The sequence below is a fragment of the Paraburkholderia sp. MPAMCS5 genome (genome assembly GCF_036016995.1).
Lineage (GTDB): Bacteria > Pseudomonadota > Gammaproteobacteria > Burkholderiales > Burkholderiaceae > Paraburkholderia.
In genome coordinates, this window is the sequence record NZ_JAYXBK010000016.1 from 1 (window position 1) to 57671 (window position 57671).

Genomic DNA, 57671 nt, shown 5'->3' on the forward strand with positions numbered 1-57671 from the left:
AAGAAGCATCGAACAGCGGTTTGGCCTGGAGTCTCGCCATGAGACTCCAGCGCCGCCAGCACACGCCTGGCGGCGTGACACGCGCAAGGGGCGCAATGCCCCGCGCGTTCTTACAGATAGCTGCACACGTAGTCGAGCGTGTCGATCACGTCGATGTCGAAGCGGCTCTTGCCGGGCACCGAAAACGATTCGCCCGCGCCGTACGTCTTCCACTCGTCGCTGCCTTCCAGGCGAATCCGGCATTGCCCGGCTTGCACTTCCATCAGTTCCGGCGCGTCCGTGCCGAAGTTAAGCGCACCGGGCAAGATCACGCCCAGCGTCTTGCGCGTGCCGTCGGCGAAAAGAACGGTGTGCGAAACACACTTGCCGTCGAAATAGACATTGGCTCGTTTGATAACGGAAACCTGATCGAATTGCGTTGCGGCCGTCATGGCTGTTCCTATGAGTCGTCGTGAAGGGATACGTGGGCGCCGAGCTTGTGCTGCATGGCTTTCGGTCAGCGCGCAAGCCCGCCATCATACAGGCCGCCGGCGTGGCGCAATGTCAGCGCGGCATGACACGAACGTGTCACTCGATGTCACTCGACCTTGCGCCAGCGGCCGGAATCCGGGCACACCGTGACGCGCTCGCCGTTCAGCAGAACTTCTTCAGTATCTTGCGGCTGGCGCATTGAAGGCGCGACGTCGAAGATCACGTCGAGTGCGCGAGCGACGTGGGCGTCTTCAATGGGAAGCTCCCATGTCAGGAATATCTGCACGCAATCCTGATCCGGCGCGAAGTCCACCGCATCGAAACCGCTGCTGCCGCGCCGGATCACGCCATGAGGCTGGCCGGTATCGAATAGCACGGCCGTTCCTCGCGTCAACGGAATACGGTGACCTGTCGCGGCGAAATGCAGATCGAGCCCCTTGTCTTCGCTCAGGAACAGGTTGCAAAACGCCGAGCCGCCGTATTGCGCGGCGTCGTGGTGATACCTCGCGCCACGGCAGGCCATGAGCTCGATGTCGCCGGATGCGAGCACCTCGTGCAGGCCGAGCGAGCGCGTCCAATCCGACATGGCCTGCACGCAGCGTGCGTAGTCCGGCCAGCGCATCAGCGTTCGCGCGAGCGGCATCTGCTCGACGTCGCCCGGCTCCAGATCCATGCGCGACGAGGTTTCCCTTTCCCAATCGGCAAGGAGACGCAGAGGCGGCACGGGCACGTCGACGACGCCTGAGCGCACGATGTCGCTGACGCGTCGAGTGCGAATGGCGTCGCCGTTCGAGAAGTAGGAAGTCAGCATGTCTGGCACGCGGTGCCGCGAAAAGGACGAATGAACTGGCGCATTGTAGCGATTCCAGCGCATCGGCCCGCGCCGCGGCTACAGCACCCAGCGCCAGATGCCTGCGGCCCAGCCCGCGAGCGGAATATGAGCCCAGGTCGCGACGAGCCAGACGACGAGGCCGCCCAGCAGCGCGTGCAGTCCGAACCCGCCGAGCCGCGCGCGACCGGCGACGATCGCCGCGAATGGCCAATAGCTCGTCTTCGCCTCCCATGCGGGCCAGAGGTCGGGCTGGAGGCGCTCTTTCTTGCGATCCTGCAATGCCGCGCCGACGAGCGCGAGCACGATGATCGCCACCGCGACGATGATGTTCTTGCCGACCGGAAACACGGCGGCATGGCATAGACCCCACAGTGCGAAGGCCCACATCATCGGATGGCGCGTCACGGCGAACACGCCGCGCGCGGCGTCCGGAAACGCGCCGGGGCGGCCGCCCGTGGGAAGCGCCGGATTGCGGATCAACGAGCCCAGCAGAAGGATGGACGCGATCAGCATGACCACCGTCGCAAGGGCCCAGAGGGCGTCTCCTACCGGCCATAGCGATGCTGTCAGCGGGGCGCGCCCGTAGGCCACGATCAGCCAGCCGAGCGTCACGAACGCAACCAGCGAATACACGCCCTGAAAACCCCTTTCGCCGATGGCACGGACCAAAGGCCCGCGCAACGGATGAGACAACACGAAGTGAGTGCCCACGAAGGCGACTGCCGCTGCCGCGACTGCGTTGGTGCTTTCCATTGGATTGGCTCCTTCAGTCATGCCGTCGGCGTGGCAGGTTCGCTCGTTCGCTCGTTTGCGAAGGTGCGCGTAGAGACAGGGACGACGCAGCGGCAAGATGAAGATTACTACGTCGTGAGATGCAGGAGCCAGGTTGATGATCGAAGCGCGCCGCGACTGCGTCCAGTTCGACAATCGCTGTAACAACGAACAAGCCGGACCAAGCCGCCCATATTTCTCGGTCCGCGCGATGGCCGGTCTCATCGTGTTTCTTGCGTCACGGCTTCGGCGCAAGATTAGCGGTTCGCTTCGGCCTCGGTCCCGTGCCATTCGCGCATCATCGCGGCGACTTCCTCGCCGAGCCACTCGCGAAACAGAATGTACTCGGGGCGAAGTTTCGCGTTTTTATGCGTGATCAGATAGTGATGGCGGTCGTGGAATTCGAGCGCGTTCTGCACCGGCCGAATGAGTATCCCCTGTTCCACCTGGCGATGAACGAGGTGATGCCAGCCGAGCAACGTGCCCTCGCCGGCTTCGGCTTGCGAGACGAGAAGCCGATAATCGTTGCTCTCCAGATGTTCGTTTTCGACGAGCCTCTGCGTGCCGTCTCCTTGCTGAAACCAGTTTCGCCACACGGACCAGTCCACATGCTCGCAAATCTGCGAACGTCCCAACAAGGAGAGATTCAATGTGGCGTGCGATAGAAGATCAAGCGGCTTCACGGCCTTGCCGCAAAAATGGCGCTCGTGAAAAGACCGGCTGCACACGGGATACACCACGTCGTGAAAGAGCGGCTCGACATCGTATTCCGCCTCGCGCGGCGGATTTTTGGTGATGATGATGTCGTGCTCCATCAGATCGTCGAGATCCATGAACTGCTCGGTCACCATGATGTGCAATCTGATGTCGGGGAATCGCTTGCGAAAAGCAGGCAATCTGAACGACAACCACAGCGCCGAGAAAGTGTGCGTGACACAAATGGTCAGCGCGTGCTTGTCGGTCCGGCGCACCGCCTGGGCCGCCTCGGCGATATTCATGATCGACAGATACGACGCGTTGTACAGAATGCGCCCCGCGTCGGTGAGCGCGATGTGCCTGCCGGTCCGTTCGAACAGCGCGACTTCCAGCGAGTCTTCAAGCTCCTTGATTTGTCGGCTGATTGCGGCCTGCGTCACGCACAGCACTTCTGCCGCCTGGGTGAAGCTTTCATATCGCGCGGCCGTGACAAAGCATTTCAGCGCGCGCAATGACGGCATCTGAGCGAGTAGCCGGTCGGCAAACACCTGTTTCTTTTGCATGGCTTTCACCTGTGAAGCGGACCCGTCCGGTAGGCCTGAAGACGGCCCCGTTGACGCTGCGCATTGCCCCGTGACAATGCGTCGACCGCGCGCGAGCGGACGCTCTTGCGCGAACTAGTTTGCGAGTGTTCTGGAAAGCTGGCAAGAGTCGACAACCCGAGGACGCGAGACGCCCGGCTGCTATCCGCCCCTATATCTGTTCGACATCGCGGCTTGCCATGCGCGTGCTTCGAGTGCTTCGAGTGCAACGCAGGGCGTAGCCACGGCTCCGAACGATCACAATGAAGCCGCTTATGACGCGGTACTGAAATGCGACGACCCGGCTTCAACAGCCGGGCCGCGCGTTCTGCTGGAGCGTCGGTGGATCCAAAAACAGGCCTAGTCGAGTTTCAACCAGGTGGTCTTCAGTTCGCAATACTGGTCGTGCGCGTACACGGATTTGTCACGGCCGCCGAAGCCCGATTGCCCGAAGCCGCCAAACGGCGTCGAGAGGTCGCCTTCGCCGAAGCAGTTCACCGTCACCGTGCCCGCGCGGATGCGCCCGGCAATCTTGTGAGCGTGATTGACGTTGTCGGTCCAGAGCGAGGCGGCGAGACCATAGCAGGTGTCGTTGGCGATCCGCACGGCGTCGTCGATATCCGCGTATTCGATCACGCAAACCACCGGCCCAAAGACTTCTTCGCGAGCAATGCTCATCTCCGGCGTGACGTTATCGAAAATGGTCGGCTCGACGAACCAGCCCCCCGTTTCCGCGCGCGAGGCCTTGCCGCCGCACACGAGGCGCGCGCCTTCCGCCTTCGCTTTCTCGATGTGAGCCAGCACCTTCTCGTAATGCTTCTCTTCGATCAGCGAGCCGAGCTTGACGTCCGGGTCCAGCGGGTCGCCCGTTTTCCAGCCTTCGAGCACCGCCTGCATTTTTTCGAGCAACGTCGCCTTCAACGCAGACGCCACGAGAATGCGCGAGCCCGCGCTGCAGTTTTCGCCCATGTTCCAGAAGGCGGCAGCGACGGCCTGTTCCGCGACCGCATCCAGATTCGCGACGTCCGGCAGCACGACTTGCGGATTCTTGCCGCCGCATTCGAGCACGACCCGCTTGAGGTTCGTGTCGGCGGAGTAGTGCAGGAACCGCTTGCCGGTTTCGGTGGAACCGGTGAAGGCGACCAGATCCACGTCGGCGTGACGGCCCAGTGCCTGGCCCGCGCTGTCGCCAAAGCCCGTCACCACGCTGAAGACGCCGGCGGGCACGCCGGCTTGCGCCGCGAGATCGGCGATGCGCAGCGTGGACAGCGAAGTCTGCTCGGCCGGCTTCACAATCACGCTGTTGCCGACGGAAAGCGCCGGGCCGATCTTCCAGGCCAGCATCAGCGCCGGGAAATTCCACGGCAGCACCGCGCCCACCACGCCGATCGGCTCACGCGTGATCATGCTCACCACGCCCGCGCCCGAAGGCGACAGCGCGTCGTAGCGCTTGTCGGTCACTTCCGCATGCCAGCGGATGCACGCCGCCGACTCGGGAATGTCCAGTCCCATGCATTCGCTGATCGGTTTGCCCGCCTCGAGCGCCTCCAGCAGCGCCAGCTCCTCGGCGTTTTCGTCGATCAGTTGCGCGAGCCGCAACAGCACGGCTTTGCGCTGCGCCGGCGCGGCCTTCGACCACACGCCGGACTCGAACGCATCCCGCGCCGCGACGACCGCCCGGTCGACGTCTTTGGTATCGCACTTCGCGATGTCGGCCAGCACTTTCCCCGTCGACGGGTTCAACGTGCCGAACGTTTCATTCGATGCCGCCGGACATCGTTGTCCGGCAATGAACGCGCGCCCGTCGAGCGACAGGGTTTCTGCTTTCTGCTTCCATTCCTGATAGGTCGTCATGTCCTGTCCTCAAAGGTTCAAAGCTCGGCGCCAGCCGAAAATTCCTTCATCCAGATAGCCGCGGTCACGGCGACATCGGCGATGGGGCGCACCGGCAGCGAGCGCGGATGCGGCTGATTCAGAAGCTGGCGAATCAGCTCGTTGTCCTGGCCGAGTGCGTATTCGGCGATGAGCTTGCCGGATGCGGACCCACGGCTGAGACCCAGACCATTGCATCCGACGGCTTCGAAAACGCCGTCGTCGCGACGCCCGAAAAGTGCTCCGTTGTTCACCGACAAACACAGCGGGCCGCCCCACGTGTACTCCAGCGTCACGTCCTTCAGCATCGGAAAGCGCCGGTCGAACGAGCGGCGATGCAGACTCTTCGCCTTCGCGAGATCGGCCTGCGAGACTTCGAGGCTCGGCCGAAACGCGAAGTGATTACGAACGCAGATGCGGTCTGTGATCAGACGCCGGATGGTCGAGCCCATCGGGTCGGCGGGAATCAGCGACCACGAGCGCGTGCCGCCGAGGCGGCGCGCTTCGTCCGGCGTCATCACGCGCGTCATCGAAGCAAACGTGTACACCGGCAAGAGACCATTCGGATGGCCGCCGAAGGTCGCCGCATACGCATTGGTGCAGAGAATGACGCGCTTCGCGACGAGCTTGCCGCCCGCGAAGGAGAGAACCTTGTTGACGCCCTGGTCCTCGATGCCCTTCACCGCACTCATTTCGAACACCTTAACGTTTTCCGGCAGGCTCGCGGCGAGCCCCCGCATGAGCGCCGCCGGCTGGACCGTGCTGCATCCGGGCGTGAACAGCGCGCCCTCGTAGAAATCCGTGCCGGTGACTTTCGCGATCGCGGCCTCGTCGAGCCATTCGAAACTTTCGTCGATGCGGGCGAGACCGTCGGCGAAATGCGCCAGTGCCGTGTGTCCCTTCCTGTTCACCGAGGCGTGAAATTTGCCCTCGTCCCGCCAGTCGCAGTCGATGCCATGCTGCTTCACCGCCGAGCGCACATAGTCGATGCCGTGACGCTGCAAACGCACATCGGCCTTGTCCGCTTCCACACTTCGCGAGTAGCTTTCGCTGCTGATGTCGTGCGGCAAATCGACGAAGAATCCGGAATTTCGACCGGCCGTGGTGCGCCCAATCCGGTCTGCTTCCACCAGCGCAATGGCCGCGTCGGGCGCGAGTTCTGCAAGGCGCCGGGCGGTGCACAGCCCGGTAATGCCGCCGCCGACGACGACCCAGTCAAAGCGCTGTTCAGACGCCACGCTATTCGCGGACGCTGCCGGCGGCAGGCTCTCCCACCATCCGTTGACACCGTCCGGAGCGGGGAAACGCACGAATTCCAGATTCGAGGCCATGAAAGCTTACTGAGCGTTGCGCAACATGGGTTGAACGAGCTTCGCGAATGCGCCGCGCTCTTCTTCGGTGAGCGTGCCAAGCGGCGCACGCGCGACGCCTACAGGTGCACCCGCCAGCTCGCATCCGTAGCGAACGTATTGAATGAATTTGCCGCTGCGTTCGAGCAGTTCGAGCACCGGCAGCAGTTGCGCCATCAGCTTGCGGCCAGTTGCAAAGTCGCCTTGCTTCACGCACGCGTCGAGCAGCGCCGTGTGCGCTTCGGGCAGGAAGTTGGACGCCGCGCCGACCCAGCTTCTCGCGCCCCACACGAAGAATTCGAGCGCCTGATCGTCCATCCCGCAGCTCAGCACGAGCCTGTCGCCGAAGTGCGTGGCGAGGTGATGCAGATGCGAGATGTCGCCGGTGCTTTCCTTCATCGCGGCGAAGTTCGGACGCTCAAGCAGTTTAGCGAGGACGTCGTCGCTGATTTCAGTTCCCGTGCGTGCCGGGAAGTTGTACAGCATGATCGGCATGTCGAGGCTGTCGTCCACCTTCAGCATGTGGTTCAGCAACTCTTCCTGCGTGGGCTGCGCATAGTACGGCGTGGCGAGCAGCAACGCGGACAAGCCCGCGCGCTTCGCTTCCTGACCGAGGCGGATCACTTCTTTCGTGGTCGTCGCATTGATGCCGGCCGTCAGATACGTCTTGCCGCCTGCCGCCTCGGCCACCGTGTTGAAGGTCGCGACGCGCTCGTCGAAGCTCAACGCATAGTATTCGCCCGTGGTGCCGCCGATCCCGAGGCCCGCGACGCGTCCCGCGAGATTCGCGGCGTGCTTGCCGAGCAGGTCATGATTGATCTCGCCGTCCGCGTTGAACGGCGTGACCAACGGTGTGTGTACTCCCTCGAAGCTCATGATGGTTCTCTCTTCAATAAACGGTCGATGTGGTTAAACAAGCGCATCCGAGTGCGAGTAGATCGGGAACTGGCTGCATAGATCGCGCACGCGGCCACGCACCGCGCGCTCCACGCGCTCATCGCCGTCGGGTTGCTGTTCGAGTGCGGACAGGACTTCGAGAATCATGTGACCAACCTGCTCGAACTGCTCCGTGCCGAAGCCGCGCGTCGTTCCCGCAGGCGTGCCGAGACGGATGCCCGAGGTCACGGTCGGGTTCTGCGTGTCGAACGGAATGCCGTTCTTGTTGCACGTGATGCCCGCGCGCTCCAGCGCCTTTTCAGCCTGCGTGCCGGTGAGCCGCTTCGAGCGCAAATCGACCAGCAGCAAGTGGTTGTCCGTGCCGCCTGTCACGAGGTTCACGCCGCCCGACTTCAGCACGTTGCCGAGCGCCTGCGCGTTACGCAGCACCTGGTCGATATACGCGGTGAACTCGGGGCGCAGCGCTTCGCCAAACGCAACCGCCTTGCCCGCGATGACATGCATGAGCGGACCGCCCTGCAGCCCCGGAAAGACAGCGGAATTGATCTTCTTCGCGATGTCGCCGTTGTTCGTGAGGATGAACCCGCCTCGCGGCCCACGCAGCGTCTTGTGCGTGGTGGACGTCACGACATCGGCGAATCGCACGGGGTTCTCGTGCCGGCCCGCCGCGACAATGCCCGCGATGTGCGCCATGTCCACCATCAACAGCGCGCCGACGCTATCCGCGATTTCGCGGAACGCGGCGAAATCCAGCGCGCGCGGATAAGCCGAATAGCCCGCGATCATCAGCTTCGGACGATGCTCTTCGGCGAGCCGGCGCACCTGCTCGTAGTCGATGCGATAGGTGTCGGGACTCACGCCGTATTGCACGGCGTTGAACCACTTGCCCGACAGCGCGGGGCGCGCGCCGTGCGTCAGGTGGCCGCCGGCGTCGAGCGACATGCCCATCACCGTTTCACCCGGCTTCACGAGCGCGAGCATCACGGCGCCGTTGGCCTGCGCACCGGAATGCGGCTGCACGTTGGCGTATTCGGCTTCGAATAGCGCCTTCACGCGGTCGATGGCGAGCGCCTCGATTCGATCGACGTGCTCGCAGCCGCCGTAATAGCGCTTCGACGGATAACCCTCGGCATACTTGTTGGTCAACACGGTGCCTTGTGCTTCCATCACCGCTGCCGAGACTATGTTTTCCGACGCAATCAGTTCAATCTGCGTTTGCTGCCGGCGCAGTTCCAACGCAATTTCCGATGCGATGACGGGGTCGCGGCCCTGAAGGGTTTCAGAAAAAAAGCGTGCGTTCTCGTTCACGTGGTCACTCCGGATGAAATCGTGTGAAGCATGTCTTTCGACTTACTGCTGCAGCCAGGCCTTCACCTTTTCCGGGTGTGCCTCGACGAATTTCTTCGCTGCGGTCGCGTAGTCGTTAGTGCTGTTGCCTTCGAACTCGATCGACTCGACGTCGGCGAGCGTCAGCTTGAAGTTCTTGAAGAAGACGTCCGCGCGCGGAAACTTGCTGGCGAACTGTTTGGATGCGAAAGCGTGGACCTGTTCTTCACCGCCTAACGTGCCCTTCGGGTCCTTGAGGTAGCGCATCTGCCACTTCTGGAACAGCCAGTGAGGGCTCCAGACCGTCGCCACGATCCATTGCTTCGACTGATAGGCGCGCGAGACGCCCGCGAGCATGCCCGCCTCGCTCGACGATTGCAGGTTGTAACCCTTGAGGTCGTAGGCCTTGATCGTCTTTTCGGACGCTTGCATCAGACCGCCGCCGGGTTCGATACCCTGAACGGTGCCGTTCAGCTTGCTCTTGACGTCCGGCTTCTCCAGATCGGAAATCGTCGAAACCTGCGACTCGGGCACATAGGCCGGCACGGCCCAGCCGTTCTTGCCGCCGGTATAGATGACGCCGACGTCGTCCATGTCGTTCTTGTAGCGCGCGTAATACGCCGCATGCGTCACCGGCAGCCAGCCGCCCACCATGATGTCCAGGTCGCCGCGCGCCACGCCCTGATACTGGATGCCGATATCGGCCTGAACGAATTGAACCGGCTGCTTGAGGTCGGTCTCGAGAACATACTTGGCGACGTTGGCGACGGCCAGCACGTCCGCCCAGTTCGTCACCGCCATCTTGATCGGCTCGGCGGCGCAAGCCGACCCGGCGCCGACGGCAACAGCAGCCGAGACCGCGATTCTCACAGCAAGCGATTTAAACAGATTGCTTTTCATGTCGGACTCCTACCTGATTATAAGTTTCGTGAAAATTCGACGACCGCCGCGATGTAGCGTGTCGGGTCTCCAAACTCCGTACCGCTTCCGGCGATGACGCCGCAACTGCGCGGCGCCTCGCCAACCTTCAGTCAGGTGCGCGCCGCCGCACCTGCACCCGCTTTCGATGTGCGCGCGCCTGCTTTGACTTTCTTCGACTTCACACCAAAGCTCTCCGTCAGACGGTCGAGCACAATGGCCAGCAGCACCACGCCGAGGCCGCCTTCGAAGCCGATGCCGATGTCGAGCCGCTGAATGCCGCTCAGCACATATTCACCGAGGCCGCCTGCGCCGATCATCGATGCGACCACCACCATCGAAAGCGCCATCATGATGGTCTGATTCACGCCGGCCATGATCGAAGGCAGTGCGTTCGGCAACTGGATCTTCCACAGAAGCTGCGAATCCGTGCTGCCGAAAGAGCGCCCTGCTTCCAGCAACTCTTCGCGAACCTGCTTGATGCCTAACGTGGTGAGGCGCACGACGGGCGGCATCGCGAACACAATGGTGGCGATCACCGCGGGAACGCGGCCCAATCCGAACAGAATCACCGCGGGAATCAGGTACACGAAGGCGGGCATCGTCTGCATGAAATCGAGCAGCGAGCGCAGCACCACCTCGACGCGCTTGTTGCGCGCGCCCCAGATGCCGAGCGGCACGCCGATCACCAGACTGAAGACCGTTGCGGCCACAACGAGCGCCAGCGTCGAGACGGTTTGCGCCCACAGTCCCATGTAATGAATGGTGAGCAGAGCAATGCCGACGAAGGCCGAGAACACCACGCCGCGCCGCCACAACGCGAGCGCCATGAGGATCACGAGCATGGCGACGAATGGCACGGCGGCAAGCCCGTCTTCGAGTAGCTTGACCACCGCGCCGAGCGCGGCGGAGAAAGCATCGAAGCCGCCCCGGAAATGCTGAAAGAGAAAATTGACCGCGTTTTCCGCAAACTTTCCGATGATCGACGAGTTCATGCTGCTCTCCGTTCCATAACCTGCTTGAGTATCGTTCGGCAGGACACGATGCCTGCGAGCTTCCCGGCCGAGTCGGTGACCGGCACATCGTGTTCCTGGCTCAACGCGATGGAGGCCAGCTGATGCAGATCGGCTTCGAGAGAAACAGCATTCACGTCGCGCACGAGTGCCTCGCGCACCGGTCGCGCGCCCGCCTTGTGCAACGATGCCGGCGTGACGCAGCCTTCGTATCGGCCTGCGCCGTCGCAGACATAGCCGCATTCCATGCCACTGTCGATGAGCTGATTCAAATAGCGCTCGGCAGGCGTGCCGATGTCGCACGAAATCAGCCCTCGATCGACGCGCGTCATGAGACTCGACGCCTTGAGAAAGCGCGACACGTCGACGTTGCGGAAGAAGTCCCGCACATAAGCATCGACGGGCGACTGGATGAGTTCGGCCGGCGTGCCGACCTGAATCAGGCAACCGTCCTTCATGATGCCGATGCGCCCGCCGATCTTGACCGCTTCTTCGATGTCGTGCGAAATGAAGACGATGGTCCGCTGCTCTTCCTTCTGAAGCCGCAGAAGCTCGTTCTGCATTTCAAAGCGAATCAGCGGATCGAGTGCGGAAAACGCCTCGTCCATCAGGAGCACTGACGGGTTGACGGCAAGCGCGCGAGCAAGACCGACCCGCTGCTGCATGCCGCCCGACAGCTCGCTCGGCAGCAGCTTCTCATAAGAACCGAGGCCGACGCGCGTGAGCGCGGCGCGCGCCACTTCGTAGCGCTCGGCTTTCTTCTGTCCGGCGACTTCGAGTCCGTACGCGATGTTGTCGATCACCGAGCGGTTGGGCAAAAGCGCGAACGACTGGAACACCATCGCCATCTTCTTGCGACGCACTTCGCGCAATTCGACTGTCGACATAGGAGCGATGTCGCGGTCTTCGAGAATCACCTGGCCTGACGTGGGTTCGATCAAGCGGTTCAGCAAGCGAACCAGCGTCGATTTGCCGGAGCCCGAGAGACCCATGACAACGAAGATTTCGCCGGCCTTGACGCTCAGACTCACGTCGTTGACCGCGACCATGTTGCCGGTCTGCTCGAAAATCTCATTACGGCCAAGGCCTTGCTTCACAAGCTCGGCAGCGCGTTGAGGCTTCGGTCCGAATATTTTCGACAGGTTTCTGACTGTCAGAATATCGGTCCCGGCAACCGCAACGGATTTCTTTACCGAGGAAACGTCTTCCGCATTCACCGCGGTCGGAGGGAGCACGCCTTCAGGCGCGAATGTCAGGTTTGGGGCCATTCTGTCATCCCAACTGGCAAGTTCAGGAACCGAACCGCGGGACTATCAGCCCGCACGGACTCTACACTTCACAGCATTGAATCGAACGATTCACCACGTCGCACAGATAACGCACAATATTCATGCGCTTCACATGCGTTACTCGGTGGTTAATGCATGAATTAAAGAGTACCAATCCAAATTGACCCATCCAGCTACATTTTGTGGGCACTTTTCCATACCTTTGGTAATGCAAAGGGCTTGTGTAGAAAGCGCTGAAAAGAAGCGGGCCATCTCATGTTTGCGCAAAGCCTGACTGGGCGCGGCTTTGCGCTTCTCGCGCGGGTGCTTGTGCTGTTCTTTTGAGTCTTCAGTTCACACGCGAAGATGAGCGCGGCCTGGGGAATGTCCCAGGCCGGAGGGTGAATGCGGCGAAATGTGCAGTGAAAAGCGCGCTAGAAGCGCTCGATCATCCCCACTTGCACGCCGCGAATCGGCGCGCCGGGATAAGCGGGCGAAAGTCCCGTGACGTTCACGCCGCGCAGGGTAAATGTCGCGTCGCCGTGATTGCGCAACAGCGCGCCGCTTGCATAGAGCATGAGCCTGGCGGACAGGTCGTACTCGCATGCCACGCTGAACTGGTCAGCGTCGTTGTCGCGGCCCGAACGGTCGCGTGCGTACGCGTAACCGGCCGAAGCCCGCAGGCGCGGCGAAAACGCATATCGCATGGACAACGAAAGACCATCGTCGTGATAGCGCGGCGAGCCCCCGTCTCCGTTGAAGAACGACACGAACGCGGTCGCCTTGCCGAAGCGATACGACACGCCGCCGAGATTCGAGCGCAAGGTCGTGCCGCCATGCGTCTGCTGGCGCGCGTAGGAAATGCGGAACGGGCCATGGCGATACGCGAACGTTTCGTAGTCGCCGGATAGTCCGTTGCCGTCGCCGCTATCGCGCAACGCGACCATGACGGTTGTCGTGAAGCCGTGAATATCGGGCGAAAGGTACGTGATGCCGTTGTCCGTATAAGGCGTGATCTTCGACAGGTTGTTCAGGCCCGACGCGATCGTCCCCGCGCCGAAGGCGTCGAGTTGTCCCTTGAACGGAATGTAGATCGGCGAATATTGGCGCCCCACGCGCACTTCGCCCCACGGCGCGCCGACTCCGATCCACGCCTGACGGCTGAAGATGCTGCCCGGCGTGGAGAACGTGCCGTCGGCGGAACTGAAGCCGTTTTCCAGATCGAACAGAAGACGCGTGTCCGAAGTCAGTTGCTCCGAGCCGCGCAAGCCGACTCGCGAGCCGCGATACGCGCCGGAATCGAGGCGCGGCGTCCACGACGAACCGGGATTGGTGAGTTCGATACTCGTGTCGATCGTGCCATACAACGTGACGGTGCTTTGTGCATGAGCAGCCGACGCCGCCATGCCGCACGCGCCCGTCATGAATGACAACAAGGCAAGCCGCGCGACGGCGGCCCAGGGCGCGCGATGCGCCACGCGACAATGAAAAATCTTGATAGAAGGCATGAAGTCTTCGGCCCAAGTCGATACGCGAGGATAAAAGAAAGCGGCGGCTTGCACGCGTCGTGCAGCCGCCGCTCGTCATATTAACTGCCGCCCGCGATTAGCGTTTCAGCGCGTACGCGATCACATAGTCGCCGCGATCGGGCGACTGCCGCGCGCCGCCTGCCGAGATCAGCACGTATTGCTTACCCGTGGTCGGCGACATGTAGCTCATCGGTCCGCCCTGACTGCCCACCGGCAGACGCGCCTTCCAGACTTCCTTGCCCGTCGCGCTGTCGAAGGCGCGCAGATAGTAGTCTTGCGTGCCCGCGATGAACACGAGGCCGCCTTGCGTCGCGAGTGTGCCGCCGAGCGTCGGCATGCCGACCGGCATCTTCATGCGCATCTTGAAGCCGAACGGACCCGTGTCCTGCACGGTGCCCACGGGCACTTGCCACAACAGCTTCTGCGTTGTCAGATCGACGGCGGATAGCGTGCCGAACGGCGGCTTCTGACACGGAATGCCGAGCGGCGACATGAAGCGGTTCTTGTTGACCGCGTACGGCGTGCCCTTCAGCGGCACCGCGCCCATGCCCGTGTTGACCGATTCGCCGCCGTTGCTGGCGGCAGCGCTGTCCGTCTTCTGCGGAATCATTTGCACCCAGAGACCGAGGCGCATGTCATTCACGAAGATGACGTGATGGTTCGGGTCCGTCGACAGGCTGCCCCAGTTCATACCGCCGAGCGAACCTGGAAAGCTCAGCGAAACATCGGTGTCGGGCACGGTGAAGAGACCGTCGTAGCGCATCGACTTGAAGCTGATGCGGCAGACCAGCTGATCGAACGGCGTAGCGCCCCACATGTCCGATTCCTTCAGCGCTTTCGAGCCGATCTCGGGCATGCCGACGGAAAATGGCTGTGTGTTGGAATACTGCTCGTTGGGAATGTGGCCCGTCTTCACCGGCCGCTCCTCGACCTTCGTGAGCGGCTTGCCGGTCAGACGGTCGAGCACGAAGATCTGGCCGGACTTCGTGCCGAACACCACGGCGGGCGTCGTCGTGCCGTCCTTCTCGGGGAAATCGATCAGGCTCGGCTGCATGGGCACGTCGAAGTCCCACAGGTCGTTGTGGACCGTCTGGTACACCCACTTCTCCTTGCCGGTCGTGGCATCGAGCGCGAGGATCGACGTGGCATAGCGATGATCCAGCGGCGTGCGGTTCGCGCCCCACAAGTCCACCGACGAGCTGCCCATCGGGATGAACACGGTGTTCATCGCGGGATCGTAGGACATCGGCGCCCAGGAATTCGGCGTGCTGCGCGCGAAGGTCTGCCCCGCCTGGAGGCGGGCGTTGGGGTCGTCGTGACCCGGATCGAAGGCCCAGCGCAATTGCCCCGTGATGACGTCGAAGCCGCGCAGCACGCCGCCCGGCATGTCGGTCTGCACGTTGTCCGCCACCCGGCCGCCCACCACGACGGTCGTGCCCGCGAGCGTCGGCGCGGAGGTGAGCTGGTACTTCGGATCGTCCGCCACGCCAAGGCCTGCCTTCAGATCGACGAAGCCACGATCGCCGAAGCCTTCGCACATCTCGCCGGTGTCGGCGTCGATGGCGACCAGCCGGGCATCGATGGTGTTCATCAAGATCCGGCGCCGGCAGTTCGCACCTGGCGCGACCGAAACGGCCGTGACCGGCGTCGCGCCCGCCAGGGTGGGCTGCGTGAGCGTCTGCGTCGAGTCGAAATACGCGAGACCGCGGCAGCGGTTCCATACCTGCGCCTGCGCGTTGATCTCGCGCTTCCAGATCTGCTTGCCGCTGTCGGCATCGACTGCGATCACGTTGTTATGCGGCGTGCAGAAGTACAGACGCGCGCCGATCTGCAGCGGCGTTTGCTGATCTTCCGCGCCGTTGCCCGTCGGGCTGATGGGCGTGTCGCCGGTATGGAAGGTCCACGCGACCTGAAGGTTCTTGACGTTGTCGCGCGTGATCTGGTCGAGCGCGACAAAGCGGCTGCCGCCCGGCGTGTTGCCGTAGTTGCTCCAGTTCTTCTGCGCGCCGCCCTGCGCGACGGGCACGAGCGAAGTCGGCGTTCCCTCGAAAGGGACGGTCGGGTGCGGCTGGAACATCTGCGCGAACGTGACGATCATGCCGATGGCCAGCACGGCGGCGAGCCCATAAGCGCGTTTATTCGCGGGCTGGCCGGTCGCGGCCCGGCGCAGCGCGGGCCAGCACAAGAGCGCGAGCACCATGAAACCGGCCGGCAGCATGAGGCGCGAAACCAGCGGCCAGAAATCCAGGCCGACTTCGGCCAGCGCCCAGATCAGCGTGCCCACAAACGCGACGCCATACACGAGCACCGCGGACGATTTGATCCGCATGAACTGCACCGCGGACACCACGATGACCACGCCCGCAATCAGGAAATACAGGCTGCCGTGCAGGGACGCGAGCTTGGCGCCGCCCACCACGAAACACAAACCCGTAGCCAGCAACGTGAGCCCCAGCAACACACACCCGGCTTTCAGCAGCGCTGAAGGACGAGCTTCACTCTTGGACATCGATGAACCTCTCAAGAACCTGATAAAAAGCCTCCAGCCTTTGCATCGACCACGACGGCGACGGCAATGACGGCGGCTGCACGACGTAATATTCTAACTGGATAGTTCAAATTATGCGCCGAAGCCGGCACGGCGCTGGGCGCATCGCTACCGGCTCAACACGTCGGCGAATCCGCCCAGCGCGACGCCGAGATCCCGAATGGCGCGCGCCACTTTCGGCGACAGCAGCGCCTCCAGTTCGTGCGTATGCCGATAGTCGCGCATGCCGTGACTCAATGCGCGTTCGCCGGCAACCGCGGGATGACAGTAGATCTCGCCCACGCCGTCAGGCAGCGAAGCGAGCGCCGCAAGCCAGGCCGCTTCGTCCATGCGGCCCGTATCGGCGATGCCGATCACATAGTCGTTATGGACGATTCCCGCGCGGTCGAGGCGCGCCCGCACGTGCGCGATCCACGGTTTCAGCCACAGTGGCGCATTTGCTTCGAAAGGCAGGCGCATCGCCTTCATGCCGAATTCGCTGCCAATTTCAAGGATCAAGCCAAGCACCGTCGGATGCAAATGGAAATGTTTGTGCGTGTTGACGTGATCGAGCGCGAGGCCGGTCCTCGCGAACGCCTCGAACTGCGCGCGAATTTCGCGGGCAAGCTGCTTGCGCACGTGCCGCAAAAAGAAGAAGCGCACGCCGTCGCGCACCATGTTGTTGCCGAGGCGGCCGTGCTCGTCGAGCAAGGCGGGAATGCCGGCGCGCGGCATGACCGCGTCGCCGTCGGCGAGAACGAGATGCAGGCCCACGCGCAACTGCGCAAGCGCATGGGCTCGCTCGATGGCGTCGGCTGCGGCGGGCGCGCCGACCATGAGGCTCGCGGCGCTCAGCACGCCGTCGCGATGCGCCCGCTCCACGGCCAGGTTCACGCGCGAATGCAGGCCGAAGTCGTCGGCGGTCACGATCAGCGCGCGCGGCGTGGGGGCACGGCGTTCTGCGGTGTGAGGCTCAGCGGTGCGTGGTTCAGCGGTGCGTGGTTCAGCGGTGCGGGGCTCGGCGGTGCGAGGCTCGGCGGCGCGCGGTTCAGCGGTGCGAGGCTCGGCGGCGCGCGGTTCAGCGGTGCGAGGCTCAGCGGCCATCGGATGCCTCGGCGACATCCATCACGCGCAGCGAGCGGCCGCGCGCCGCCGCTTGCGCACCTTCGACGCGCATGCGGGTGCCGCGCCACATCACGTGCGAACCGAACCCGCCGCCGAGCCATTGGAGCAGCAACAACGTATCGCGCAACGGCACGAGCGGCAGATCGCGCCAGAACGTGCGCCAGAATGCGCCGCCGAAGCCGCCGCGCGAGGCAGCCTCCTGACGCGCCCCTCGCGCATGCAGCAGCAGACGCGCGGCCAGTCCCGTCGCGGTGGCCGCCGCGCTCACGAGTGCCGGAACGCCGTGCGCAGCGCTGCCGCCGCTTGTCGCCAGCACGCTCGTGAGCCATGCGCCCGCGACGATCCACGGCGTCGGAAACGTGATGAACAGAAACGCGAAGCCCAGCGGATTGACCGAACGTATGGTGCGCAGCCAGCGCGTTTCGCGTTGCCAGAGCGCGATGAACGTCGGCTCGATGACGTCGGTGGCGACCATCACGCGCGAAAGCACCGTTCGCAATCCCAGCGCGCGCACGTGCTCGGCGAGCCAGTAGTCGTCCGCGAGACAGTTTTTCAGCGCCTCGAATCCGCCGATGCTCTCCAGCGTCGCGCGCCGCAACGCGAGCGTCGCGCCGAACCCGAAGCGGCGCGAGCCGCCCATATGCGCGACGCGCACCGAAGGCGCGAACCATTCGTTGATGAAGAGCGCGCCCACGCGCGGCCAGAACCCGCCCACGCCCTTCGCCACGTAGAGACAGGTCACGACGCCGACCCGCGAGTCCGCGAGCGGCGCGGCCACGCTGTCGAGATAATCGGCTTCCACCGCGATGTCGCTGTCGGCGATGACGATCACGTCGTGACGCGCGCGCTCCGCCATATTGATCAGATTGCTGACCTTGAGATTGCTGCCGTGCACGCGCGTGTCGATGGCAAGCTCGATATCGAGCGACGGATACGCGGCCTGCAAACGGCGCACCACGGCAATCGCGGGATCGTCGGGCGACGACACGCCGAGCACGAGTTGAAAATGTCCGTGACGCTGCTCGCAGAAGGTTCGCAAATTTTCATAGAGACGCGGCTCGGCGCCGCACAGCGGCTTGAGCACGCTCACGCCGACATGGGCGAACGGACGCAGACAGGGCTCGCCTTCGAGCGCGATGTCCGCGCCATGCACGAGGCTCGCGGCATCGACGGCGTGAGCGGTTTGCGCAAGCTGGGCAAAGCGGGCGGCCGCGCCGCGACGCAACGTGAAGAACGGCATCGCCAGCGCGGCGGCGATCGCATACAGCGACGCGCCGACGCTGCCGGCGAGCAGAACCCATTGGCATAGTGTCAATGTATGCGCGGCCATTGCGGCGTCCGTCAGTGGACGCCCGCCATGAACGGTTTTCCCGTCAGGCGCAGATGAAGAATGACGAGCCAGCGCCGCAGGCAATCCGACGCGACCGCGACAGGCCATGAGTACAGCGAGGCTGCGCTCGCATGGCACTTCTCGACGGCGAGGTGAAAAGCCGCGTGCGCGGCCTGGCGGGTGACGATCACGCCGCTTGCCATGAAAGCGAGCGCGATCAGACGGAAAGTGGAGGACACGAACGGATGCTGCGCGCCGGGCACGACGGCCACCGTCACGCAGGCAAGCACGTCGGCGGCGAGAGCTGTCAGCGAGGCCACCATCAGGTGTGCTCGCAGCATATCGACGGTGGCTGGCTTCATGGCTTCGTCTCGTGGCTTGACGGATGCGTCGCGCAGGCCCGCGCGAGCGATTGACGGCTATTGTTCCCTCAATCGGGAGCGCAAACGGAGCGCCCGGTGCGGCTCCGTGCAATCCATCGAAGTACTTACGACGGCGTTTCGAGGAGGCTGACAGCGAAACGCGCTGCTCGCTTACATCGTTCAACCGACAGTAAGCTATTGAGCCGCGATAGTATCGAGTCAAGCTGAAGGAAACCTTAAGCAGAAACCGGTATTAAGCACCTAATGAACGACATAGTTAAACTCCAGGGTTGCGGCTGCGCGCGTTTAGGCCATGCGTGCCGCGTCGCCATAACAACATCTAACGGAAAATTTGCCTCATGCGCGTACTCCTCGTAGAAGACGACGATCTGATCGGCTGCGGCATCGAAGCAGGCCTGCGTCAGGCGGGCTTCACCGTCGACTGGGCGCGCGACGGCCACAAGGCCAGTCTTGCGCTCGACACCACCGGCTATGAGCTGATCGTGCTCGATCTGGGCTTGCCGCGCGTGTCCGGCATGGATCTGCTCAAACGTCTGCGCGACGCGGGCAAGGACGTGCCGGTGCTCATTCTGACCGCGCGCGGCACCGTCGTGGACCGCGTCGGCGGTCTCGAAGCCGGCGCGGACGATTACCTCGGCAAACCGTTCGATCTGACCGAGCTGATCGCGCGCTGCCGGGCCTTGCTGCGGCGCTCGCAGGGCCGCAGCATCGAAGTGATCCGCTATCGCGATCTGACCGTCAATCCGGTCGCGCAAGCCGTGGAAGTGGCCGGCAAGCGCGTGTCGCTCACCTCGCGCGAATGGGCGATCCTCATGCAATTGCTGACCAATCAGGGCATTCCTCAATCGCGCTCGCGCCTCGAAGAAAGCCTGTACGGATGGCAGGAAGAAATCGAAAGCAATGCAATCGAAGTGCATGTGTCCAACTTGCGCAAGAAGCTCGGCGCGAAGCTGATCCGCACCGTGCGCAATATCGGCTACGTGGTGGAGAAAGAGTAAATGGGCGCCTCCATTCGCCGGCGCCTGGTGCTGCTTGTGCTCGCCAGCATCACGCTTGTCTGGGCGATCGCGCTCGCGTCCAGCTATCGGCAGGCCACGGAAGAAGTCACCGAATGGGAAGAGGCGCGCCTTGCCGAAGTCGCGCAGATGCTGGCGCTGCTCGATCAGGCGAATCTCGCCACGCTGGCCAATGCGCGCATCGACGTGCGCGAAGAAGAACGGGGCGGCGAAACGAGCGCCAACGACACCGACGACGACGACTCGCTGCCGCGCGACGCGCTCTTCCAGGTGCGTTCGCGCGACGGCGAAGTGATCGCGGGCAGCCCGCCCTTGCGCGCACTCCATGCGTGGGATTTGCCGGTGCCGGCCGTGAGCGGCGCGCAGGACATCGTGCTGGGCGGCCAGACGTATCACTCGTTCACGTTGCGCGATACCGCGCTGGGCCACACGGTGCGCGTATTCGAGCAGGCCAATACGCGCAGCGATCTGGTGAGCGGCGTCGCGAGCCGCATCGCGCGCCCCACGCTGGTCGCGCTGCCGGTGCTGGCGCTGCTCGTGTGGTTGAGCATCGGCTGGAGTCTTGCGCCGCTGCGCACGCTTTCGGGCGCCATCCGTTCGCGCGACATCAACCGTCTGGAGCCCGTCGATATCGGCCGCGTGCCGACCGAAGTGCGGCCGCTCGTCGATGCAATCAATCTGCTGCTGTCGCGGCTGCTGCATTCGCTCGAACGCGAACGCGCGTTTACCGCCGACGCGGCGCATGAACTGAAGACGCCGCTCGCCGCGATCAAGGTTCAGGCGCAAGTCGCGCTGGCCGAACCCGACGCCGCGCGGCAGCGGCTCGCCATGGAGCGTGTCGTGCAAGGCGTGGACCGCAGCGCGCGGCTCGCCGAGCAGTTACTGCTGCTCGCGCGCCTCGACATGCACGAGAAAATGTCGAAGTCGCCGCTCGCGCCCGGCGCGGCCGCGAAGAGCGCGTGGCTCGCGAATGCGGGCAACGCGCAGCAAAAAAATATTCACGTGACGCTCAACTGCGACATGCACGCCGAAATCGACGCCGAGCCGGTGCTGATCGGCATTCTGTTCGACAACCTGCTGGATAACGCGATCAAGTATGGAAGCGAGGGCGGCAACATCGAAATCGCTGTGCAGCGCGTGCAGGACTCGCTGGGCGACGGGCTCAATGAGTCACTCAGCGAGCCACTCAGCAGGCCACTGAGCGGCCGCGTTCTGGTCAGCGTGCGCGACGACGGGCCGGGCGTTGCACCCGACGACCTCGCGCGCCTGACGAATCGCTTCTTTCGCGCGACCGGCAATCAGGCGACCGGCAGCGGCTTGGGGTTGTCGATTGTCGAGCGCATCGCCGAGCATTTTGGTGGCACCGTGCATTTCGGCACCGGCCTCGCCCAGCGCGGACTCGCGGTGAATGTATCGTTTCCCGCGGGGGCTTCATCGTCCGGCGAACGGTCAAAACCGGCTGCGTAAAACTGCCGTCGCCGATCGCGCTAACGCCGGTTCGTCTCGCCCGCCACACTGCCTTTCACGAGTTGCGCGGGTCCGGAGCGGTCCCGCGCGTGCCTCGCCGCATCTCGCCCAGACTCGCGGCCCGACGACTCCGCGAACTGCCAGGCAATCAGCCCAGGCACAAACATGAGCAGATCGCGAATCCGCCGCGCGCCCGCCAGCGCGAGGCAGGTCGACGGATCGAGGCCCAATGCGCCGCCGATCAGAATGAAGCCGCCCTCCTGCACGCCGAGGCCGCCCGGCACGAAGAACGCCGCGCTGCTGATGGCCTGGATCAACGACTCGATCACCACCGCTTCGACGAGCGTCACGTGCGCGCCGAGAAAATACAGCGCGAGCCAGATTTCGAGCGAAGTGAGGAAGCACTGCAGCGGTTGCCAGAAGAACAGATAGCGCAGCACCACGCCGCGCCGGCGCCAGATCAGCTTGATCGCCTGATCGATTTGCGCGGACTGCCCGACAAGCGTGGCGAGCTTGCCGCTCGTCATGCGGTTGAGCACGCGCGTCATGCGCTCGAACGGACTCGCGTGCTGCACGAGGGCGAACAACACGAGAAGCGGCGTGAGCACGACCACGCCCCACGCGAGCTGGCCGGCGAGCCGCAGCGTGCCGGAATGCGCGTGCGCGAACAGAAAGCCGATGCCGACCATCGTGAAGAGCAACTGGCTGATCACCGTTAACTGCATGTCGACGATGATGCTTCCCACCGCCGTGGACGGCCGCACACCCCAGCGCTTGAGCATGCGAAACGACACCACCTCTCCGCCGATGCGCGCCACCGGCAACATGCTGTTAATGGATTCGCGCACCCACACGAGATGCAGCATGTTCACGATGCCGGGCCGGTTCGCGCCGCGAATCAGCGAGCGCCAGTCGCAGGCATTGGCGAGCATCGGCAGGATATGCGCGAGCGCCGCGAGCACGAGACCCGCGCCGGCGGCCCGCAATGCGCCGATCACGGCGCCTGGGTTATCGCGCCAGACCAGCCAGAGCGACGCGAACAAACCCACCAGTGCGGCCACGCGGCCGAGATGCTTCATCATGCGCGCGCCTCTTGCCCGCGCTTCGCGCATGCGGCTTGCCGACTATCGTTCGATTGGAAAAAACTGCGGATCATTGCTGCATCAACCTGCCGTGCATCCTTATTCGTCTGACGCGGCCGACAACAGGCCGTCGCCATCCACCTTGAAGCTGAAACCGCGCCAGATCACGCGCGAGGATCGGAAACTTGCGATGAATATCGCAAACGACACGATATCCCAGAACGGCAGCAGCCATAGGCCGCCGCGCCGTTGTTGCAACGCGCGGTCCGCGAGGAGCTTCAACGCGAAGCGCGCGCAGATCGCGAGCGCCGCGACGAGCCAGGTCCACCACGCGCCGCCGGATAACGTCACGGCGAGCAATGCAAATGCCAGCGGATGCATCAATGCCGAACCGAGATGGCCGAGCGGATCGATACGGCGAATCGTGCGGCTCCAGCGGAGCTCATGCGCGAACAGTCGTTTCGCGCTCGTCTCGACGCAGGCATGCGTGATCGCAAACGGCGGAATGGCCACCGTCTCGCCGATGGCGCGTACCGCTTCGCCTATCGCGTGATCTTCTGCGAGATGGTGCACGAACGGCATGAAGCCGCCGATCTTGTCCAGCGTGCTGCGGCGCATCGCGATGCTCTGCCCGAAACAAGGCCGCGCGAGGCGAAGCGCGAGGCCGGTGACGACGCCGGGCAGAAACTGGTAGTTGGTCGCCTTGGCCGAGAGGCGCGGCCAGAAGCCCGGATCGGGCTGCCCGCGATACACGCAAGTCACGAGCCCGACGCCCGGCTGCGCCAGTTCGCCGACCACGTGCCGCAGATAATCGGGGCCGACGCTCACGTCGCTGTCCGCGAAAACGAGCACGTCGTGCCGCGCTCGCGGCAGCATATTGATGATGTTGCTGATTTTGCGGTTCGGGCCGTACAGCCGCGCGTCGGCGACCACGGTGATGTCTGCTTCGGGAAAGAGGCGCCGCAATTCGTCGACGGCCCGCAAGGCAGGGTCCGCCGAATCGTGCACGCCGAAGAGAAACTGCACGGGGCCCGCGTAGTTCTGCTTGCAAAAGCTCGATAGATTAGCGAGCAGCGCCCACTCGTTGCCGTGCAGCGGCTTGACGATCGTGACGGGCGGGAAGCTCTCCGGCTCGGCCACCGCACGCGCGAAGAACCGGCCGATCAGCGCGCTTGCCAGCATCGTATAGACAATGCCGAGCACGGCGCACACCGCGCACGCATAGGCGCACGTGGCGGCGACCCAGTGCGCGCCGTTCACGCCTCGTGAGCGCGCAAAAAGCGGAAGAATTCGACGCCTTCACGCAAGCGCCGCTTCATCATGTCCCAGCTCGACAACATTTCGCGCAGAATTTCCCAGATTTTCGACGGACGGAAATAGAAGCGCTTGTAGAAGTTTTCGAGCTGGTGATAGATCTCCTCGCGCGACAGATGCGGATAGCCGATTGCCGCGAGCTGCACGCCTTCCTTGCTGACGAGGTTGATCACCTTGTTCTCTTCGAGCCAGCCGTTTTCCACGGCCTCGTTGTAGAGCCTCGTGCCCGGATACGGCGCCGCGAGCGACACCTGAATGGTGTGCGGATTGATCTCCTTCGCGTACTGGATCGTCTTCTGGATGGTTTCCTGCGTTTCGCCGGGCAGACCCAGAATGAAAGTGCCGTGAATCTTGATGCCGAGCTTGCGGCAATCTTCGCTGAAACGGCGCGCGATGTCGGTGCGCAAACCCTTCTTGATGTTCAGCAGGATCTGGTCGTCGCCGGATTCGTAGCCGACCAGCAGAAGACGCAGGCCGTTTTCCTTCATGATCTTCAGCGTGGAATACGGAACATTGGCCTTCGCGTTGCACGACCACGTTACGCCGAGCTTGCCCAGCCCACGCGCAATTTCTTCCACGCGCGGCTTGAAGTCGGTAAAAGTGTCGTCGTCGAACATGATTTCCTTCACGCCCGGCATGTTGTCGCGAATCCACTTCACTTCCGCGAGCACGTTCTCCACAGAACGCGTGCGGTAGCGATGGCCGCCCACCGTTTGCGGCCATAGGCAGAACGTGCACTTCGAGCGGCAGCCACGCCCCGTGTAGATCGACACGTAAGGGTGCTTCAGATAGCCGATGAAGTAGTTGTCGATCGTCAGATCGCGCTGGTAAACGGGCGCGACGAACGGCAGTTCGTCCATGTCCTCAAGGATCGGGCGCGCTTCGTTATGCTCGATCGAGCCGTCGGCTGCGCGATAACTGAGACCTTTGATCTGGGCAAACGGCTTGCGCGCGGCCACTTCCTGGCACGTGAAATCGAATTCTTCACGACAGACGAAGTCGATCGCCTCACTGGCCGTCAGCGAATTGTGCGGGTCGACCGCGACCTTCGCGCCGACCATGCCGATGAGCACCGAGGGCTTGCGCTTTTTCAGATCTTCGGCGAAAAGCGCGTCGGTGGGAAAGGAAGGCGTGCTGGTGTGAAGGATCACCAGATCGTATTGCTGCGCGATATCGAGCGTCGCGCTGACGGAAAGTCCGTCAGCGGGCGCATCCAGCACGCGGCTGTCGGGAACGAGGGCGGCGGGTTGCGCGAGCCACGTCGGATACCAGAATGAACGGACTTCGCGTTTGGCCTGATAGCGCGAACCCGCGCCACCGTCGAAGCCGTCATACGACGGCGCCTGCAAGAACAGCGTTTTCATGGGTGCTCCAGCAAGTCTTGAATGGGCGCCTTCAGCTTTCTCGCGAAAGACTGCAGGGAACCGGAACTCGCGGAAATGGCGAGCCCGCTAGAAAAAGTTTGGCGCAAATGGTACGAACGAAAGCTGAAGGAAATCTTAAGCCGCGGGCGGCCAGCTTTCACACCAAGAGCAACGACCGATTATCACACAGGATGCCTCGCACGGCAGGTCTCGCCATCACAGTCGCGCCGCCCAGATTGAAAGATGTTTCATTTACCTGGCAACCCTTATTAAATCACGCGGATTATTTCCAGCAAGTAAGCCCGCAACAGATCGCATTCGCGTGTCCAGTATTTGACGCGCCCAAAGAAAAAGCCACTCATAAAGAGTGGCTTTCAAGTGTTTGGTGGGCCTCCCGTGAGTCGAACACGGCACCAACGGATTATGCTAACCAGCTACGGCTTTCACCGCCCCTTTCGGGTTTGTGGTCTGGACTGTCTCTTGTCTTTACGACCTGCCCGTTCAGTCTCTACACGTTCTCTCAAAGAGAGCTTCGCTCGGGATTGCCACGTTGCCAACGCAACAGAGGTTTCCCCGAATTTGAGCAGTTCTACCTGGGAGCAGAGCTAACTTACCCCAAGGCAACCCATTTATGACTCACCGTGCCGCAACGCATGGTTTAGGTGAATCCTTGCTAAGTCCGCTGCTCTAACCAGGCATGAGCTAGAGGCCCTGAAAAACCGAGATTTTACCGTATATGGAGACGATCACGTAAGGACCGGCCCCGTTCCTCGAATTGGCCGCCATACTACACGAAAAAGGGGTCCCCGAAACCGCTCCGCTGCTGCGAAACGACTGGGAAACCCCTTCAAACCGCCACTTCATTTGCCGCGAGCGACGCCTCGGCTCAGCGCGCCGGTCAATTGCCTTCCAGGAAAGACTTCAGCTTGTCCGAGCGGCTCGGATGACGCAGCTTGCGCAGCGCCTTCGCCTCGATCTGACGGATACGTTCACGCGTCACGTCGAATTGCTTGCCCACTTCCTCGAGCGTGTGATCGGTGCTCATCTCGATACCGAAACGCATGCGCAGCACCTTCGCCTCGCGCGGCGTGAGCGAGTCGAGCACGTCCTTCACGACGTCGCGCATGCTCGCGTGCAATGCGGCATCGGCCGGCGCAACCGTGTTCGTGTCTTCGATGAAGTCGCCGAGATGCGAATCGTCGTCGTCACCGATCGGCGTTTCCATGGAAATCGGCTCTTTCGCGATCTTCATGATCTTGCGGATCTTGTCTTCCGGCATTTCCATCTTCTCGGCCAGCGTTGCCGGGTCTGGCTCAAGACCGGTTTCCTGCAGAATCTGGCGCGAGATGCGGTTCATCTTGTTGATCGTTTCGATCATGTGAACCGGAATACGGATCGTGCGCGCCTGGTCGGCGATCGAACGCGTAATGGCCTGACGGATCCACCACGTTGCATACGTGGAGAACTTGTAGCCACGACGGTATTCGAACTTGTCCACCGCCTTCATCAGGCCGATGTTGCCTTCCTGAATCAGGTCGAGGAATTGCAGACCGCGGTTCGTGTACTTCTTCGCGATCGAAATCACGAGACGCAAGTTCGCCTCAGTCATTTCGCGCTTTGCCTGGCGCGCCTTCAGTTCGCCGGCCGCCATCTGACGGTTGGTTTCCTTCAGATCCTTCAGCGGCAGAACGACACGCGCCTGCAAATCGAGCAGACGTTGCTGCTGTTCGCGAATGGCCGGGATATTGCGCGTGAGGATCGCGCTATACGCATGACCTTCAGCGACGATCTTGTCGGCCCATTCCAGATCGGTTTCACTGCCCGGAAAACGCGCGATGAACTCCGCGCGCGGCATGCCGCACTTGTCGACCACCGTGTGCAGGATCTGACGCTCGACTTGACGCACTTCGTCCACTTGCGCACGCAACGTGTCGCACAGACGCTCGACGGTGCGCGCGGTGAAGCGGATCGTCATGAGTTCGTTCTGGATCGTTTCCTGCGCCTTCAGATACGACCTGGACTTGTAGCCTTCCTTCTCGAACGCGCGACGCATCTTGTCGAACCATTCGCTGATGAGCGCGAATTTTTCGAGCGACGCACGCTTGAGCGCTTCCATTTGCGCCGCGTTGGCCGTGGCCTGCGCCGTGCCGTCGTCTTCTTCCTCTTCGCCTTCTTCCTCTTCCTCTTCTTCCTCGTCTTCGCTCTCGATCGCTTCGGCTTCCTGTTCGGAAAAGCCGTCGGCGTCTTCCGCGTCGGCGTCGATCAGGCCGTCGACCAGTTCGTCGATGCGGATTTCCTCGTTCGCGACGCGCTCGGCCATGGCCAGAATGTCGGCGATGGTGGTCGGGCACGCGGAGATGGCCATGACCATGTGCTTCAAGCCATCTTCGATCCGCTTGGCGATTTCGATTTCGCCTTCGCGCGTGAGCAGCTCGACGGTGCCCATTTCACGCATGTACATGCGCACGGGGTCGGTGGTGCGGCCAAATTCGGAGTCGACGGTGGAGAGCGCGACTTCGGCTTCCTCTTCCACTTCGTCGTCCGACGATGCGGCGGGCGCGTTGTCGTTCAGCAGCAGCGTTTCCGCGTCGGGCGCCTGCTCGTACACGGCCACGCCCATGTCGTTGAACGTGCTGATGATGCCTTCGATCGCCTCGGTCTCGGTGAAGTTGTCCGGCAGGTGATCGTTGATTTCAGCGTAGGTGAGGAAGCCGCGCTCCTTGCCGAGCTTGATCAGCGCGCGCAGTTTCGAGCGGCGCTCTTCGAGTTCCTCGACGGTGCCGGGCTGCGACGACGAAAATGCGTCTTTCAGCAGCGCCTTTTCCTTGGCACGACGGTCGCGAGCCTTGGCCTTTTCCACTTTGCCGGAAGCGGCCACAGGAGTTTCTTCGCTCTGGGTTGCGTCGTCATCGACGGGTACTTCATTCAGCTTTTTCGTCATGGAGTTCGCCGTACCGGCTGTAGTCTCGACTCGCGGCTGGTGGACAACAGCCGGTAGAACCGTGGATACTGGAGTCTCGCGCACTGCCGCATCGTCCCGCGCGACAGCCGCTTCCCTTGCGCTTCTGACACCCGGCCGCCTCGCGGCCGGAGGTGGTACAGCTTTCGCCGCCTTTGCCGCCCTTGCCGGCTCCGCTCGCGCAGCCGGGGTGGTCGACGGTCTCTTCCCGGCAGCCGGTGCAACGCTGGCAGCAGACGCCTTCCGGGCGGAAGAAACTAACCTGGCCGAAGTGACTTTTTCGGTCTGCTCCGTGGAGCGTGGGCCTGGTGTGTTCTTTCCGCCTGTCGTCTTTGCCATCGCATCGCCTTTCGCCTTTGCTTGGAAAACTCTTTAAAAAACAAACCGCTGGAAACCTTTAATTATATCACTCAGGTTTCTGCGCTCCCGCCTACAAGCCGAGCTGGCGCTTCATGTCAGCCCGCTTCCGATTGAGCTCCGCAAGTTCCGCGAACTCCTCCGGCGTGTGCCGGGATTGCCGCGAAAGCTGCTCGAGACGATCGCAATACGCGTCGTATTGCATCTTCAGAATCGCCGCTTTCAACTCCTCTCCCACGATTCTTTCCTGCTCGCGCCGCTCCTCGATGACGGTCGCATCTTCCGGGTCCTTCAGCAGCAAATCCCGGACGTTTTCATCATAGTCCAGAATTTTGCGAAAGATTTCCTCGAAAGTTGGGGCGTTTGCGCCATTTCGCAATAGGTCGGACAGCAACTGGAATTCCGCCGAATCGCCCAATGCGCGCGCGTGCGTCGCCACTTCCTCGAACAGTTCACCGTGCCGGGTCACGGCAAGCAGCGCCTGCTCCGCTTCCTCGTCGAGCACGGCGACCGTGCGCGGATACATCACGAGATTGCGCAGCGTCTTTTCTTCGATGCCGGTCACGCTGCGCCGGTCCTTGCGGGCCGGCGCCGAGCGGGCCACCGCCGCGATGCGCGAATCGACCTCGCAGAGCGCGGCCACCTCGTCGAACGGCACGTCCAGCCGGTCGGCGAACATATGCATGATCTGCGCGCGCAGCGCATTGGCGGGCAGCGCCTGCAGCAGCGGCTTCGCGTCGAACAGCGCGCGCGCCTTGCCTTCCGGCTGATCGAGTTCCTTGCCGGTCAGTACCTCGTTCAGCATGAACTGCGAGAGCGGCGTGGCGCGCTCAACCTGCTCGGCGAACGCCTCAGTGCCGAATTCGCGCACGTAGCTGTCCGGGTCGTGCTCGGCGGGAAGAAACAGAAAGCGGATGGTCCGGTTGTCCGCCGCGTGCGGCAGGCAGGCATCCAGTGCGCGGCGCGCGGCGCGCCGGCCCGCCGAATCGCCGTCGAAACTGAAGATGACCGTGTCGGTCTGGCGCATCAGTTTCTGCACATGAATCGGCGTGCAGGCTGTGCCGAGCGTGGCGACCGCGTTCTGGAACCCCAATTGGGCCAGCGCGACCACATCCATATAACCTTCGACGACCAGCACGTAGTGCTGTTCCCGGATCGCGAGCCGCGCCTCAAAAAGCCCGTATAGCTCGCTGCCTTTGTTAAATAGAGGCGTTTCCGGCGAATTCAAATATTTGGGCTCGCCGCTGTCCAGAACGCGGCCGCCGAACCCGATGACCTGCCCCTTCACATTGCGTATGGGGAACATGATCCGCTCGCGGAAGCGGTCGTAGCGACGGTTCTGCCCTTGCCCGTCAGACTTTTCGCTCACGATGACGAGCCCCGATTCGACCAGCGAATCGTCGCGATAGTTCGCAAACGCGGCTTCGAGGTTCTGCCAGCCGTCCGGCGCATAGCCGAGCCCGAAGCGGGCGGCAATTTCGCCCGTCAGGCCGCGTTTCTTCAGATACTGGATTGCCGACGGCGCGCCGCGCAACTGCTTGCGGTAGAAGTCGCAGGCGGTCTGCATCACATCGGAAAGCGCGGTGGTCACCGCTTTCGAGGCGCCCGGCGCATAGCCGCCGGAACCGCCGCCTCCATAGCCGGGCGAAGGCTCGTTCGGCACGGTCAACCCGACTGATTGGGCCAGTTCGTTGACGGCCTCGGGAAACGAGGCGCCCACATGCTCCATCAGGAAACCGATTGCGGTGCCATGCGCGCCGCAACCGAAGCAGTGATAGAACTGTTTAGTCGGACTAACCGTAAACGAAGGGCTTTTCTCGTTGTGAAACGGACAAAGCCCCATGAAATTCGCGCCGCCTTTCTTCAACTGCACATACCGGCCCACCACGTCGACGATATCGACGCGGTTGAGCAGATCCTGCAGGAATGACGGTGGGATCACGGTATGACGCTGCCTTGATAACGTTGCCTGAAAACGCCGCCTGAGAAGCTCAAGGCCGCGCGCGCCGCCAGCAGCGGGCGCGCGGATCACAAAGCGGAATTACTTCGCCAGCGCGGCTTTGACTTGCGCCGACACGGCGGTCATGTCGGCGCGGCCGGCGAGCTTCGGCTTCAGCACGCCCATCACCTTACCCATGTCCTGCGGGCCCGCGGCGCCCGTTTGCGCGATGGCGGCCTGCACCTCGGCAACAATTTCCGCCTCCGACATCTGCTCGGGCATATATGCCGCGAGAATGCCCATTTCGGCCTTTTCCTTGTCGGCGAGATCCGTGCGGCCCGCGGCCTCGAACTGGCTGATCGAGTCTTTGCGCTGCTTGATCATCTTGTCGACGACAGCGGTAATCGCGGCGTCGTCGAGCGTGACGCGTTCGTCCACTTCGCGCTGCTTGATCGCGGCGAGCAGCAGGCGGATCGTGCCGAGACGTTCCGTTTCACGTGCCCGCATGGCGGCTTTCATATCGTCGTTGATCCGGTCCTTGAGGCTCATCACTCACCTGAATGCGTTTGAAATTGAAACCGGCCGCGTCGAGTTATCGACACGCATCGATGCGCATGAACACGAATACCCGCTTGGGACAGCTTCCTCAAGCGGGTGGACGCAATGTGCGTGGTGGATGCGACCCTGCCGGCTGGTCCGAAAAGACCGTGTTTTCCGTGCCGGCACCCGTTGTGCCGTCACCGGTTGGATGTCGCCGCTCCGTTTGACCGGAACCGCGGCAACGCCAGAATCAGTAGAACTTTTTTGGCAGCATCTGGCTACGCAGACGCTTGAAATGACGCCTCACCGCAGCCGCCTTCTTGCGCTTGCGCTCAGCCGTAGGCTTTTCGTAAAACTCGCGCGCCCGAAGTTCCGTCAGCAAGCCCGTTTTTCTCCATGATGCGCTTGAAACGGCGCCTGGCAACTTCGCACGGCTCGTTGTCTTTTACGCGGATGATCGTCATTTTTCAATAACGGAACTTTGTAAAGGTTCAGGAGTATAGCAGAGCTTTCTCACAAAGCCACTGCGCCGTCAAGCCCCCCGGACGTGCTCCGCGGCTGCCTGGCCGGCCGCCACGCCCGATGCCCAGGCCCACTGAAAATTGTAGCCGCCGAGCCAGCCGGTGACGTCGACCGCCTCGCCGACAAAGTAAAGCCCCGGCGCGCGAGCGCTCATCATGGTCGTCGACGACAGGTCGCGCGTGTCCACTCCGCCCCGCGTCACTTCGGCTTTGCGGTAGCCTTCGGTGCCGTTCGGCGTGAGCGTCCAGCGCGACAGCGCTTCGCCGATCCGCCGAAGCGTCTTGTCCGGCAGATCGGCCACGCGGGCTTCGGCGGGAATCTGGTGCGTCTCGAGCCACACGTGCGCGAGCCGCTGCGGCACCCACTCCGACAGCAGATTCGCGATCTGCCGCCGCGTGCCGGTCTTCGCTTCGAGCAGCGCGGTCGCGGCGTCCCGATTCGGCAGCAGATCGATGTGGATCGGCTCGCCCGGCTGCCAGTAGCTCGAAATCTGCAGCACGCCGGGGCCGGAGAGACCGCGATGCGTGAGCAACAGGTCTTCGTCGAATTGCGCGCCCGACTTCTTGTTGCCGGTCGTGATCCGCACTTCCAGCGACACGCCCGAGAGCGCCGAAAACGGCTCCCAGTCGGTGGCGGCAAACGTAAGCGGCACCAGCGCGGGACGCGTGTCGATGAGCTTGTGGCCGAACTGCTTCGCGAGCCGGTATGCGAAGTCCGTGGCGCCGATTTTCGGAACCGACAGGCCGCCAGTCGCCACCACGACCGCGCGCGCGGCAATTGCGCCGGCGTTCGTGTCGAGCGTGAAGCGCCCTTGCGCGTCTTGCCTTGCCTGCTCGACCAAAACCGGCGTGCGCCATGCCACCCGTCCGGCGTCGCACTCGCTTTTCAGCACGTTGATGACGGCGTCGCTCGATTCATTGCAGAAAAGCTGCCCTTTATGCTTCTCGTGCCAGGTCACATGATGCCGCTTGAGCAGCGCCATGAAGTCGCGCGGCGTGTAGCGCGCGAGCGCGGAGCGGCAAAAATGGGGGTTCGCCGACAGATAGTTGGCCGGCCCCGCGTGCAGGTTCGTGAAGTTGCAGCGGCCGCCGCCGGAGATGCGGATCTTTTCCGCGAGACGCTGCGAGTGATCGATCAGCACCACGCGGCGGCCCAGTTGCCCGGCCACGGCCGCGCACATCATGCCGGCCGCGCCCGCGCCGATCACTGCGATATCGAAGGATTCCATGGGGCCGCATTGTACCTGCGCGTCTGCGGGGCCTTGCCCGCGCTGCTATACTTTCTGGCTTCCCTATTTGCGTTTCGGGCACCTCAAAAAGCCCGTTTTAGCCCACGAATCATGCTCGTTCTCGGCATCGAAAGCTCCTGCGACGAAACCGGCCTCGCGCTCTACGACACGGAGCGCGGCCTGCTCGCGCACGCGCTGCACTCGCAGATCGCCATGCATCGGGAATATGGCGGCGTGGTGCCGGAACTCGCGTCGCGCGACCATATCCGGCGCGCGCTGCCCCTGCTCGAAGAAGTGATGGAGCGGGCCGGCGCGTCGCGCGGCGACATCGACGCAATCGCTTATACGCAAGGGCCCGGGCTCGCGGGCGCGCTGCTGGTGGGCGCGAGCGTCGCGAATTCGCTCGCCATGGCGTGGGACAAGCCGACCATCGGCATTCACCACCTCGAAGGGCATTTGCTGTCGCCGCTGCTGGTGGCCGAGCCGCCGCCGTTTCCGTTCGTCGCGTTGCTGGTGTCGGGCGGCCATACGCAATTGATGCGCGTGACCGACGTGGGCGTCTACGAAACACTGGGCGAAACGCTCGACGACGCCGCCGGCGAAGCCTTCGACAAAACCGCCAAGCTGCTCGGCCTCGGCTATCCAGGCGGCCCGGAAGTCTCGCGCATGGCGGAGTTCGGCACGCCGGGCGCCGTCGTGCTGCCGCGTCCCATGCTGCATTCCGGCGACCTCGACTTCAGCTTCAGCGGCCTGAAGACAGCCGTGCTCACGCACGCGAAAAAGCTCGGCGGCGCGAACATCTGCGAGCAGGCGAAAGCGGATCTGGCGCGCGGTTTCGTCGACGCCGCCGTCGAAGTGCTGGCCGCCAAATCGCTCGCGGCGCTCAAGCGCACGAAGCTCAACCGGCTGGTCGTGGCGGGCGGCGTGGGCGCGAACCGGCAGTTGCGCGAGGCGCTGTCGGCCGCGGCGCAGAAGCGCAACTTCTACGTGCACTACCCAGACCTCTCGCTGTGCACGGACAACGGCGCGATGATCGCGCTGGCCGGCGCGTTGCGGCTGCAACGCTGGCCCGATCAATCGGGCAAAGACTACGCGTTCACCGTGAAGCCGCGCTGGGATCTGACTTCGCTCGCACGCTGAATCCAGATCACTTCATGGTGTTCACCCAATAAAAAAGCCGCTTTCAAAAGCGGCTTTTTTATAGTCGGGAAATCGGATCATCAGGCGCGTTTAGCCGATTCGCTTGTCCCGCTCGATCACCGCATACGCGCTGTGATTGTGAATCGACTCGAAGTTCTCCGCTTCGAGCACATACGCGACGATCCGCTCGTCCGCGTTCAGACGCTGCGCGACGTCACGCACCAGGTCTTCAACGAACTTCGGGTTTTCGTACGCGCGCTCGGTCACGAACTTCTCGTCCGGGCGCTTGAGCAAGCCCCACAATTCGCACGACGCTTCTTCCTCGGCGATGCGGATCAGGTCTTCCGCCGCGACGTCGCCGGCCAGTTCGGCGTTGATCGTGACATGCGAGCGCTGGTTGTGCGCGCCGTATTGCGAGATCTTCTTCGAGCACGGGCAGAGGCTCGTGACCGGCACGAGCACCTTGAGGAAAAGACGCGTCGTGCCGTTGCGCGTTTCTCCGGTCAACGTGACTTCGTAGTCGAGCAGGCTTTGCACGCCTGACACCGGCGCGGTCTTGTTCACGAAGTAAGGGAACGATACTTCGATGCGGCCCGCCTCGGCTTCCAGCTTTTCCAGCATCGCGGCGAGCATCGCGCGGAACGTGGCCGCTTCGAGCGGCGCCTTGTTCTCTTCCAGCAACGCGACGAAGCGCGACATGTGCGTGCCCTTCTGGTCAGCCGGCAAGTGCACGTCGAGATTCCACGTGCCGACTGTCGGCTGCACGTCGCCGCCCGGCGTGCGCACCGTCAGCGGATGGCGCACCGCCTTGACGCCGACGCGCTGAATCGGGATCTGGCGCGTATCGGGCGTACTTTGCACGTCTGGCATCACGAAGGCGGGATTCATCTGGTTCATGTTCTTGTCCTTTCAAGAAAACGCTGGCCCACCCCAGGTTTTCCTGCCCCTGCGGGCTGTCGCAAAGCGACAGGTTTGGGATTCCTCAGCGACCGCGCGGACGGCGACCGCAACGGCAAACGCCGGCCCCTGCCGGCGTTGGATGATGGGCCCACGGGCCCATCGGTACAAAGTTGGATTGTCGAAGTGCCTATCGGCAAACCGATAGGCCAACTTCTGCTCGCCTCAAGCGACGCGCTTGACCGACGACTGGGCGCCGACCGCGCCGCTCGACAGGAAGCGTTCGCGAATCGAATTGGCAATGCCGGTAGCGTCGAGACCACACGCGGCGAGCAGCTTGGCCGGATCGCCGTGATCGATGAAGCGGTCAGGAAGGCCCAATTGTAGTACGGGTCGCATAACCCCACTTTCAAGCAGGGCTTCGACGCAGGCCGAACCCGCGCCGCCCATCACGCAGCCTTCCTCGACGGTGACGATGGCGTCGTGCGTGTCGGCCAGTTGACGCACGAGTTCGGCGTCGAGCGGCTTCACAAAGCGCATGTTCGCCACCGTGGCGTCGAGCTGTTCAGCCGCCGCGAGCGACGGCGCGACCATCGTGCCGAACGCCAGGATTGCGATGCGTTTGCCGGCCGGCTGCGACGTTTCGCGACGCACTTCGCCCTTGCCCACCGGCAGCGCGGCCATCTGCTTGATGGTTGCGACGCCCGTGCCCGCGCCGCGCGGATAGCGCACGGCCGTGGGGCAAGACTGCTGCAACGCCGTGTACAGCATCTGGCGGCATTCGTTTTCGTCCGACGCGGCCATCACCATCATGTTCGGGATGCAGCGCAGGAACGCGAGGTCGTAAGCGCCCGCGTGCGTTGCGCCGTCGGCGCCGACCAGACCCGCGCGGTCGATGGCGAACACCACCGGCAGATTTTGCAGCGCAACGTCGTGGATCAGCTGGTCGTAAGCGCGTTGCAGGAACGTCGAGTAGATCGCGACGACCGGCTTCATGCCGTCCGCGGCGAGACCGCCGGCAAACGTGACTGCATGCTGCTCGGCGATGCCGACGTCGAAATAGCGCTCCGGAAAGCGCTTCTCGAACTCGACCATGCCCGAGCCTTCGCGCATGGCCGGCGTGATGCCGACGACGCGCGCGTCCAGTTCGGCCGCGTCGCACAGCCATTCGCCGAACACCTGCGTGTAGGTTTTCTTCGACGGCGTGGCCGCCGGCTTGATGCCTTCTGCCGGATTGAACTTGCCGGGGCCGTGATACAGCACCGGATCGGCCTCGGCGAGCTTGTAGCCCTGGCCTTTCTTCGTCACCACGTGCAGGAATTGCGGACCGCGCAGTTCCTTGATGTTCTGCAGCGTGGGAATCAGCGAATCGAGATCGTGGCCGTCGATCGGCCCGATATAGTTAAAGCCGAATTCCTCGAACAGCGTGGCGGGCACGATCATGCCCTTCGCGTGCTCTTCGAGCTTGCGGGCGAGATCGAGCATGGGCGGCGCGACGCGCAGCACGCGTTCCACACCCGCGCGCGCGGCGGCGTAGAAGCGGCCGGACATCAGGCGCGCGAGATGGCGATTGAGCGCGCCGACCGGCGGCGAAATCGACATGTCGTTATCGTTCAGGATGACGAGCAGCGGCACGTCGTCTTCCACGCCGGCGTTGTTCATGGCCTCGAAGGCCATGCCCGCGGTCATGGCGCCGTCGCCAATCACGGCGATGCCCATGCGGTTGTCGCCCTGCAGCTTGCTCGCGATCGCCATGCCGAGCGCCGCCGAAATCGACGTGCTGGAATGCGCGGTACCGAAAGTGTCGTAGTCCGATTCGTCGCGTTTCGGGAAGCCCGAAATGCCGCCCAACTGACGCAGCGTTTGCATCCTGTCGCGGCGGCCGGTCAGGATCTTGTGCGGATACGTCTGATGGCCGACGTCCCAGACGATCCGGTCATGCGGCGTGTCGAACACATAATGCAGAGCAATGGTCAACTCGACCGTGCCGAGGTTGGACGAAAGATGGCCGCCCGTCTGCGATACGCTGTCGAGCACAAAGGCGCGCAACTCGTCTGCAAGCGGTTGCAATTGGCGGCGATCGAGGCGGCGCAGCGCTGCCGGGTCGTCGATGGTTTTCAGCAAGTCGTACATCGTCGTTCCATTGTAGGAAAACTTACGCGCCCGCACTTCATACATGCACCTTGTGGGGACGGTGCGCGGCGGCGGGCTTTCGCGTTCAGCTAACCCGGTTCACCACCAGGTCGGCCAATTCGGCAAGACGCTGCGCGCGTGCGCCGAACGGCGCAATCGCGGCGTGCGCGTCGCTGCGCAACTGCGCGGCAAGCGAACGCGACGCGTCGAGCCCAATAATCGACACGTAGGTCGGCTTGCCGTCCTTCGCGTCTTTGCCTGCCGTCTTGCCGAGCGTCGCGGAGTCGGTCGTGACGTCGAGAATATCGTCCACAACCTGAAACGCGAGGCCGACCGCGGCCGAATACGCGTCGAGCGAACGCATGGCGTCGGCGTCCGGCGCTTCGCCCGCGAGCGCGCCCATGCGCACTGCGGCGCGCAGCAATGCGCCGGTCTTCATGCGATGCATGGTTTCGAGTTGCACGCGCGTGAGCGTGTGACCGACGCTCGCGAGGTCGATTGCCTGACCGCCGCACATGCCGACCGAACCGCTTGCAAGCGCCAGTTCGCGCACCAGCGCCGCCTGGCCGGCAGGCGCCAGTACCTCGGAAGTCAATGCCACGAACGCCTGCGATTGCAGCGCGTCGCCGACCAGCAGCGCCGTGGCTTCGTCATATTGGACGTGCACCGTGGGCTTGCCGCGACGCAGCGCGTCGTCGTCCATGCACGGCATGTCGTCGTGTACCAGCGAGTACACGTGGATCATTTCGAGCGCGGCCGCGGCCGCATCGAGGCATTCGGCGCGCGCGCCGGTCAGTTCGCCGGCCGCGTGGCACAACAGCGGGCGAACCCGCTTGCCGCCGCCCAGCACCGCGTAGCGCATGGCCTCATGCAGCTTCGCGGGCTCGGTCGAGTCAGCCGGCAAGTAATGTTCGAGTGCCGTTTCGACGCGCTCAAGCACCGAGCGCATCCATTGTTCGAATGTCATAGGTCGTCCCCGCTTTCAGTAGCGGCTGTTCCTGCTGTATTCACGGGCAACGGCTTGAGCGTCTCGCCGTCGAGCACCCGCACTTGCTGCTCGACCTTCTCGAGCTGCTGCTGGCAGAACGCCACCAGAGCCGCGCCGCGCCGGTACGCGGAAAGCGACTCTTCGAGGCTGAGATTGCCGCTTTCCATGCGCGCAACCAGCCCTTCCAGCTCTGCCTGCGCCGCCTCGTAATTCTCGGGCAGCGGCGTTGTGTCGACGCCTTCGGCGGGCGCCGCAGCGGTATCGTTCGACGCGGTCTTCGCCATGAATAGTCGCAAAATTAAAACAAGTCGGACATTCTACGGCAAAAGCGACAAATCCGATTTGCCCGCCGACCCGAAGCCCGGCTGCGCGCCCTTGACCGCCCTGTCAGTCTCGCAGAAAAAAATCGATCGGTCTGTGCCGAAAAGGCCGAACTTTCCGGACATTTTTGACCCAAATCAGTCACTTAAGCGCCCCAATGAGGGGGAAACAGGTATAATCTCGGGCTCCCTAAATCGAATCTTCGATGGTTGGGTTGTTCACTGCTTTCACGTCTTCATCGGGAGTGGGAATGTCCAATCTGAGCAATGCATTGCAGTTGCGGTCTGTTCACAGCCAACTGCCAGTCACGGCTTACTTTGACGAAGCGCTTCTTACGCGCGAAATCGAAACCCTTTTCAAGAAAGGTCCCCGTTACATCGGCCACGATCTCATGGTGCCCGAGGCGGGAAACTATTTTGCCTTGCCCAGCGAAAGCGAGGGGCGTGTGCTCGTTCGTAACCGGCAGTCGCAAGTCGAGCTGCTGTCGAACGTGTGCCGCCACCGGCAGGCCATCATGCTGAATGGACGCGGCCAGGCAGAGAATATCGTCTGTCCGCTGCATCGCTGGACGTACGACCTGAAGGGCGAACTGCTCGGCGCACCGCATTTCGCGGACAACCCGTGCCTCAATCTCGGCGCCACGCCGTTGCAGCGCTGGCAAGGACTGCTGTTCGAAGCGCAGGGCCGCTCTGTTGCGCGCGATCTGGCCACGCTCGGCACCAGGCAGCATTTCGACTTCTCGGGCTTCATGTTCGATCACGTCGAAGTGCACGAGTGCAACTACAACTGGAAGACCTTTATCGAGGTCTATCTGGAGGACTACCACGTCGCGCCGTTCCATCCGGGCCTCGGCAGCTTCGTCAATTGCGACGATCTCACGTGGGAATTCGGCGAGTGGTACAGCGTGCAGACGGTCGGCGTGCACAAGGATCTGGAGCAGCCGGGCAGCCCGACTTACCGCAAATGGCACGACGAAGTGCTGCGCTTTCGCGGCGGCAATCCGCCGGAATTCGGCGCGATCTGGATGGTGTACTACCCGGGCATCATGATCGAGTGGTACCCGCACGTGCTGGTCGTGTCATGGCTCATTCCGCGCGGTCCGCAGCAAACCACCAACGTGGTGGAGTTCTATTATCCTGAGGAAATTGCGCTGTTCGAGCGCGAATTCGTCGAAGCGGAGCGCGCCGCCTATATGGAAACGGCCCGCGAAGACGACGAAATCGCCGAACGCATGGACGCCGGCCGCCGCGCGCTGATGCAGCGCGGCGAGTCGCAGGTCGGGCCGTATCAAAGCCCAATGGAAGACGGCATGCAGCACTTCCACGAGTTTTTGCGGCGCGAACTGGGCACGATCTGATTCGTTTCGCGCGAGCCTCATCGGCGTCTTGCGCGGGCGGCATCAATGCATGGAAAGACGGGCTTCGGCCCGTCTTTTTTTGTTTAGACTAACGAGGTAGCCCGGCTATCAAGCCGCCATCGCCCGCATCGAGGAGACGTCATGCCCCACACTCACTACACCACTCTGATCTCCGCGACGAACCTCGCGGAACGGCTCGCCGATGCGCCGGGCAGTGTGTTCGTCATCGACTGCCGCTTCGATCTTGCCGACACGGAAGCCGGCGAAAAAGCCTATCTCGCCGGCCATCTGCCCGGCGCGCATTATCTGCATCTCGACCGCGATCTGTCCGGGCCGAAGACCGGCACAAACGGGCGCCATCCATTGCCGGAACGGGCGCGGCTCGTGGCAACGCTGGAGTCGCGCGGCCTCAAGCAAGGTCAGCAGGTTGTCGCTTATGACGCGCAGGGCGGCATGTACGCGGCGCGCGCCTGGTGGCTGCTGCGCTGGCTCGGTCACGACGCGGTCGCGCTGCTCGACGGCGGACTGCAAGCGTGGGAAGCCGCCGGCCAACCGCTGACGCAAGACGTGCCGCCGCAAAACACCGGCGACTTCAAAGCCGGCGCGCCGCTTTCCGTGACCGTCGACGCGCAACTGGTCGAACGCAATCTCGGCTCGAAGGAGCGCGTGGTGGTCGACGCGCGCGCGGCCGACCGCTATCGCGGCGAGAACGAGACGCTGGATCGCGTCGGCGGCCATATTCCGGGCGCGCTCAACCGCTTCTTCAAAGACAATCTCACCGCCGACGGCCGCTTCAAGCCGGCCCACACGCTGCGCGACGAATTTCACGCGCTGCTCGGCGAAACGCCGCCGGAACATGTCGTACTGCAATGCGGCTCGGGCGTGACGGCATGCGTCAACGTGCTGGCCATGGAAGTCGCCGGCCTGCACGGCGCGGCGCTCTATCCGGGATCGTGGAGCGAATGGAGTTCGGACTCGAAGCGGCCGGTCGCCACCGGACCGAATCCTTAAGCCCAGGCGCGCCCATAGAAAAAGCCGTTGCCGCCCCTACGCGGCAACGGCTTTTTTCGTGCATCGAACGCGCATCTCAGGCCACGCCGTGCTGCTTGAACCAGACCAGCGCGCGACGCCAGCCATCCTCCGCATCAGCCCGCTTGTAGCTCGGCCGGTAGTCTGCGAAAAACGCGTGACCCGCGTCGCCATACACCACGAATTGCGAACCGCGCGCCACTTGCGGCCCGTGCGCGATGGCCTGCTTCATCCGTTCGATCGAGGCTTGCGGAATGCTCTTGTCCTGCAAGCCGTAGAGACCCAGCACCGGCGCATGAAGATCGCCGACGCGGTCGATCGGATTCGCGGGCGCCGCCGCCGTATGCTCGCCGACAAGGTGCCCGTACCACGCAACCGCCGTCTTCAGTTGCGGATTGTGCTCGGCATAGAGCCAAGCGATCCGTCCGCCCCAGCAGAAGCCGTTCACGCCGAGCCGGTTCAGATCGCCGCCATGCTCGCCGGCCCACGCCACGGTGGCGTCGAGGTCGGCCAGCGCCTCCTCGTCCTTGACCTTGCTGAGAATCTGCTGGCTGATTTGCTGGACAGTGGGGAGCGACATCGGATCGCCCTGCCGGACAAACAGATCCGGCGCGATTGCCAGATAACCGAGCTTGGCGAAGCGCCGGCAAACATCGGCGATATGCTCGTGCACGCCGAACGCCTCATGAATCACGATGATCACCGGCAACTGCGTCTTGCCCTGCGGTTGCGCGCGATACGCCGGCACGAGCGTGTCGCCCGAGTGCACGGCGATCTCCCCGGCTTCGAGCCCCTCGCTATCGGTATGGATGGTTTGTGCCGACACCGGCAGCACGGCCGCCGCGAAACCGGAGCCGAGCGCGGCCTTGATGAACGTGCGGCGATTGAATGGAACGTGCGGGACCAGGCTGTCGATTTCGGGCTTCAGCATGCTGCGCTCCTCGTGGGACATTGGAGGCAACAGGATACGCCCCGCGCGTGTCCTGTTGCAGAAGCAACGTCCGGCGCGCTCAGTGAAGCTTCACGCGCGGCAAGGTGGTGCGCCGCAGCCAGTGCGCGAAGGTATCCAGCACCATGCGCGCGTAGCCGTGCAGCGCCGCGATATGCAGCCGGTACAGCGACATGTACATGAAGCGCGCGAAGAGACCTTCGATCAGCATGTTGCCGCCGATCACGCCGCCCATCAGATTGCCGACCGCGCTGAAGTGCCCGAGCGACACGAGCGAGCCGAAATCGCGATAGGTGAATTCCGGCAGCGGCCGGTTTTCGAGCCGCGCCGCCAGCGCCTTCAGCAGAAAACTCGCCTGCTGATGCGCGGCCTGGGCGCGCGGCGGCACGTTCTTCTCGTTGCCCGGCCACGGGCAGGCGGCGCAATCGCCGAGCGCGAAGATGTTGTCGTCGATTTCGGTTTGCAGCGTGAGGCGCACGTTGAGCTGCCCGAGCCGGTTGACCGGCAAGCCGTCGAGCTGGCTCAGGATAGCCGGCGCCCGGATGCCCGCCGCCCACACGGTCAGATCCGCGCGCACGGTCTTGCCGCTCGCCGTGCGGATAATCCCCGGCGCGACCTCGGCCACGGTTTCGCTCGTCATGAGCTTCACGCCCAGCTTGGTGAGCAATTCGGCGGTGGCCGTCGACACGCGCTCCTGCAGAGCCGGCAAAATGCGCGGCCCCGCTTCGATCAGCACAATGCCGACGTCGTGCCGCGGATCGAGTTTGTGCAGGCCATACGCGGACAACACTTGCGCCGTGTTGCGTAACTCCGCCGAGAGTTCGACGCCCGTCGCGCCGCCGCCGACAATCGCCACCTGAATGCGCGGCTCGGAACTCGCCGACGTGCCCGGTCCCGATTCGACCGGCTCGTGCGCCTGATGCTCGGCGCGCATGCAAGCCGCGATCAGACGCTTGCGAAAGCGCTCGGCCTGGCCGACGGTATCGAGCGCAAGGGAAAATTCCGGCGCACCCTTTACGCCGAAGAATGCCGTCGTGCTGCCGATCGCCACGACCAGCGTGTCGTATTCCAGATGACGTTCGGGCAGGAGTTCCGCGCCGTCGTCGTCGAGCACGGTGCCAAGCGTCAGACGTTTGTTCGCGCGGTCGAGGCCGGTCAGTTCGCCCTGCTGAAACTCGAAGCCGTGCCAGCGCGCTTGCGCGGCATATTCGAGTTCCTGCGTGAACGGGTCCATGCTGCCGGCCGCCACTTCATGCAGCAGCGGCTTCCAGATATGAGTGGGATTGCGATCGACGAGCGTGACCAGCGCCCGCGTGCCGCTCTTACTCTTGTGACCGTAGCGATCGCCTAAGCGAGTTGCCAGCTCCAGCCCTCCCGCGCCTCCGCCAACGACGATAAAACGATGCATTGAACTCTCCGTGTGTGCCGATGGGTTGTGCGTCGTAAGCACGCGCGAGCGCGTGTGTCTTTACCGATTGTCCGTGAGCAACACGGGTTGTCACAAGCTGCCAGAACGCATGTGTGACATGCACACGACGATATCGCGCGCCGTCACACGCGCGTCAATGCGCTTCCTCCCAGTTGAAACCCGCACCGACTTCCGCGACCAGCGGGACTTTCAGCGCGGCGACGCCGCACATCAACTCGGGCAGGCGCTTGCGCACGTCGGACAGTTCCGCGTCCGGTACTTCGAGAATCAGTTCGTCGTGCACCTGCATGATCATGCGCGTGCCGATTTTCGATTCCTCGATCCATTTCTGCACCGCGATCATGGACAGCTTGATGAGGTCGGCGGCCGTGCCTTGCATCGGCGCGTTGATGGCGGCGCGCTCTGCGGCCTGGCGGCGCGGACCGTTGCCGCCGTTGATCTCGGGCAGCCACAGCCGGCGGCCGAACACCGTTTCGACATAGCCCTTGGCCTTCGCGCTCAAACGCGTTTCGTCCATATAGCGCGCGACGCCGGGGTAACGCGCGAAATAGCGGTCGATATAAAGCTTCGCGGCATCGCGCGTAATGCCCAGGTTCGAGGCGAGACCGAACGAACTCATGCCGTAAATCAGGCCGAAGTTGATGACCTTGGCCACGCGCCGCTGATCGTTCGACACTTCGAGCGGCGTCACGCTGAAAATTTCCGCGGCGGTCGCGCGGTGAATGTCCTCGCCCTGCGAGAACGCGCGCAGCAACGATTCGTCGCCGGAAATGTGCGCCATGATGCGCAACTCGATTTGCGAGTAATCCGCGGAGACAAGCTTGTGCCCCGGCGGCGCAATGAACGCCTCGCGAATACGGCGGCCCTCGCCGGTGCGCACGGGAATGTTCTGCAAATTCGGATCGTTCGACGCGAGACGCCCCGTGACCGCGACGGCCTGGGCATAGTTCGTATGCACGCGGCCGGTCTGCGCATTGACCATGCGCGGCAGTTTGTCCGTATAGGTGGACTTCAACTTCGACAAGCCGCGATGTTCGAGCAGGATTTTCGGCAGCGGATAATCTTCGGCGAGCTTTTGCAGCACCTCTTCGTCGGTGGAAGGCGCGCCGCTCGGCGTCTTCTTCACGACCGGCAACTCGAGTTTTTCGAAGAAGATCTGCCCGATCTGCTTGGGCGAACCGAGATTGAATTCGCCGCCCGCCAGCACATACGCCTCGCTTTCGAGCTGGATCAGCCGCGCGGCGATTTCACTGCTTTGCTGACGGAGTTTTTCCGCGTCGATCAATACGCCCGTGCGCTCCATCTTGCGCAACACGCGCGACGTGGGCACTTCGATTTCGCGGTACACGTGTTCGAGCGCTTTCTCCGCGGCCAGTTGCGGATAGAGCGCCTGATGCAAACGCAACGTGATGTCGGCATCTTCCGCTGCGTATTCCGCGGCCGTTTCGAGCGCGACTTCGTCGAAGCCGATTTGCTGCGCGCCCTTGCCCGCGACCTCTTCGTACTTGATCGTCTTGACGCCGAGATGGCGCAACGCGAGATTGTCCATGTCATGCGGACGATGCGATTCGAGCACGTACGATTGCAGCAGCGTGTCGTGTTCGACGCCGCGCATTTCGATGCCGTAATTGGCCAGCACCTGTTCGTCGTACTTCAGATGCTGGCCGACTTTCTTGTGCTCCGCGCTTTCGAGCCACGGCTTGAGCTTCGCGAGCACTTCTTCGCGCGGCAACTGCACGGGCGCGTCCGGACCGCGATGCGCGACCGGCACATACGCCGCATGACCCGCTTCGACGGACAACGACAGCCCCACGATCTGCGCGGTCATCGGATCGAGCGAGGTGGTTTCGGTGTCGAACGAAGTCAGCTCCGCCGCGTTGATTCTTTGCAGCCACGCGTCGAATTGCTCCCACGTCTGCACGGTTTCGTAGTGGCGTTCGTGATCGACGCTGAGCGCGGGCGGCACGTCGGTTTCGGGACCCTCCACCGCGTCGGCGATTTCGACTTCGCGCAGCCATGTCTTGAAGCCGTGGCGCGTGAACACGTCGCGCAACTCCTCGCGCGACTCCGGCCGGCTTTGCAGACTTTCTTCAATCGACGCGAGGTGCCCGGTGAGATCGCATTGACGCTCCACCGTGACGAGCTTGCGCGCCATGGGCAGGAAATCGAGCGCGCGTCGCAGATTGTCTCCTACCGCACCTTTGATCTCGCCCGCGTGTGCGACGATTCCATCCAGCGACTCATATTGCGTGAGCCATTTGAGCGCGGTTTTCGGCCCGCACTTTTCGACGCCCGGCACGTTGTCCACGGTATCGCCGATCAACGACAGGTAGTCGACAATGCGCTCCGGCGGCACGCCGAATTTGGCGAGCACGCCGGCGCGGTCGAGCTTTTCGTTGGTCATCGTATTGATGAGGGTGACATGATCCGACACGAGCTGCGCCAGATCCTTGTCCCCTGTCGACACGATCACGTTCATGCCGCGCTTCTCGGCTTCGGTGCTGAGCGTGCCGATCACGTCGTCGGCTTCGACGCCTTCGATCATCAGAAGCGGCCAGCCGAGCGCGCGCACCGCGACATGAATCGGCTCGATTTGCCGCGAGAGATCGTCCGGCATGGAAGGACGATTCGCCTTATAGTCGGGATACCAGTCGTCGCGAAACGTTTTGCCCTTGGCGTCGAACACGCACGCGCTATACTCTGCTGTGACTTCCTTGCGCATGCGCCGCAGCATGTTGATCATCCCATAGAGCGCGCCCGTGGGACCACCTTCGGGCCCGCGCAGATCAGGCATCGCATGGTAGGCCCGGTATAGATAACTCGAACCATCGACCAATAGCAGGGTCTTACCTTCAAGGCTTCGTTCTTCAGGCATTATGACTAAGAGAAAAGTGATTCCGAGTCTGCGATCACTCGCAGATCAAGAGCGCGCGACGGCAAAAAAGGCCCGCGCATCGTGGCAGATGTTCACGATTATGGCAGAGTTTATCGAGGCGACCGAGTACCTCTCGGAGATTCGCCCGGCTGTCAGTATCTATGGTTCAGCGCGCCTGAAACCCAACTCGCCGTACTACAAACTCGCCACGCAAATTGCGCGCAAGCTCTCCGACGCAGGCTTCGCCGTGATCTCCGGCGGCGGCCCCGGCATCATGGAAGCAGCGAACAAAGGCGCGCATGCAGGCAAGGCGCCTTCGGTCGGGTTGAACATCGAACTGCCGCACGAGCAATCGGGTAATCAGTGGCAAGACATCTCGCTGCGCTTTCGTCACTTCTTCACGCGCAAGGTCACGTTCGTGAAGAATTCGGACGCAGTGATCGTGATGCCCGGCGGCTTCGGCACGCTCGACGAACTCGCGGAAGTGCTCACGCTCATTCAAACCAAGAAGTCGCGCCACGTGCCGATCATTCTGGTGGGCGCCGAATTCTGGGAAGGCCTGCTTGCATGGTTCAAGAGTTCGCTCATTCCCATGGGCCTCATCAATCCGACCGACATCGACCTGATGCAGGTAATCGACAATCCGGATCAGGTGCTCGAAGCAGTGCTGAAGTTCTACGAAGATCGCGAAGGCGCCGAGCCGCAGCCCACCAAGCCCGAAGAAGACCGGATGTTCTATCTGTAACGTGTGAGCCTCGCGCTCACGCGCGAATCACATGCAACTAGCGGGCGGCCTCTGTGCCGCCCGCTTGCGTTTGGGCTTGCGTTTGGGCTTGCGTTTGAGTTTGAGTTTGAGTTTGAGTCTGGGCTTGTGCTGGTGTTTGCGTTGGCGCTTCATCGATCTGATCGCCTTGCGCCTGCAACCATTCGCAGAATTGCGCCACGAGCGGCGCGTGCGCGACCTCGCGCCTCGCGACCCACCAATACCCGCGTGCGTCGATGCGCGGCCCCGGCAGCGGCATCACGAGCCGGCCCGACGCGAGTTCGTCGGCAAGCAGCGGCAATGGGCCGAGTGCCACCCCGAGTCCATCTACCGCGGCCTGCAAGGCCAGATAGAAGTGATCGAACGATTGCTTCTTGCGACACTTCGCGGTGACGCCGGCCATCAATAGCCAATTGCTCCACGCGTCGGGCCGCGTGTCGGAATGGAGCAGCACATGCCGCGCGAGGTCGTCGGCGGTTTTGATCGGCGAGCGCTGCAACAGCGCGGCGCTGCACACCGGAACCTCGCTCTCGCCGAGGAAATGCCCGCTCACGCAGTTATGCCAGTGCGCGGGACCGCGCCGCACGGCGACGTCGAAGCTGTCCAATGTCTCGACGGGCGCATTCGACGTCGCGAGCCGCAACTCGACGTTCGGCACCTTGCGCTGAAACTGGTGCAGGCGCGGCAGCAGCCATTTCATCGCGAACGTGGGCAGCGCATTGACGCGCAGAACATGCACAACGCCGGTGTCGCGCAGTTGATCCGTGGCGTGCGCAATGCTGTCGAACGCGGCTTGCACGGTGGACAGATACCGCCGGCCGTCGTCGGTCAGACGCACGCGCTTGCCGTGCCGCTGGAATACCTGCACGCCCAGCCACGATTCGAACGCGGCGACTTGCCGGCTGATTGCACCGTGCGTCACATGCAGCTCGTTCGCCGCGGCGGTGAAACTTTCGTGGCGCGCCGCGGCTTCAAAGGCGCGCAGCGCGGGGAATGGAGGAAGATTTCTGGCCATGCTTGTGATTCTAGATCACAAAGGCGCGCGCAAAAATCGTTTTGCGCCACGGCGGTTCGGCGCTAACCTCCTGAGCTTGAACTGGAAGCTAAGAAGTCATGGACCACGATCTCACCTCGCTCGATTGCGCAGCGGAGCCGAAGCCCACATTGCGGGAAATATTCGGCGGTTTTCTCGGCCTCGGCCTCATCTCATTCGGCGGCGCGTTGCCGCTTGCGCGCCGCGCGCTGGTCGAGCGGCGCGGCTGGCTGACTTCGGAGGACTTCACCGATCTGCTGGGCTTGTGCCAATTCTTGCCGGGCGGCAACGTGATCAATCTCTCGGTGGCCGTCGGCATGCGCTTTCGCGGCGTCCCCGGCGCGCTCGCCGGCTTGCTCGGACTGATCGCGGGGCCCTCGCTCGTGGTGATCGGTCTTGGCGTGCTGTACGAACAGACGCAAAACGACCCGCACGTGCGGCATCTGTTTGCAGGTCTCGCGGCGGCCGCCGCGGGTCTGCTCATTTCGATGGCCGTGAAGATCGTGCTGCCGCTGCGCAATAAGCCGATGGCCGCGCTCATCGCCGTGCTCGGCTTCATTGCGATCGCGATCCTGCGGCTGCCGCTATTGCCCACCATGCTGGTGCTGACGCCACTCAGCATCTACATCGCATCGAGGAGCGCACGATGAACGACACGCTCGTTTCTCTCGCCATCATTTTCAGCCAGCTCTCACTCCTGGCATTCGGCGGCGGCAACACCATTCTTCCGGAGATGCAGCGTCAGGTGGTCGAGGTGCATCACTGGATGCCGGCCAGCGAGTTCAGCGCGCTGTTCGCGCTCGCGCAGGCCGCGCCCGGACCGAACCTGATGATCGTGACGTTGATCGGATGGCACGTGGCCGGCTGGTCGGGCATGCTCGTCACGTCGATTGCGAAATTCGGGCCGTCGTCGATCGTGACGATACTCGCGCTGCACGCATGGGACCGCTTCAAGGACCGGCCATGGCGGCGTTACGCGCAATTGGGACTCGTGCCGGTGACCGCCGGCATCGTCGCGGCGAGCGCGGCACTGATTGCACAAGCGTCGGACCCGACGGCGATTGCGTGGGCCATCACCGCTTTCACCGCGGCGCTCGCGTTGAAAACGCGGATTCATCCGCTATGGCTGCTGGCGGCCGGCAGTCTGATCGGGTTGACGGGCTTCGGGCAGTAGCCGTCTGCTCACGCTCACGCTCACGCGCTCGCCAGCGCGGCGAAAACCGCGCCGCTTACTGAAACGCCACTTCCGCGAAGCTGCGCAATTTGCGGCTATGCAAACGATGCAGCCCGTTCATCCGCAACAGCTCCATGGCTTTCACGCCGATCTGCAGATGCTGGTCCACCTGCGCGCGGTAGAACTGATCGGCCATGCCGGGCAGCTTCAGTTCGCCGTGCAGCGGTTTGTCGGACACGCATAGCAAAGTGCCGTAAGGCACGCGGAAACGGAAACCATTCGCGGCGATCGTCGCGCTTTCCATGTCCAGCGCGATCGCGCGGCTTTGCGACAGCCGCAGCACCGGCTCGCGATGATCGCGCAACTCCCAGTTGCGGTTATCGACACTCGCCACCGTGCCCGTGCGCATCACGCGTTTCAACTCGACGCCGTCGAGCTGCGTGACCTGCGCGACCGCGCGCTCCAGCGCGACCTGCACTTCGGCGAGCGCCGGAATCGGCACCCACAGCGGCAAATCGGCGTCGAGCACGTGATCCTCGCGCACATAACCGTGCGCGAGCACGTAGTCGCCCAGGCGCTGCGTATTGCGCAGACCCGCGCAGTGGCCGAGCATGATCCACGCATGCGGACGCAGCACGGCGATGTGATCGGTGATGGTCTTGGCATTCGACGGCCCCACGCCGATGTTGACCATCGTGATGCCGCTGCCGTCCGCGCGCTTCAGGTGATACGCGGGCATTTGCGGCAGACGCGGCGGCACCGTGCCTTCCTGCGCCTGTTCGCCGAGATTCTCGTTGTACGTGACGACATCGCCCGGCTCGACAAACGACGTGTACTCGCTGCGATAAGTCCGCAGTTCTTCGTCGTCGGTATGCGCCATCATCGTGCGGCCGAGTTTGACGAACTCGTCGATATAGAACTGATAGTTCGTGTACAGCACATAGTTCTGGCAATGCGTGGGCGAGGTCGCCGTGTAGTGTTTCAGCCGATGCAGCGAGAAATCCACGCGCGCCGCCGTGAACAGCGCAAGCGGATGCGGCTCGCCGGCGAGCGGCTCATACGTGCCGTTGACGATGCGGTCGTCGAGCAGCGCGAGGTCCGGCGTGTCGAACACGTCGCGCATCAGGAAGAGGCGCTCGCGATCCAGGTCGCCTTCGAGGTGAATGCCCTCGGCAAACGCGAAATGAATGGGAATGGGTTGATTCGACACGCCGACGTCGATCTTCACGTGATGATTCTTCGCGAGCAGACGCAATTGCTCGCGATAGTAATTGCCGAACAGATCGGGCCGCGTCACCGTGGTCTCGAACACGCCCGGACCCGCGACGAAGCCGTATGAGCGGCGCGAGTCGACATGCGTGTTGACTTCCGTGCAGACGCGCACGAACGGATAGCAGGCGCGCACGCGGCGCTCGAACAGTTCATTGCGGCGATAGCGCGCGAAGGCGTCGCGCAGGAACGAGGTGTTCGCTTCGTAAATGGCCGACAGGCGCGTGACGGCTTCGGCAGCGTCGTCGAAGGATTCGGTCGGGAAGCTGTTGGCGGGAGTCTGCACCGCGCGTTGATTGGTATCGTTGTTCATCTTCATTCGCCTCGATTGATGAGCCGACATTACCACGGAACCCGCGATCGCCAAATGACCCGAGGGCGCGCGCCGTACGCGCCGCCACACGACTCGCGCGAGAGTGGGCGCGGCGCGCGAAAGCGGCGCAAAATAAGGCGATCGCGCCCGTAGCACAAGCTGGATTTGCTAGAATCGGGGCACAATTCTGGAGAATCACCATGAAGCCGCTCCTTCCCGTCGCCGCTGCCCTGGTCCTTGCCTTCGGCAACGCCGCGATGGCTGCCCAACCTGTCGACGACGCTCCGCCCGCAGGCGCACCGCAGTCCGCCAACGAACGCGCCGGCCTGCCCGATCTGGCGAAGATCAACCGGCCGGCTGCGCAGGTCAGCTCGAAGGTCGAAATCAATGTGCCGCGCACGCCGAGCTTCTACGAACGCAGCGGCAACGGCACCGAAATCACCGAATACCGCGACAAAGGTAAGCCCGTTGAAATCAACGTGCACTCGAACCTCGGCACGCGCTACCACATGAGCGCGCCGCTCGACACGTCGCCTGCCGTGCGCGACAACGGCCGCGCGAGCACGCGCTTGCCCTCCGTAGGGCTGAGCTATTGACGTCTGGCGACAGGCCGGCGCATGACCAATGTGGCCGCGCCGGCGCGCTTTCGCTGCTTGACGACCCGTTTGCCCTGACTCGCCGCCGTTCGGCGCACCGCGCCCAGGCGCGTGTTCCACACTGCCTTACACGCTGCATTACATGCTGCATTCGCCACCGCACGACTTCCGCTGCCCGCTCTGCGCCAGCCCGACCAACCTGATCTGACGTTTCCCGCATGGCTGTCTTCACCGCTGTCACCGAATCCCAACTAGCAGACTGGATGCGTCATTACGATCTCGGCGAAGTCGTCGAGTTTCGCGGCATTTCGTCCGGCATCGAAAACAGCAATTTCTTTCTGACGACGACGCGCGGCGAATACGTCCTCACGATTTTCGAAAAGCTGACGGCCGCGCAACTGCCGTTCTATCTCGATCTGATGCGGCACCTGGCCGCGCATCGCGTGCCGGTGCCGGACCCGATGCCGCGCGAGGACGGCGCGCTGTTCGGCATGCTGCACGGCAAGCCCGCGGCTATCGTCACGAAACTGGAAGGCGCGCCGGAGTTGGCGCCGCGCGTCGAACACTGTGTCGAAGTCGGACAGATGCTGGCGCGCCTGCATCTGGCGGGGCGCGATTACACCGGCTATCAGCCGAATCTGCGCAGCCTGCCGTGGTGGCGGGAAACGGTGCCGACCATCCTGCCGTTTCTCGAAGGCGAGCAGCGCGAACTGCTGGCGTCGGAACTCGCGCATCAGGAGGCGTTTTTCGCGTCCCCGGACTACGCCGCGCTGCCCGGCGGTCCGTGCCACGCCGACCTGTTCCGCGACAACGCCATGTTCGCGCACGCCGCGCCGGAGACGGGCCACGAAGTGCGCCTCGGCGGCTTCTTCGACTTTTATTTTGCAGGCTGCGACAAGTGGCTGTTCGACGTCGCGGTGACCGTCAACGACTGGTGCGTCGATCTCGCCACCGGCAAGCTCGACGAGGCGCGCACCGAAGCCATGCTGCGCGCGTATCAAACCGTGCGCCCGTTCACTGCCGAAGAAAATCGTCACTGGGGCGACATGTTGCGCGCGGGCGCCTATCGTTTCTGGGTCTCGCGCCTGTATGATTTTCATTTGCCGCGCGCGGCCGAGTTGCTCAAGCCGCACGACCCCGGCCATTTCGAGCGCATTCTGCGCGAACGCCTGCCCGGCGTCGCACTTCCTGGCATTCATACCTCATGCAACTGATCGAAGTCCCCGCGAAAACCGGTTATGTCTGGTTCCGGCAGGGTATCTGGCTGTTTCGCAAGAATCCGCTCGCATTCCTCACGCTGTTCTTCACTTATCTGCTGGTGATGACGCTGGTGGCGCAAATCCCGGTGGTCGGCAGCGTGTTGCCGCTCGCGTTCATTCCGGGCGTCGCGGTCGGCTTCATGGCCGCATGCCGTAACACGATTGCGGGCAAGCCGGTGTTTCCGACCATCCTTGTTGATGGTTTTCGCTCCTATGGCCCATTGGTCGCAAAACGGCTGATCGTGCTCGGCGTGCTGTACGTCGTGGCAATGGCGCTGGTGCTGGCCGGTTCCGCGCTCGCCGACGGCGGCATGCTGATGAAGGTGATGCTCGGCGCGACCGCGAATATGGACGCCGAGGCGATCGCCAACAGCAATATGCCGTTCGGCGTGATCGCGGCTTTCGCGTTCTATATTCCGGTCGCCATGCTTTTCTGGTTCTCGCCGATTCTCGCCGCATGGCACGACGTGCCGCCCATCAAGGCGATGTTCTTCAGCTTCGTGAGTTGCTGGCGCAATCGCGGCGCGTTCATCGTGTTCGGCGCGCTGTGGTTTGCCGTGGCCATGGCCGTGTCGCTCGGTTTGTCCACGCTGATGCAGGCGCTCGGCGCCGGCGACTTCGCGTTCGCCGTGCTAATGCCCGCCACGATGATCGTCACGACTATGCTGTATTGCTCGTTCTACGCGACGTACCGCGGCTGTTACGGCGTGCAAACGCCGCAAACGCCGGATCTGCCGACCACGCCGGCGGCCTGACGACCTCGCGCGAAATTGCCGTCGAGGCGCGCACGCGGGCGCTTTCGTGCCGCCCGCGCGTGCGCCGATTCGCGGCACAATGGTTTGTGCGCAATCCATTTGCACGCACTTCTTCGACGAGATGCATCATGACCCAGCGCCCCGCTTTGCCCTTCACGCTCGACGAGCAACTGTGCTTCGCCCTCTACTCGACTTCGCTGGCGATGACCAAGGCGTACAAGCCGCTTCTCGACAAGCTCGGCCTCACGTATCCGCAATATCTGGCCATGCTGGTGCTGTGGGAAAACGACGATGTCACGGTCAAGGACATGGCCGCACGTCTCAATCTGGATTCGGCGACGGTCACACCGTTGCTCAAGCGTCTGGAAACGCAAGGTCTCGTGGAGCGAGTACGCGGAGTGGAAGACGAGCGTCTCGTCTTCATCCGGCTCACCAAGGCCGGCGCCGCGCTCAAGCGTCAGGCGCGCGAGGTGCCCGCTGAAATCTTCTGCGCGACGCAGCAGACGCCGGAATTCCTGCTGCGTTTGCGCGACGATCTGACCCGCCTGCGCACTACGCTCAACGACTACATGGATCAATAGACGCGATCGGCGCCTGACTACCCGCTATCGGCGTGATTCAACATTTCATTTGCATACAAATGATTTGCACGCTATCTTTATCGCATGCCGCTTCGATAGCGCGTCGCCGAAACAGCGCGCAGGCTGAAGCGGCGAACACGCAAGACGTCTCATCTACCCGATCAAGGAGCAGCACGATGAACATCCTCTACAAGGCAAGCGCAACGAGCACCGGTGGCCGCGACGGCCGCGCAGTGTCGTCGGATAATGCGTTGGACGTGAAACTCGCTGCCCCGCGCGAACTCGGCGGCAATGGCGCGGCCGGCACGAATCCGGAACAGTTGTTCGCCGCCGGCTATTCGGCCTGCTTTCTGAGCGCGATGAAGTTCGTCGCCGGCCAGCGCAAGCAGGCCTTGCCCGCCGATACGCAAGTGGCCGCCGAAGTCGGCATCGGTCCGAACGACACGGGCGGCTTCGCGCTAGACATCGATCTGCGCGTCTCGCTGCCGGGGTTCGATGCCAATGCGGCCAAAGAACTGGTCGACGCCGCTCATCAGGTGTGTCCGTACTCGAACGCCACGCGCAACAACGTCGCCGTTCGTCTGCAAGTCGCGTAAGCTGCACCGGCGGCACGCTGCCTGCTTGCCGTTCTGATCCGCGCCCGCTCCTCGAAGCCGAGGGCGGGCGCGCAGCCATTGACCACCCATTTTCCGATGACACGCGCCCGCCAACTGCACGACAGCTTCGACACCGGCCTGGTCTGGTTCCGCCGCGACCTGCGCAACACCGACCACGCCGCGCTGTACTACGCGCTCAAGCATTGCGAGCGCGTCTGGTGCGGGTTCGTGTTCGATACGACGATCCTGCAACCGCTCGTCGACACATGGCAGGCACGCCATGGGGGCACGCAAGCGCAGGACCGGCGCATCGAGTTCATTCTTGCGTCGCTCGCCGAACTCGACGAAGCGCTGCGCGCAGACGGTGGCGGCCTCATCGTGCTGTACGGCGATCCGGCGGAACTCGTACCGAAGCTCGCGAGCGAGCTTCAGGTCGAAGCGGTGTTCGCGAATCACGACTATGAACCGGCCGCCATCGAACGCGACGAGACGGTGCGCGAGCGTCTCGCCGAAGCCGGGCGCGAGTGGCTGACATTCAAGGATCAGGTGATTTTCGAGCGCGCGGAACTGCTGACCGGGCAGAACAAGCCGTTCACGGTTTTCACGCCGTATAAGAACGCGTGGCTCAAGCAACTGACGAGCTTCGACCTGAAGCCGTATCCCGTCGAAACTTACGCGAGCCATCTGGCCGCGCTGCCGCGCAAGCTCGACCGGCAGTTGCCCACACTGGATCAACTCGGCTTCGCGCCGGGCAATTTCGCGGACCTGGATTTCGCGGACCTGGATTTGCCGGCGGGCATGAGCGGCGCGCAGCATTTACTCAACGACTTCCTGACGCGCATCGATAGCTATGCCGAGCGGCGCGATTTTCCTGCGGCCAAAGGCACGAGCCATCTGTCGGTGCATCTGCGCTTCGGCACCGTTTCGATTCGCACGCTGACGCGGCTCGCTCATGAGATGTCGCTGCAACCGGACGGCCGGGGGTCGGCCACGTGGCTGTCGGAACTGATCTGGCGGGACTTTTATTTCATGATCCTCTCGCATCATCCGCGGCTGGCGAGCGGCGCGTCGTTTCGCGAGGAGTACGACCGGCTGTGCTGGGAGCGCGGGCCGGAAGCGGACGAGGCGTTCGCCGCATGGTGCGAGGGCCGCACCGGCTATCCGCTGATCGACGCGGCCATGTTGCAACTCAACCGCACCGGCTACATGCACAACCGTCTGCGAATGGTGACGGCGAGTTTTCTGGTGAAGGATCTGGGCGTGGACTGGCGGCTCGGCGAGCGCTATTTCGCAGAGCAGCTCAACGACTTCGACTTTGCGGCGAACAATGGCGGCTGGCAGTGGGCGGCGTCGACGGGATGCGATGCGCAGCCCTATTTCCGCATTTTTAATCCGATCACGCAGTCGGAAAAATTCGATGCCGACGGGCAATTCATCAAACGCTATTTGCCGCAGCTCGGAAAGCTGCCGGCCAAATGCATCCACGCGCCGTGGAGGGTGGCTGCGGAGCGACTAGCGGAATTCGGCGTGGTGCTGGGTCAAAACTACCCGGCGCCGATTGTGGATCACGCACAAGCCAGGGCGCGAACACTGGCCCGATTTGGCAAGTGAGCACACGCTCACATGGGAAACCTACTTGCGGGCGCACGCTAATGCGCTTCGCCCCAGCACCGGCGTATTCACTCCCCGCCGATGCTTCAATTGGCGCGCAGCTTAGTGCTGGCTCATCCACGACGGCTGACGGAAATGCGACTCGCGATCCAGCTTGCGCATGCGGAATTCGAGGTCGTAAAGGTCGGTCGCTTCGGCGAGGAAGGCGTCAGCGCGTTCTTTGGCGAGTTGTTCGGGCGACTTCGTCAGAAACAGGAAGAGGCGGGTAAGCAGGTACATGGTCGATCTCCGCAATAAGGGCAGGCGGCAACGCCTAAGGGATAACCCGTATTATAGGGAAAACCCTAGTGTTGCGCCAGCGCTTATTGACCCGGCGTTGTTCCGCGGTCACCGCACGGACGCGGACGCTTCTACGGCAGCGCTCTGGAGCGCACCGGCGCCGGCGCGCCGCTGATGCTTGAAGAATTCCCAGATCATCGCGCTCGCGTCCGGCCCCTTGGCGGAATGGAACGGCACGGCGTCGTCGCCGCCGCTCCAGGCGTGCGCGAGCCCCTGCACGCGACACGCGCGCACCACGCGCCGGCCGCCGCGGAAATAGTCGCGCATTGTCACGCCGCCTTTGCGCTCCTCGCGCAGTTCGCCGGACTTGCGCGCGCCCTGTGGGTCGATCATGCGATTGAGGCGGAGAAACTGCGTCGCCAGTTGGTCGGCGTTGACGGGCGCGACAACATGATCGATGTCGCCGTGAACGATGATGGCCGGCATGCCGGGATAATGCGCGACGTCGGCGACCTCGTCGACGAGTTGCACCGGGTCGCGCCGCGCGCCGCGCCGCATGACGTCCATGGCGGTGATACCGGAGCGGGCTTCGCCGAAAGCCGGGCCCGAATGCACCGCCACCGCCGCGAACCGCTCGGGATATTGCAGCGCCAGCAGCGTCGTCAGCCCGGCGCCGGCGGAAATGCCGGCGACATACACGCGCTCGGCGTCAAAACCGTGCTGCGCGACGAGCGCATCGACGAGCGACACCACCGCGCGCGCCTCCGCGCCGCCCGCGCTGTCGCCCGCGTCGTACCAATGCCAGCAGCGGTGCGAATGCGCGTGCTTCGACTGTTCCGGATAGACCACGGCAAAGCCAAAGCGGTCGGCGAGCACATTCATTCGCGTGCCTTGCGCAAATTCGTCGATTGACTGGGTGCAGCCGTGCAGCATCACGACGAGCGGCATGGCCTCGAGCGCGTGGCCCGACGGCACATATAAACCGTACTGAAGATGGTTGACGAGCCGGCCGGGCGAGGCGGGCGCCGAATGGAACGAGCGCGTCCACGCGCCGCTCGCCCATGCGGCAGCACGCGGACGAACCCGGGATTCGCGCGCGGCAGCGTGCGGCGCCTCGCGCTTGGCGGGCGTGCGAATCGTGGCGGACGGACGAACTTTCGTCGACGGCTTGGTCGCCGCCGGCCGCGCCGGGCGCGTCGTGGCGCGCTTGGCCGTCTTGTGGGCGTGCTCGGACTGAATGGCGAGCAGGCGCTTGAGGCCGCGGAGCCAGATATTCGATAGACTTTTTGCCATCGGCGCAAAACCTCGCAAAAAGGGACAGGATGGTTGGATGCCAATATGCATTCTTGTGCAATGCACAATAGCATCAATCCCGACGCCATGCAGGACGCGGCAAGCGGCCCCGGACTACGCATTTTCCGCCGTGAGCCTTGCCGCGCGGGCCGCAATCGAAGCGTCGGCAGCCATCGCCGACGACATCTTGTTAACCGTCTTACGTCTGGTAGCAAAAAGCTCGCTCGGCCGGCGAAAGCGCCCGGCGGGAGCCGTCTATACTGGCGGATACCCTGAACGCGTCGGCGGTTTGCGGCCTTCGCGCGTTGCATTCTCATAACCGGCTCATGCGTACCTGATCGCCTTTTTTCGATGC

At 63.2% G+C, this 57671-nt stretch carries 48 protein-coding genes and 3 pseudogenes (1 of these 51 running past the window's edge); 16 read left to right on the forward strand and 35 right to left on the reverse strand.

Annotated elements, in window-relative coordinates:
* Positions 1-110: 110 nt before the first annotated feature.
* From ppnP to hpnK, 14 genes are all read right to left on the reverse strand, one after another.
* The gene (gene ppnP, locus VOM14_RS26340; RefSeq protein ID WP_074288437.1) at positions 111-431 is read right to left on the reverse strand and encodes a pyrimidine/purine nucleoside phosphorylase; all 321 of its coding nucleotides are present in this window, start codon (positions 429-431) and stop codon (positions 111-113) included.
* A gap of 146 nt (positions 432-577) precedes the next feature.
* Positions 578-1282: a hypothetical protein gene (locus VOM14_RS26345; protein WP_327631667.1), complete on the reverse strand. Its 705-nt coding sequence runs from the start codon at positions 1280-1282 to the stop codon at positions 578-580.
* 78 nt (positions 1283-1360) lie between these two features.
* Positions 1361-2056, reverse strand: a complete 696-nt coding sequence (locus VOM14_RS26350; protein WP_327631668.1) for an NnrU family protein — start codon at positions 2054-2056, stop codon at positions 1361-1363.
* Positions 2057-2331: 275 nt separating this feature from the next.
* Positions 2332-3333: a LysR substrate-binding domain-containing protein gene (locus VOM14_RS26355; protein WP_327631669.1), complete on the reverse strand. Its 1002-nt coding sequence runs from the start codon at positions 3331-3333 to the stop codon at positions 2332-2334.
* A gap of 378 nt (positions 3334-3711) precedes the next feature.
* On the reverse strand, positions 3712-5205 hold the full coding sequence (locus VOM14_RS26360; protein WP_327631670.1) for an aldehyde dehydrogenase: 1494 nt from the start codon (positions 5203-5205) through the stop codon (positions 3712-3714).
* Between the two features lie 17 nt (positions 5206-5222).
* Positions 5223-6554, reverse strand: a complete 1332-nt coding sequence (locus tag VOM14_RS26365; protein WP_327631671.1) for an NAD(P)/FAD-dependent oxidoreductase — start codon at positions 6552-6554, stop codon at positions 5223-5225.
* 6 nt (positions 6555-6560) lie between these two features.
* Positions 6561-7448 (reverse strand): dihydrodipicolinate synthase family protein, encoded by an 888-nt coding sequence (locus tag VOM14_RS26370; RefSeq protein ID WP_327631672.1) that lies wholly within the window; start codon positions 7446-7448, stop codon positions 6561-6563.
* A 33-nt stretch (positions 7449-7481) separates the two neighbouring features.
* Positions 7482-8777, reverse strand: a complete 1296-nt coding sequence (glyA, locus tag VOM14_RS26375; protein ID WP_327631673.1) for a serine hydroxymethyltransferase — start codon at positions 8775-8777, stop codon at positions 7482-7484.
* A 42-nt stretch (positions 8778-8819) separates the two neighbouring features.
* Entirely contained in the window at positions 8820-9695 is an 876-nt protein-coding gene (locus VOM14_RS26380) for a glycine betaine ABC transporter substrate-binding protein (RefSeq protein ID WP_327631674.1), read from the reverse strand.
* Between the two features lie 131 nt (positions 9696-9826).
* A complete protein-coding gene (locus tag VOM14_RS26385) occupies positions 9827-10708 on the reverse strand; it encodes an ABC transporter permease (protein ID WP_327631675.1) in 882 nt (293 codons plus the stop codon).
* Complete coding sequence (locus tag VOM14_RS26390; RefSeq protein WP_327631676.1) at positions 10705-11994, reverse strand: quaternary amine ABC transporter ATP-binding protein; 1290 nt, start codon at positions 11992-11994, stop codon at positions 10705-10707. The genes VOM14_RS26385 and VOM14_RS26390 overlap by 4 nt, the downstream gene beginning before the upstream one ends.
* Before the next feature lie 434 nt (positions 11995-12428).
* A complete protein-coding gene (locus VOM14_RS26395) occupies positions 12429-13418 on the reverse strand; it encodes a porin (protein ID WP_327631754.1) in 990 nt (329 codons plus the stop codon).
* A gap of 181 nt (positions 13419-13599) precedes the next feature.
* Positions 13600-16032: a glucose/quinate/shikimate family membrane-bound PQQ-dependent dehydrogenase gene (locus VOM14_RS26400; protein WP_327631677.1), complete on the reverse strand. Its 2433-nt coding sequence runs from the start codon at positions 16030-16032 to the stop codon at positions 13600-13602.
* 147 nt (positions 16033-16179) lie between these two features.
* Positions 16180-16977 carry a hopanoid biosynthesis-associated protein HpnK gene (hpnK, locus tag VOM14_RS26405; protein WP_327631678.1) on the reverse strand — a complete coding sequence of 266 codons (798 nt, stop codon included), beginning with the start codon at positions 16975-16977 and terminating at the stop codon, positions 16180-16182.
* On the opposite strand from hpnK, the pseudogene VOM14_RS31500 reads away from it, so the two are divergent.
* Positions 16951-17097, forward strand: a pseudogene (locus VOM14_RS31500) (hypothetical protein); the annotation flags it as partial. The gene hpnK and the pseudogene VOM14_RS31500 overlap by 27 nt on opposite strands.
* Before the next feature lie 46 nt (positions 17098-17143).
* Here the strand turns inward: VOM14_RS31500 and hpnI (VOM14_RS26410) are convergent.
* Both hpnI (VOM14_RS26410) and VOM14_RS26415 read right to left on the reverse strand, forming a co-directional pair.
* Positions 17144-18505, reverse strand: coding sequence for a bacteriohopanetetrol glucosamine biosynthesis glycosyltransferase HpnI (gene hpnI / locus VOM14_RS26410; RefSeq protein ID WP_327631679.1), 1362 nt, complete (start codon positions 18503-18505; stop codon positions 17144-17146).
* Positions 18506-18516: 11 nt separating this feature from the next.
* A complete protein-coding gene (locus VOM14_RS26415; RefSeq protein WP_327631680.1) occupies positions 18517-18867 on the reverse strand; it encodes a hypothetical protein in 351 nt (116 codons plus the stop codon).
* A 359-nt stretch (positions 18868-19226) separates the two neighbouring features.
* Here VOM14_RS26415 and VOM14_RS26420 point away from each other — a divergent pair, with 359 nt between their 5' ends.
* Together VOM14_RS26420 and VOM14_RS26425 are read left to right on the forward strand one after the other, a co-directional pair.
* Positions 19227-19886, forward strand: coding sequence for a response regulator (locus VOM14_RS26420; protein WP_327631681.1), 660 nt, complete (start codon positions 19227-19229; stop codon positions 19884-19886).
* Complete coding sequence (locus tag VOM14_RS26425) at positions 19887-21371, forward strand: ATP-binding protein (protein WP_327631682.1); 1485 nt, start codon at positions 19887-19889, stop codon at positions 21369-21371.
* 20 nt (positions 21372-21391) lie between these two features.
* On the opposite strand, the gene VOM14_RS26430 is transcribed toward VOM14_RS26425, so the two are convergent.
* The 8 genes and pseudogenes from VOM14_RS26430 to VOM14_RS26465 all read right to left on the reverse strand — a co-directional run bounded on the left by VOM14_RS26430 (position 21392) and on the right by VOM14_RS26465 (position 32676).
* Positions 21392-22453, reverse strand: coding sequence for a flippase-like domain-containing protein (locus VOM14_RS26430; RefSeq protein WP_327631683.1), 1062 nt, complete (start codon positions 22451-22453; stop codon positions 21392-21394).
* 99 nt (positions 22454-22552) lie between these two features.
* Entirely contained in the window at positions 22553-23713 is a 1161-nt protein-coding gene (hpnI, locus tag VOM14_RS26435; protein WP_327631684.1) for a bacteriohopanetetrol glucosamine biosynthesis glycosyltransferase HpnI, read from the reverse strand.
* A complete protein-coding gene (gene hpnJ, locus VOM14_RS26440) occupies positions 23710-25131 on the reverse strand; it encodes a hopanoid biosynthesis associated radical SAM protein HpnJ (RefSeq protein ID WP_327631685.1) in 1422 nt (473 codons plus the stop codon). Before hpnJ ends, hpnI (VOM14_RS26435) begins: the two co-directional genes overlap by 4 nt.
* A gap of 898 nt (positions 25132-26029) precedes the next feature.
* Positions 26030-28429 carry an RNA polymerase sigma factor RpoD gene (gene rpoD, locus VOM14_RS26445; protein ID WP_327631686.1) on the reverse strand — a complete coding sequence of 800 codons (2400 nt, stop codon included), beginning with the start codon at positions 28427-28429 and terminating at the stop codon, positions 26030-26032.
* A 91-nt stretch (positions 28430-28520) separates the two neighbouring features.
* On the reverse strand, positions 28521-30389 hold the full coding sequence (gene dnaG, locus VOM14_RS26450; RefSeq protein WP_327631687.1) for a DNA primase: 1869 nt from the start codon (positions 30387-30389) through the stop codon (positions 28521-28523).
* Positions 30390-30488: 99 nt separating this feature from the next.
* Complete coding sequence (locus VOM14_RS26455; RefSeq protein ID WP_327631688.1) at positions 30489-30935, reverse strand: GatB/YqeY domain-containing protein; 447 nt, start codon at positions 30933-30935, stop codon at positions 30489-30491.
* A 241-nt stretch (positions 30936-31176) separates the two neighbouring features.
* Positions 31177-31390, reverse strand: a pseudogene (gene rpsU, locus VOM14_RS26460) (30S ribosomal protein S21).
* A gap of 68 nt (positions 31391-31458) precedes the next feature.
* Positions 31459-32676, reverse strand: a complete 1218-nt coding sequence (locus VOM14_RS26465; RefSeq protein ID WP_327631689.1) for an NAD(P)/FAD-dependent oxidoreductase — start codon at positions 32674-32676, stop codon at positions 31459-31461.
* Positions 32677-32787: 111 nt separating this feature from the next.
* Between VOM14_RS26465 and tsaD the strand changes: the two genes are divergently transcribed.
* Entirely contained in the window at positions 32788-33816 is a 1029-nt protein-coding gene (gene tsaD, locus VOM14_RS26470; RefSeq protein WP_327631690.1) for a tRNA (adenosine(37)-N6)-threonylcarbamoyltransferase complex transferase subunit TsaD, read from the forward strand.
* A gap of 90 nt (positions 33817-33906) precedes the next feature.
* Here the strand turns inward: tsaD and folE2 are convergent, their stop codons facing one another.
* The 4 genes from folE2 to VOM14_RS26490 form a co-directional block, all read right to left on the reverse strand.
* Positions 33907-34713, reverse strand: a complete 807-nt coding sequence (gene folE2, locus VOM14_RS26475) for a GTP cyclohydrolase FolE2 (RefSeq protein WP_327631691.1) — start codon at positions 34711-34713, stop codon at positions 33907-33909.
* A gap of 225 nt (positions 34714-34938) precedes the next feature.
* A complete protein-coding gene (gene dxs, locus VOM14_RS26480; protein WP_327631692.1) occupies positions 34939-36846 on the reverse strand; it encodes a 1-deoxy-D-xylulose-5-phosphate synthase in 1908 nt (635 codons plus the stop codon).
* A gap of 85 nt (positions 36847-36931) precedes the next feature.
* Positions 36932-37813: a polyprenyl synthetase family protein gene (locus VOM14_RS26485; protein WP_327631693.1), complete on the reverse strand. Its 882-nt coding sequence runs from the start codon at positions 37811-37813 to the stop codon at positions 36932-36934.
* Entirely contained in the window at positions 37810-38118 is a 309-nt protein-coding gene (locus tag VOM14_RS26490; RefSeq protein ID WP_102635089.1) for an exodeoxyribonuclease VII small subunit, read from the reverse strand. The genes VOM14_RS26485 and VOM14_RS26490 overlap by 4 nt, the downstream gene beginning before the upstream one ends.
* 287 nt (positions 38119-38405) lie before the next feature.
* Between VOM14_RS26490 and VOM14_RS26495 the strand changes: the two genes are divergently transcribed.
* Positions 38406-39512 (forward strand): aromatic ring-hydroxylating oxygenase subunit alpha, encoded by a 1107-nt coding sequence (locus VOM14_RS26495; RefSeq protein WP_327631694.1) that lies wholly within the window; start codon positions 38406-38408, stop codon positions 39510-39512.
* 141 nt (positions 39513-39653) lie between these two features.
* Positions 39654-40523 (forward strand): sulfurtransferase, encoded by an 870-nt coding sequence (locus tag VOM14_RS26500; protein ID WP_327631695.1) that lies wholly within the window; start codon positions 39654-39656, stop codon positions 40521-40523.
* 76 nt (positions 40524-40599) lie between these two features.
* Here VOM14_RS26500 and VOM14_RS26505 read toward each other — a convergent pair whose 3' ends face one another.
* From VOM14_RS26505 to polA, 3 genes are all read right to left on the reverse strand, one after another.
* Positions 40600-41472, reverse strand: a complete 873-nt coding sequence (locus VOM14_RS26505; RefSeq protein WP_327631696.1) for a dienelactone hydrolase family protein — start codon at positions 41470-41472, stop codon at positions 40600-40602.
* A gap of 79 nt (positions 41473-41551) precedes the next feature.
* Positions 41552-42898: an NAD(P)/FAD-dependent oxidoreductase gene (locus tag VOM14_RS26510; protein ID WP_327631697.1), complete on the reverse strand. Its 1347-nt coding sequence runs from the start codon at positions 42896-42898 to the stop codon at positions 41552-41554.
* 154 nt (positions 42899-43052) lie between these two features.
* Positions 43053-45794 carry a DNA polymerase I gene (gene polA, locus VOM14_RS26515; protein WP_327631698.1) on the reverse strand — a complete coding sequence of 914 codons (2742 nt, stop codon included), beginning with the start codon at positions 45792-45794 and terminating at the stop codon, positions 43053-43055.
* Position 45795: 1 nt separating this feature from the next.
* Here polA and VOM14_RS26520 point away from each other — a divergent pair, with 1 nt between their 5' ends.
* Positions 45796-46539: a TIGR00730 family Rossman fold protein gene (locus VOM14_RS26520; RefSeq protein WP_327631699.1), complete on the forward strand. Its 744-nt coding sequence runs from the start codon at positions 45796-45798 to the stop codon at positions 46537-46539.
* A gap of 160 nt (positions 46540-46699) precedes the next feature.
* On the opposite strand, the pseudogene VOM14_RS26525 reads toward VOM14_RS26520, so the two are convergent.
* Positions 46700-47572 (reverse strand): annotated as a pseudogene (locus VOM14_RS26525) (transcriptional regulator GcvA); the annotation flags it as partial.
* A 98-nt stretch (positions 47573-47670) separates the two neighbouring features.
* On the opposite strand from VOM14_RS26525, the gene VOM14_RS26530 reads away from it, so the two are divergent.
* Positions 47671-48240, forward strand: coding sequence for a chromate transporter (locus VOM14_RS26530; protein WP_327631700.1), 570 nt, complete (start codon positions 47671-47673; stop codon positions 48238-48240).
* Positions 48237-48764 carry a chromate transporter gene (locus tag VOM14_RS26535; protein ID WP_327631701.1) on the forward strand — a complete coding sequence of 176 codons (528 nt, stop codon included), beginning with the start codon at positions 48237-48239 and terminating at the stop codon, positions 48762-48764. Before VOM14_RS26530 ends, VOM14_RS26535 begins: the two co-directional genes overlap by 4 nt.
* Positions 48765-48819: 55 nt before the next feature.
* On the opposite strand, the gene VOM14_RS26540 is transcribed toward VOM14_RS26535, so the two are convergent.
* Positions 48820-50346 (reverse strand): AMP nucleosidase, encoded by a 1527-nt coding sequence (locus VOM14_RS26540; protein ID WP_327631702.1) that lies wholly within the window; start codon positions 50344-50346, stop codon positions 48820-48822.
* 200 nt (positions 50347-50546) lie between these two features.
* On the opposite strand from VOM14_RS26540, the gene VOM14_RS26545 reads away from it, so the two are divergent.
* From VOM14_RS26545 to VOM14_RS26570, 6 genes are all read left to right on the forward strand, one after another.
* Complete coding sequence (locus VOM14_RS26545; RefSeq protein ID WP_327631703.1) at positions 50547-50942, forward strand: hypothetical protein; 396 nt, start codon at positions 50547-50549, stop codon at positions 50940-50942.
* A 218-nt stretch (positions 50943-51160) separates the two neighbouring features.
* Entirely contained in the window at positions 51161-52156 is a 996-nt protein-coding gene (locus VOM14_RS26550; protein WP_327631704.1) for a homoserine kinase, read from the forward strand.
* Positions 52147-52956 (forward strand): BPSS1780 family membrane protein, encoded by an 810-nt coding sequence (locus tag VOM14_RS26555; RefSeq protein ID WP_327631705.1) that lies wholly within the window; start codon positions 52147-52149, stop codon positions 52954-52956. The genes VOM14_RS26550 and VOM14_RS26555 overlap by 10 nt, the downstream gene beginning before the upstream one ends.
* Positions 52957-53084: 128 nt before the next feature.
* Complete coding sequence (locus VOM14_RS26560; RefSeq protein ID WP_327631706.1) at positions 53085-53537, forward strand: MarR family winged helix-turn-helix transcriptional regulator; 453 nt, start codon at positions 53085-53087, stop codon at positions 53535-53537.
* A gap of 176 nt (positions 53538-53713) precedes the next feature.
* Complete coding sequence (locus VOM14_RS26565; RefSeq protein ID WP_327631707.1) at positions 53714-54133, forward strand: organic hydroperoxide resistance protein; 420 nt, start codon at positions 53714-53716, stop codon at positions 54131-54133.
* 96 nt (positions 54134-54229) lie between these two features.
* Positions 54230-55744 carry a cryptochrome/photolyase family protein gene (locus VOM14_RS26570; protein ID WP_327631708.1) on the forward strand — a complete coding sequence of 505 codons (1515 nt, stop codon included), beginning with the start codon at positions 54230-54232 and terminating at the stop codon, positions 55742-55744.
* Between the two features lie 102 nt (positions 55745-55846).
* Here VOM14_RS26570 and VOM14_RS26575 read toward each other — a convergent pair whose 3' ends face one another.
* Both VOM14_RS26575 and VOM14_RS26580 read right to left on the reverse strand, forming a co-directional pair.
* Positions 55847-56023, reverse strand: coding sequence for a DUF3563 family protein (locus VOM14_RS26575; RefSeq protein ID WP_327631709.1), 177 nt, complete (start codon positions 56021-56023; stop codon positions 55847-55849).
* A gap of 108 nt (positions 56024-56131) precedes the next feature.
* Complete coding sequence (locus VOM14_RS26580) at positions 56132-57316, reverse strand: extracellular catalytic domain type 1 short-chain-length polyhydroxyalkanoate depolymerase (RefSeq protein ID WP_327631710.1); 1185 nt, start codon at positions 57314-57316, stop codon at positions 56132-56134.
* Between the two features lie 351 nt (positions 57317-57667).
* On the opposite strand from VOM14_RS26580, the gene VOM14_RS26585 reads away from it, so the two are divergent.
* Positions 57668-57671, forward strand: the start of a protein-coding gene (locus VOM14_RS26585; RefSeq protein WP_327631711.1) for a phosphatase PAP2 family protein. 698 nt of this gene lie beyond the right edge of the window; only the first 4 of its 702 coding nucleotides appear in the window; its start codon is at positions 57668-57670; its stop codon lies beyond the right edge, outside the window.

Excerpts from the sequence above, each read along its gene's own strand:
- VOM14_RS26350 (WP_327631668.1), bottom strand. The coding sequence starts at position 2,056 with ATGGAAAGCACCAACGCAGTCGCGGCAGCGGCAGTCGCCTTCGTGGGC.
- VOM14_RS26345 (WP_327631667.1), bottom strand. The coding sequence starts at position 1,282 with ATGCTGACTTCCTACTTCTCGAACGGCGACGCCATTCGCACTCGACGC.
- VOM14_RS26510 (WP_327631697.1), bottom strand. The coding sequence starts at position 42,898 with ATGCATCGTTTTATCGTCGTTGGCGGAGGCGCGGGAGGGCTGGAGCTG.
- VOM14_RS26365 (WP_327631671.1), bottom strand. The coding sequence starts at position 6,554 with ATGGCCTCGAATCTGGAATTCGTGCGTTTCCCCGCTCCGGACGGTGTC.
- VOM14_RS26550 (WP_327631704.1), top strand. The coding sequence starts at position 51,161 with ATGGCTGTCTTCACCGCTGTCACCGAATCCCAACTAGCAGACTGGATG.
- VOM14_RS26390 (WP_327631676.1), bottom strand. The coding sequence starts at position 11,994 with ATGGCCCCAAACCTGACATTCGCGCCTGAAGGCGTGCTCCCTCCGACC.
- VOM14_RS26555 (WP_327631705.1), top strand. The coding sequence starts at position 52,147 with ATGCAACTGATCGAAGTCCCCGCGAAAACCGGTTATGTCTGGTTCCGG.
- VOM14_RS26360 (WP_327631670.1), bottom strand. The coding sequence starts at position 5,205 with ATGACGACCTATCAGGAATGGAAGCAGAAAGCAGAAACCCTGTCGCTC.
- VOM14_RS26355 (WP_327631669.1), bottom strand. The coding sequence starts at position 3,333 with ATGCAAAAGAAACAGGTGTTTGCCGACCGGCTACTCGCTCAGATGCCG.
- folE2 (WP_327631691.1), bottom strand. The coding sequence starts at position 34,713 with ATGAACCAGATGAATCCCGCCTTCGTGATGCCAGACGTGCAAAGTACG.
- hpnJ (WP_327631685.1), bottom strand. The coding sequence starts at position 25,131 with ATGAAAACGCTGTTCTTGCAGGCGCCGTCGTATGACGGCTTCGACGGT.
- VOM14_RS26385 (WP_327631675.1), bottom strand. The coding sequence starts at position 10,708 with ATGAACTCGTCGATCATCGGAAAGTTTGCGGAAAACGCGGTCAATTTT.
- VOM14_RS26420 (WP_327631681.1), top strand. The coding sequence starts at position 19,227 with ATGCGCGTACTCCTCGTAGAAGACGACGATCTGATCGGCTGCGGCATC.
- VOM14_RS26520 (WP_327631699.1), top strand. The coding sequence starts at position 45,796 with ATGACTAAGAGAAAAGTGATTCCGAGTCTGCGATCACTCGCAGATCAA.
- ppnP (WP_074288437.1), bottom strand. The coding sequence starts at position 431 with ATGACGGCCGCAACGCAATTCGATCAGGTTTCCGTTATCAAACGAGCC.
- VOM14_RS26415 (WP_327631680.1), bottom strand. The coding sequence starts at position 18,867 with ATGAAGCCAGCCACCGTCGATATGCTGCGAGCACACCTGATGGTGGCC.
- VOM14_RS26565 (WP_327631707.1), top strand. The coding sequence starts at position 53,714 with ATGAACATCCTCTACAAGGCAAGCGCAACGAGCACCGGTGGCCGCGAC.
- dxs (WP_327631692.1), bottom strand. The coding sequence starts at position 36,846 with ATGTACGACTTGCTGAAAACCATCGACGACCCGGCAGCGCTGCGCCGC.
- VOM14_RS26400 (WP_327631677.1), bottom strand. The coding sequence starts at position 16,032 with ATGTCCAAGAGTGAAGCTCGTCCTTCAGCGCTGCTGAAAGCCGGGTGT.
- VOM14_RS26540 (WP_327631702.1), bottom strand. The coding sequence starts at position 50,346 with ATGAACAACGATACCAATCAACGCGCGGTGCAGACTCCCGCCAACAGC.
- VOM14_RS26425 (WP_327631682.1), top strand. The coding sequence starts at position 19,887 with ATGGGCGCCTCCATTCGCCGGCGCCTGGTGCTGCTTGTGCTCGCCAGC.
- VOM14_RS26455 (WP_327631688.1), bottom strand. The coding sequence starts at position 30,935 with ATGAGCCTCAAGGACCGGATCAACGACGATATGAAAGCCGCCATGCGG.
- VOM14_RS26380 (WP_327631674.1), bottom strand. The coding sequence starts at position 9,695 with ATGAAAAGCAATCTGTTTAAATCGCTTGCTGTGAGAATCGCGGTCTCG.
- hpnI (WP_327631679.1), bottom strand. The coding sequence starts at position 18,505 with ATGGCCGCGCATACATTGACACTATGCCAATGGGTTCTGCTCGCCGGC.
- polA (WP_327631698.1), bottom strand. The coding sequence starts at position 45,794 with ATGCCTGAAGAACGAAGCCTTGAAGGTAAGACCCTGCTATTGGTCGAT.
- VOM14_RS26535 (WP_327631701.1), top strand. The coding sequence starts at position 48,237 with ATGAACGACACGCTCGTTTCTCTCGCCATCATTTTCAGCCAGCTCTCA.
- rpoD (WP_327631686.1), bottom strand. The coding sequence starts at position 28,429 with ATGGCAAAGACGACAGGCGGAAAGAACACACCAGGCCCACGCTCCACG.
- VOM14_RS26545 (WP_327631703.1), top strand. The coding sequence starts at position 50,547 with ATGAAGCCGCTCCTTCCCGTCGCCGCTGCCCTGGTCCTTGCCTTCGGC.
- VOM14_RS26505 (WP_327631696.1), bottom strand. The coding sequence starts at position 41,472 with ATGCTGAAGCCCGAAATCGACAGCCTGGTCCCGCACGTTCCATTCAAT.
- VOM14_RS26370 (WP_327631672.1), bottom strand. The coding sequence starts at position 7,448 with ATGAGCTTCGAGGGAGTACACACACCGTTGGTCACGCCGTTCAACGCG.
- VOM14_RS26560 (WP_327631706.1), top strand. The coding sequence starts at position 53,085 with ATGACCCAGCGCCCCGCTTTGCCCTTCACGCTCGACGAGCAACTGTGC.
- tsaD (WP_327631690.1), top strand. The coding sequence starts at position 32,788 with ATGCTCGTTCTCGGCATCGAAAGCTCCTGCGACGAAACCGGCCTCGCG.
- VOM14_RS26500 (WP_327631695.1), top strand. The coding sequence starts at position 39,654 with ATGCCCCACACTCACTACACCACTCTGATCTCCGCGACGAACCTCGCG.
- VOM14_RS26395 (WP_327631754.1), bottom strand. The coding sequence starts at position 13,418 with ATGACGGGCGCGTGCGGCATGGCGGCGTCGGCTGCTCATGCACAAAGC.
- VOM14_RS26490 (WP_102635089.1), bottom strand. The coding sequence starts at position 38,118 with ATGGCGAAGACCGCGTCGAACGATACCGCTGCGGCGCCCGCCGAAGGC.
- VOM14_RS26575 (WP_327631709.1), bottom strand. The coding sequence starts at position 56,023 with ATGTACCTGCTTACCCGCCTCTTCCTGTTTCTGACGAAGTCGCCCGAA.
- VOM14_RS26580 (WP_327631710.1), bottom strand. The coding sequence starts at position 57,316 with ATGGCAAAAAGTCTATCGAATATCTGGCTCCGCGGCCTCAAGCGCCTG.
- VOM14_RS26430 (WP_327631683.1), bottom strand. The coding sequence starts at position 22,453 with ATGATGAAGCATCTCGGCCGCGTGGCCGCACTGGTGGGTTTGTTCGCG.
- VOM14_RS26485 (WP_327631693.1), bottom strand. The coding sequence starts at position 37,813 with ATGACATTCGAACAATGGATGCGCTCGGTGCTTGAGCGCGTCGAAACG.
- VOM14_RS26530 (WP_327631700.1), top strand. The coding sequence starts at position 47,671 with ATGGACCACGATCTCACCTCGCTCGATTGCGCAGCGGAGCCGAAGCCC.
- VOM14_RS26465 (WP_327631689.1), bottom strand. The coding sequence starts at position 32,676 with ATGGAATCCTTCGATATCGCAGTGATCGGCGCGGGCGCGGCCGGCATG.
- VOM14_RS26570 (WP_327631708.1), top strand. The coding sequence starts at position 54,230 with ATGACACGCGCCCGCCAACTGCACGACAGCTTCGACACCGGCCTGGTC.
- VOM14_RS26495 (WP_327631694.1), top strand. The coding sequence starts at position 38,406 with ATGTCCAATCTGAGCAATGCATTGCAGTTGCGGTCTGTTCACAGCCAA.